This is a genomic window from Peribacillus simplex, from assembly GCF_030123325.1.
In the GTDB taxonomy this organism is placed as follows: Bacteria; Bacillota; Bacilli; order Bacillales; family DSM-1321; genus Peribacillus; species Peribacillus simplex_D.
On sequence record NZ_CP126106.1, the window covers coordinates 1,467,689 to 1,524,749 of the forward strand.

64 protein-coding genes and 2 other annotated features (2 of these 66 cut by a window edge) are annotated in these 57,061 nt (G+C 41.0%); of the genes, 45 read left to right on the top strand and 19 right to left on the bottom strand.

The genetic code is table 11. The features are described 5' to 3' along the window. The 3 genes from QNH43_RS07085 to QNH43_RS07095 form a co-directional block, all read left to right on the top strand. Positions 1-257, top strand: partial view of a MarR family winged helix-turn-helix transcriptional regulator gene (locus QNH43_RS07085; RefSeq protein WP_076366852.1) — the 3' portion only. It extends 181 nt beyond the left edge of the window; 257 of the gene's 438 nt are visible here — the last part of the coding sequence; its start codon lies beyond the left edge, outside the window; its stop codon occupies positions 255-257. 183 nt (positions 258-440) lie between these two features. After that, positions 441-2,135 (top strand): M3 family oligoendopeptidase, encoded by a 1,695-nt coding sequence (locus QNH43_RS07090; protein ID WP_283917299.1) that lies wholly within the window; start codon positions 441-443, stop codon positions 2,133-2,135. A 242-nt stretch (positions 2,136-2,377) separates the two neighbouring features. Further along, entirely contained in the window at positions 2,378-3,418 is a 1,041-nt protein-coding gene (locus tag QNH43_RS07095; RefSeq protein ID WP_283917300.1) for a YkvI family membrane protein, read from the top strand. 52 nt (positions 3,419-3,470) lie between these two features. Here the strand turns inward: QNH43_RS07095 and QNH43_RS07100 are convergent, their stop codons facing one another. Next, positions 3,471-4,097, bottom strand: a complete 627-nt coding sequence (locus tag QNH43_RS07100) for a DUF8580 domain-containing lipoprotein (protein ID WP_283917301.1) — start codon at positions 4,095-4,097, stop codon at positions 3,471-3,473. A gap of 199 nt (positions 4,098-4,296) precedes the next feature. After that, positions 4,297-4,473: a YkvS family protein gene (locus QNH43_RS07105; RefSeq protein ID WP_064505160.1), complete on the bottom strand. Its 177-nt coding sequence runs from the start codon at positions 4,471-4,473 to the stop codon at positions 4,297-4,299. Between the two features lie 453 nt (positions 4,474-4,926). Between QNH43_RS07105 and QNH43_RS07110 the strand changes: the two genes are divergently transcribed. Continuing rightward, entirely contained in the window at positions 4,927-5,121 is a 195-nt protein-coding gene (locus tag QNH43_RS07110) for a hypothetical protein (protein ID WP_098371164.1), read from the top strand. 43 nt (positions 5,122-5,164) lie between these two features. Here the strand turns inward: QNH43_RS07110 and QNH43_RS07115 are convergent, their stop codons facing one another. From QNH43_RS07115 to QNH43_RS07125, 3 genes are all read right to left on the bottom strand, one after another. Next, complete coding sequence (locus tag QNH43_RS07115; protein WP_283917302.1) at positions 5,165-5,653, bottom strand: sigma-70 family RNA polymerase sigma factor; 489 nt, start codon at positions 5,651-5,653, stop codon at positions 5,165-5,167. 296 nt (positions 5,654-5,949) lie between these two features. Further along, entirely contained in the window at positions 5,950-6,111 is a 162-nt protein-coding gene (locus tag QNH43_RS07120; RefSeq protein WP_283917303.1) for a hypothetical protein, read from the bottom strand. A gap of 285 nt (positions 6,112-6,396) precedes the next feature. Continuing rightward, positions 6,397-7,215, bottom strand: coding sequence for a thermonuclease family protein (locus tag QNH43_RS07125; RefSeq protein ID WP_283917304.1), 819 nt, complete (start codon positions 7,213-7,215; stop codon positions 6,397-6,399). Between the two features lie 188 nt (positions 7,216-7,403). Here QNH43_RS07125 and QNH43_RS07130 point away from each other — a divergent pair, with 188 nt between their 5' ends. The 7 genes from QNH43_RS07130 (at position 7,404) to QNH43_RS07160 (ending at position 13,464) form a co-directional block, all read left to right on the top strand. Beyond that, positions 7,404-8,033 (top strand): ABC transporter ATP-binding protein, encoded by a 630-nt coding sequence (locus QNH43_RS07130; protein WP_349654817.1) that lies wholly within the window; start codon positions 7,404-7,406, stop codon positions 8,031-8,033. Beyond that, positions 8,033-8,818: an ABC transporter permease gene (locus tag QNH43_RS07135; protein WP_076366838.1), complete on the top strand. Its 786-nt coding sequence runs from the start codon at positions 8,033-8,035 to the stop codon at positions 8,816-8,818. The genes QNH43_RS07130 and QNH43_RS07135 overlap by 1 nt, the downstream gene beginning before the upstream one ends. 213 nt (positions 8,819-9,031) lie before the next feature. Then, positions 9,032-9,298 carry a phosphocarrier protein HPr gene (locus tag QNH43_RS07140; RefSeq protein WP_076366836.1) on the top strand — a complete coding sequence of 89 codons (267 nt, stop codon included), beginning with the start codon at positions 9,032-9,034 and terminating at the stop codon, positions 9,296-9,298. After that, positions 9,298-11,016: a phosphoenolpyruvate--protein phosphotransferase gene (gene ptsP, locus QNH43_RS07145; RefSeq protein ID WP_283917306.1), complete on the top strand. Its 1,719-nt coding sequence runs from the start codon at positions 9,298-9,300 to the stop codon at positions 11,014-11,016. The genes QNH43_RS07140 and ptsP overlap by 1 nt, the downstream gene beginning before the upstream one ends. A gap of 322 nt (positions 11,017-11,338) precedes the next feature. Further along, a complete protein-coding gene (locus QNH43_RS07150) occupies positions 11,339-12,124 on the top strand; it encodes an SDR family oxidoreductase (protein WP_283917307.1) in 786 nt (261 codons plus the stop codon). Between the two features lie 6 nt (positions 12,125-12,130). Continuing rightward, positions 12,131-13,033 carry an NAD(P)-dependent oxidoreductase gene (locus QNH43_RS07155; RefSeq protein WP_283917308.1) on the top strand — a complete coding sequence of 301 codons (903 nt, stop codon included), beginning with the start codon at positions 12,131-12,133 and terminating at the stop codon, positions 13,031-13,033. Positions 13,034-13,098: 65 nt separating this feature from the next. Further along, positions 13,099-13,464, top strand: coding sequence for a hypothetical protein (locus QNH43_RS07160; protein ID WP_283917309.1), 366 nt, complete (start codon positions 13,099-13,101; stop codon positions 13,462-13,464). An 88-nt stretch (positions 13,465-13,552) separates the two neighbouring features. On the opposite strand, the gene QNH43_RS07165 is transcribed toward QNH43_RS07160, so the two are convergent. Then, the gene (locus QNH43_RS07165; protein ID WP_283917310.1) at positions 13,553-14,701 is read right to left on the bottom strand and encodes an aminotransferase A; all 1,149 of its coding nucleotides are present in this window, start codon (positions 14,699-14,701) and stop codon (positions 13,553-13,555) included. A 156-nt stretch (positions 14,702-14,857) separates the two neighbouring features. Between QNH43_RS07165 and corA the strand changes: the two genes are divergently transcribed. Next, a complete protein-coding gene (gene corA / locus QNH43_RS07170; protein WP_283917311.1) occupies positions 14,858-15,832 on the top strand; it encodes a magnesium/cobalt transporter CorA in 975 nt (324 codons plus the stop codon). Between the two features lie 536 nt (positions 15,833-16,368). After that, the gene (locus QNH43_RS07175) at positions 16,369-17,298 is read left to right on the top strand and encodes a chemotaxis protein (protein WP_283917312.1); all 930 of its coding nucleotides are present in this window, start codon (positions 16,369-16,371) and stop codon (positions 17,296-17,298) included. 35 nt (positions 17,299-17,333) lie between these two features. Here the strand turns inward: QNH43_RS07175 and QNH43_RS07180 are convergent, their stop codons facing one another. Continuing rightward, positions 17,334-17,840 carry a YkyB family protein gene (locus QNH43_RS07180; protein ID WP_283917313.1) on the bottom strand — a complete coding sequence of 169 codons (507 nt, stop codon included), beginning with the start codon at positions 17,838-17,840 and terminating at the stop codon, positions 17,334-17,336. A 292-nt stretch (positions 17,841-18,132) separates the two neighbouring features. Continuing rightward, positions 18,133-18,432 (bottom strand): hypothetical protein, encoded by a 300-nt coding sequence (locus QNH43_RS07185; protein ID WP_434060187.1) that lies wholly within the window; start codon positions 18,430-18,432, stop codon positions 18,133-18,135. A 162-nt stretch (positions 18,433-18,594) separates the two neighbouring features. Here QNH43_RS07185 and QNH43_RS07190 point away from each other — a divergent pair, with 162 nt between their 5' ends. Further along, complete coding sequence (locus tag QNH43_RS07190; protein ID WP_283917315.1) at positions 18,595-18,975, top strand: fluoride efflux transporter FluC; 381 nt, start codon at positions 18,595-18,597, stop codon at positions 18,973-18,975. Further along, a complete protein-coding gene (gene crcB / locus QNH43_RS27725; protein WP_434060161.1) occupies positions 18,972-19,334 on the top strand; it encodes a fluoride efflux transporter CrcB in 363 nt (120 codons plus the stop codon). The genes QNH43_RS07190 and crcB overlap by 4 nt, the downstream gene beginning before the upstream one ends. 172 nt (positions 19,335-19,506) lie before the next feature. On the opposite strand, the gene QNH43_RS07195 is transcribed toward crcB, so the two are convergent. Continuing rightward, positions 19,507-20,370 (bottom strand): metallophosphoesterase, encoded by an 864-nt coding sequence (locus tag QNH43_RS07195; RefSeq protein ID WP_283917316.1) that lies wholly within the window; start codon positions 20,368-20,370, stop codon positions 19,507-19,509. Positions 20,371-20,532: 162 nt separating this feature from the next. Here QNH43_RS07195 and QNH43_RS07200 point away from each other — a divergent pair, with 162 nt between their 5' ends. From QNH43_RS07200 to QNH43_RS07215, 4 genes are all read left to right on the top strand, one after another. Next, entirely contained in the window at positions 20,533-22,389 is a 1,857-nt protein-coding gene (locus QNH43_RS07200; RefSeq protein ID WP_283917317.1) for an SLC13 family permease, read from the top strand. A gap of 189 nt (positions 22,390-22,578) precedes the next feature. Then, complete coding sequence (locus tag QNH43_RS07205) at positions 22,579-23,784, top strand: EAL domain-containing protein (protein ID WP_283917318.1); 1,206 nt, start codon at positions 22,579-22,581, stop codon at positions 23,782-23,784. A 74-nt stretch (positions 23,785-23,858) separates the two neighbouring features. Next, positions 23,859-24,086 (top strand): hypothetical protein, encoded by a 228-nt coding sequence (locus QNH43_RS07210; protein ID WP_283917319.1) that lies wholly within the window; start codon positions 23,859-23,861, stop codon positions 24,084-24,086. Positions 24,087-24,267: 181 nt separating this feature from the next. Next, positions 24,268-24,753, top strand: coding sequence for a DUF3993 domain-containing protein (locus QNH43_RS07215; protein WP_283917320.1), 486 nt, complete (start codon positions 24,268-24,270; stop codon positions 24,751-24,753). 78 nt (positions 24,754-24,831) lie between these two features. Here the strand turns inward: QNH43_RS07215 and QNH43_RS07220 are convergent, their stop codons facing one another. Continuing rightward, positions 24,832-25,065: a glutaredoxin family protein gene (locus QNH43_RS07220; protein ID WP_283917321.1), complete on the bottom strand. Its 234-nt coding sequence runs from the start codon at positions 25,063-25,065 to the stop codon at positions 24,832-24,834. A gap of 90 nt (positions 25,066-25,155) precedes the next feature. Continuing rightward, positions 25,156-26,115 carry an MBL fold metallo-hydrolase gene (locus QNH43_RS07225; RefSeq protein WP_283917322.1) on the bottom strand — a complete coding sequence of 320 codons (960 nt, stop codon included), beginning with the start codon at positions 26,113-26,115 and terminating at the stop codon, positions 25,156-25,158. 183 nt (positions 26,116-26,298) lie between these two features. Here QNH43_RS07225 and QNH43_RS07230 point away from each other — a divergent pair, with 183 nt between their 5' ends. From QNH43_RS07230 to QNH43_RS07245, 4 genes are all read left to right on the top strand, one after another. Next, positions 26,299-26,538, top strand: a complete 240-nt coding sequence (locus QNH43_RS07230; RefSeq protein WP_034314086.1) for a YkuJ family protein — start codon at positions 26,299-26,301, stop codon at positions 26,536-26,538. 96 nt (positions 26,539-26,634) lie between these two features. Then, entirely contained in the window at positions 26,635-26,781 is a 147-nt protein-coding gene (locus QNH43_RS07235) for a hypothetical protein (RefSeq protein ID WP_098371146.1), read from the top strand. A gap of 122 nt (positions 26,782-26,903) precedes the next feature. Continuing rightward, positions 26,904-27,344, top strand: coding sequence for a cyclic-di-AMP-binding protein CbpB (gene cbpB, locus QNH43_RS07240; protein ID WP_063232001.1), 441 nt, complete (start codon positions 26,904-26,906; stop codon positions 27,342-27,344). Between the two features lie 127 nt (positions 27,345-27,471). Beyond that, positions 27,472-28,977: an MDR family MFS transporter gene (locus QNH43_RS07245; protein WP_283917323.1), complete on the top strand. Its 1,506-nt coding sequence runs from the start codon at positions 27,472-27,474 to the stop codon at positions 28,975-28,977. A gap of 41 nt (positions 28,978-29,018) precedes the next feature. Here the strand turns inward: QNH43_RS07245 and QNH43_RS07250 are convergent, their stop codons facing one another. Next, complete coding sequence (locus QNH43_RS07250; protein ID WP_283917324.1) at positions 29,019-29,327, bottom strand: sulfite exporter TauE/SafE family protein; 309 nt, start codon at positions 29,325-29,327, stop codon at positions 29,019-29,021. Further along, complete coding sequence (locus QNH43_RS07255) at positions 29,282-29,755, bottom strand: sulfite exporter TauE/SafE family protein (RefSeq protein WP_283917325.1); 474 nt, start codon at positions 29,753-29,755, stop codon at positions 29,282-29,284. Before QNH43_RS07255 ends, QNH43_RS07250 begins: the two co-directional genes overlap by 46 nt. A gap of 113 nt (positions 29,756-29,868) precedes the next feature. On the opposite strand from QNH43_RS07255, the gene QNH43_RS07260 reads away from it, so the two are divergent. The 4 genes from QNH43_RS07260 (at position 29,869) to QNH43_RS07275 (ending at position 33,488) form a co-directional block, all read left to right on the top strand. Continuing rightward, the gene (locus QNH43_RS07260; RefSeq protein WP_283917326.1) at positions 29,869-30,753 is read left to right on the top strand and encodes a transcriptional regulator CcpC; all 885 of its coding nucleotides are present in this window, start codon (positions 29,869-29,871) and stop codon (positions 30,751-30,753) included. Between the two features lie 123 nt (positions 30,754-30,876). After that, positions 30,877-31,587: a 2,3,4,5-tetrahydropyridine-2,6-dicarboxylate N-acetyltransferase gene (gene dapD / locus QNH43_RS07265; protein ID WP_283917327.1), complete on the top strand. Its 711-nt coding sequence runs from the start codon at positions 30,877-30,879 to the stop codon at positions 31,585-31,587. Positions 31,588-31,661: 74 nt separating this feature from the next. After that, positions 31,662-32,786: an N-acetyldiaminopimelate deacetylase gene (locus QNH43_RS07270; RefSeq protein ID WP_081395579.1), complete on the top strand. Its 1,125-nt coding sequence runs from the start codon at positions 31,662-31,664 to the stop codon at positions 32,784-32,786. 42 nt (positions 32,787-32,828) lie between these two features. After that, complete coding sequence (locus tag QNH43_RS07275; protein WP_283917328.1) at positions 32,829-33,488, top strand: potassium channel family protein; 660 nt, start codon at positions 32,829-32,831, stop codon at positions 33,486-33,488. 79 nt (positions 33,489-33,567) lie between these two features. On the opposite strand, the gene rnjA is transcribed toward QNH43_RS07275, so the two are convergent. Both rnjA and QNH43_RS07285 read right to left on the bottom strand, forming a co-directional pair. Continuing rightward, on the bottom strand, positions 33,568-35,238 hold the full coding sequence (gene rnjA / locus QNH43_RS07280) for a ribonuclease J1 (RefSeq protein WP_034314071.1): 1,671 nt from the start codon (positions 35,236-35,238) through the stop codon (positions 33,568-33,570). 3 nt (positions 35,239-35,241) lie between these two features. Then, a complete protein-coding gene (locus tag QNH43_RS07285) occupies positions 35,242-35,451 on the bottom strand; it encodes a DNA-dependent RNA polymerase subunit epsilon (RefSeq protein ID WP_034314070.1) in 210 nt (69 codons plus the stop codon). A gap of 904 nt (positions 35,452-36,355) precedes the next feature. Here QNH43_RS07285 and QNH43_RS07290 point away from each other — a divergent pair. Then, positions 36,356-37,123: a Cof-type HAD-IIB family hydrolase gene (locus tag QNH43_RS07290; protein WP_283917329.1), complete on the top strand. Its 768-nt coding sequence runs from the start codon at positions 36,356-36,358 to the stop codon at positions 37,121-37,123. 47 nt (positions 37,124-37,170) lie between these two features. On the opposite strand, the gene def is transcribed toward QNH43_RS07290, so the two are convergent. Together def and QNH43_RS07300 are read right to left on the bottom strand one after the other, a co-directional pair. Continuing rightward, positions 37,171-37,725, bottom strand: coding sequence for a peptide deformylase (gene def, locus QNH43_RS07295; protein WP_283917330.1), 555 nt, complete (start codon positions 37,723-37,725; stop codon positions 37,171-37,173). A 240-nt stretch (positions 37,726-37,965) separates the two neighbouring features. Beyond that, on the bottom strand, positions 37,966-38,121 hold the full coding sequence (locus QNH43_RS07300; RefSeq protein ID WP_283917331.1) for a YjcZ family sporulation protein: 156 nt from the start codon (positions 38,119-38,121) through the stop codon (positions 37,966-37,968). A gap of 210 nt (positions 38,122-38,331) precedes the next feature. Here QNH43_RS07300 and QNH43_RS07305 point away from each other — a divergent pair, with 210 nt between their 5' ends. The 7 genes from QNH43_RS07305 to QNH43_RS07335 all read left to right on the top strand — a co-directional run bounded on the left by QNH43_RS07305 (position 38,332) and on the right by QNH43_RS07335 (position 46,032). After that, the gene (locus tag QNH43_RS07305) at positions 38,332-38,994 is read left to right on the top strand and encodes a YkyA family protein (RefSeq protein WP_283917332.1); all 663 of its coding nucleotides are present in this window, start codon (positions 38,332-38,334) and stop codon (positions 38,992-38,994) included. 644 nt (positions 38,995-39,638) lie between these two features. Then, entirely contained in the window at positions 39,639-40,754 is a 1,116-nt protein-coding gene (gene pdhA / locus QNH43_RS07310; protein WP_283917333.1) for a pyruvate dehydrogenase (acetyl-transferring) E1 component subunit alpha, read from the top strand. 3 nt (positions 40,755-40,757) lie between these two features. Then, positions 40,758-41,735, top strand: coding sequence for an alpha-ketoacid dehydrogenase subunit beta (locus tag QNH43_RS07315; RefSeq protein ID WP_076366780.1), 978 nt, complete (start codon positions 40,758-40,760; stop codon positions 41,733-41,735). Between the two features lie 121 nt (positions 41,736-41,856). Beyond that, positions 41,857-43,215: a dihydrolipoamide acetyltransferase family protein gene (locus QNH43_RS07320; RefSeq protein ID WP_076366778.1), complete on the top strand. Its 1,359-nt coding sequence runs from the start codon at positions 41,857-41,859 to the stop codon at positions 43,213-43,215. Positions 43,216-43,218: 3 nt separating this feature from the next. Beyond that, entirely contained in the window at positions 43,219-44,631 is a 1,413-nt protein-coding gene (gene lpdA, locus QNH43_RS07325) for a dihydrolipoyl dehydrogenase (RefSeq protein WP_076366776.1), read from the top strand. A gap of 272 nt (positions 44,632-44,903) precedes the next feature. Continuing rightward, positions 44,904-45,161, top strand: coding sequence for a hypothetical protein (locus QNH43_RS07330; protein WP_309247762.1), 258 nt, complete (start codon positions 44,904-44,906; stop codon positions 45,159-45,161). A gap of 43 nt (positions 45,162-45,204) precedes the next feature. Further along, a complete protein-coding gene (locus tag QNH43_RS07335) occupies positions 45,205-46,032 on the top strand; it encodes a polysaccharide deacetylase family protein (RefSeq protein ID WP_283917334.1) in 828 nt (275 codons plus the stop codon). Between the two features lie 26 nt (positions 46,033-46,058). On the opposite strand, the gene QNH43_RS07340 is transcribed toward QNH43_RS07335, so the two are convergent. Further along, entirely contained in the window at positions 46,059-46,493 is a 435-nt protein-coding gene (locus QNH43_RS07340; RefSeq protein WP_076366772.1) for a DUF1885 family protein, read from the bottom strand. A gap of 335 nt (positions 46,494-46,828) precedes the next feature. Here QNH43_RS07340 and QNH43_RS07345 point away from each other — a divergent pair, with 335 nt between their 5' ends. Continuing rightward, positions 46,829-46,954, top strand: a complete 126-nt coding sequence (locus QNH43_RS07345; protein WP_076366770.1) for a GapA-binding peptide SR1P — start codon at positions 46,829-46,831, stop codon at positions 46,952-46,954. A gap of 172 nt (positions 46,955-47,126) precedes the next feature. Here QNH43_RS07345 and QNH43_RS07350 read toward each other — a convergent pair whose 3' ends face one another. Then, entirely contained in the window at positions 47,127-48,584 is a 1,458-nt protein-coding gene (locus QNH43_RS07350; protein ID WP_283917335.1) for an aminotransferase class I/II-fold pyridoxal phosphate-dependent enzyme, read from the bottom strand. A 396-nt stretch (positions 48,585-48,980) separates the two neighbouring features. On the opposite strand from QNH43_RS07350, the gene QNH43_RS07355 reads away from it, so the two are divergent. The 9 genes from QNH43_RS07355 to trpA form a co-directional block, all read left to right on the top strand. Further along, positions 48,981-49,961, top strand: coding sequence for an NAD(P)H-dependent flavin oxidoreductase (locus QNH43_RS07355; RefSeq protein WP_283918306.1), 981 nt, complete (start codon positions 48,981-48,983; stop codon positions 49,959-49,961). Positions 49,962-50,018: 57 nt separating this feature from the next. Next, on the top strand, positions 50,019-50,294 hold the full coding sequence (locus tag QNH43_RS07360; RefSeq protein ID WP_076366764.1) for a UPF0223 family protein: 276 nt from the start codon (positions 50,019-50,021) through the stop codon (positions 50,292-50,294). A 66-nt stretch (positions 50,295-50,360) separates the two neighbouring features. Further along, positions 50,361-50,591: a binding site (T-box leader), on the top strand. 35 nt (positions 50,592-50,626) lie between these two features. Further along, positions 50,627-50,864: a binding site (T-box leader), on the top strand. 163 nt (positions 50,865-51,027) lie between these two features. Continuing rightward, positions 51,028-52,422, top strand: a complete 1,395-nt coding sequence (gene trpE / locus QNH43_RS07365) for an anthranilate synthase component I (protein WP_283917336.1) — start codon at positions 51,028-51,030, stop codon at positions 52,420-52,422. Beyond that, entirely contained in the window at positions 52,419-53,024 is a 606-nt protein-coding gene (locus QNH43_RS07370; protein ID WP_283917337.1) for an anthranilate synthase component II, read from the top strand. Before trpE ends, QNH43_RS07370 begins: the two co-directional genes overlap by 4 nt. A 27-nt stretch (positions 53,025-53,051) precedes the next feature. Further along, on the top strand, positions 53,052-54,074 hold the full coding sequence (gene trpD, locus QNH43_RS07375; RefSeq protein ID WP_283917338.1) for an anthranilate phosphoribosyltransferase: 1,023 nt from the start codon (positions 53,052-53,054) through the stop codon (positions 54,072-54,074). Beyond that, positions 54,074-54,850, top strand: a complete 777-nt coding sequence (gene trpC, locus QNH43_RS07380) for an indole-3-glycerol phosphate synthase TrpC (RefSeq protein ID WP_283917339.1) — start codon at positions 54,074-54,076, stop codon at positions 54,848-54,850. Before trpD ends, trpC begins: the two co-directional genes overlap by 1 nt. Positions 54,851-54,860: 10 nt before the next feature. Then, a complete protein-coding gene (locus tag QNH43_RS07385; RefSeq protein WP_283917340.1) occupies positions 54,861-55,475 on the top strand; it encodes a phosphoribosylanthranilate isomerase in 615 nt (204 codons plus the stop codon). A 4-nt stretch (positions 55,476-55,479) separates the two neighbouring features. Continuing rightward, positions 55,480-56,685 (top strand): tryptophan synthase subunit beta, encoded by a 1,206-nt coding sequence (gene trpB / locus QNH43_RS07390; protein WP_076366756.1) that lies wholly within the window; start codon positions 55,480-55,482, stop codon positions 56,683-56,685. Beyond that, positions 56,678-57,061, top strand: the 5' portion of a protein-coding gene (gene trpA / locus QNH43_RS07395; protein ID WP_076366754.1) for a tryptophan synthase subunit alpha. It continues 396 nt past the right edge of the window; 384 of the gene's 780 nt are visible here — the first part of the coding sequence; it begins with the start codon at positions 56,678-56,680; its stop codon lies beyond the right edge, outside the window. The genes trpB and trpA overlap by 8 nt, the downstream gene beginning before the upstream one ends.

The window sequence follows — 57,061 nt, forward strand, 5'->3', positions numbered from 1 at the left end:
AAATCCTGCTAGCTAGCGGCAGCATAACCTATGTCGTGGATAAACTTGAACAGAAGGAATATCTACAGCGAATAGCATGTAAAGAGGATCGCCGTGTAACCTTTGCAAAAATAACGGATAAAGGAAAGGCCTTTATTGAAGGAGTATTTCCTGAGCATGAAAAAAGAATCGATGATATCATGAGTGTACTTACGCACGATGAAAAGGCCACCGTTATCGAATTGCTTAAAAAGATTGGGTATTCCGCTCAAAATTAGTTAAAGAACCAGCACCCGGATTTGACTACAGGTGCTGGTTTTTTATGTCTGATAAAATTTGAATTTGTTTTGAGGGCATAAAGGTTTTTAATAATGCTGTGGCGAATTAAATTATATTACGATAACCGCAAAATGTTACTCAGGTTGAAAAAATGTTTTTATATCATGAAAAGGAGCGTACATATGAAATTTAATGAGTATGAATATAAACGTCCTGAAATGGATGAAATTAAAACTCGATTCATGAAAGCTTTGGAAAAGTTTATTGACGCTGCTAATGCTGATGCGCAAATAAAAGCCATGGAAGAAATAAATGAGATCCGAAATTATGTAGGTACGATGATTAATTTGGTCTATATAAGGCATTCCATTGATACCAATGATGATTTTTATAAAGCTGAGAATGATTATTTAGATGACTTCTCCCCTGAAATGGAAGAGTTAACCACAAAATTTTACAATGAACTCGTTCGCTCGAAATATCGTAAAGAGCTTGAGAATAAATGGGGAACTCAACTATTTGACCTTGCAGAGGCCCAACTCAAAACTTTTTCGCCCGAAATCATACCACAGCTGCAAAAAGAAAATAAGTTATCAAGTGAATATTCACAATTGATTGCCTCTGCAAAAATTCACTTTGATGGAAAAGAATTAACACTTGCGCAACTTCAGCCTTTTATGGAGTCTCCGGACCGTGAGTTAAGGAAAAATGCAAGTGAGGCTTATTACGGTTTCTTTGAAGAAAAACAGGAGGAATTGGATCGTATATTCGATGATCTTGTCAAGGTGAGGCATGGGATTTCGACAGCGCTGGGTTATGGGAATTTCGTGGAACTTGGGTATTATCGAATGACCCGGACTGATTATGATGCTGAAATGGTTGCTGCATTCCGCAAGCAGGTGAAAGAGGAAGTGGTACCGCTTGTCACCCGGCTGAAGGGACGTCAGCGCAAACGTCTTGGATTGGAGAAACTGAACTATTATGATGAGAATTTTCATTTCAGAACGGGTAATGCCATTCCAAAAGGCGATGCTGAGTGGATCATCGAAAATGGGAAAAAGATGTACCAGGAGCTTTCGCCTGAAACTAATCAGTTTTTTAACTATATGATTGATAATAACCTAATGGACCTTGTGGCGAAGAAAGGAAAAGAAAGCGGTGGCTATTGTACTTTTATAGAAGACTATAAAGCTCCATTCATCTTTTCTAATTTCAACGGTACTTCCGGGGATATTGATGTTTTGACGCATGAGGCAGGTCATGCATTCCAAGTGTATCGCAGCCGTGAACTTGACATTCCTGAGTATTATTGGCCTACATATGAAGCGTGTGAAATCCATTCGATGAGCATGGAATTTTTAACTTGGCCATGGATGGAGCTGTTTTTCAAGGAAGATACGGAAAAGTATAAGTTTTCCCATTTAAGCGGGGCCCTCATTTTCCTCCCGTATGGGGTAGCTGTTGATGAATTTCAGCATTTTGTCTATGAAAATCCCGATGCCTCCCCCGCTGAAAGAAAGCAGGCTTGGCGTAGAATCGAGATGGAATATTTGCCACATCGCGATTATGAAGGAAATGAATTCTTGGAGAATGGCGGGTATTGGCAGCGGCAAAGCCACATTTATCAATCACCTTTCTATTATATCGACTATACATTGGCCCAGATTTGTGCTTTCCAATTCTGGAAAAGGTCGAATGAAAAAGATGAAACGGCTTGGAAGGATTATTTGAATCTGTGCCAACTTGGAGGCAGCAAGTCCTTCCTTGGTCTCGTTGAATCTGCGAATCTGAAATCCCCATTTGATGACGGTACAGTACAGTCCGTTGTAAAGGTGATAGACGAATGGCTCTCCACTGTAGATGATAAGGCATTATGAAATATTAGGCTGTATGAAACGAACGCTTGGAGATTATTCCAAGCGTTTTTTTAAACCTTTCATACGCTAGGAATTTTGGCATGAAAAGTGCTGTTAGCTCCACAGAGAAATGCATAGGGAGTTTCAGACTTCACAAATTATGAGAATGTTAGCACAGGAAAAAACAGCCGACGAAAGGAATATTGCTCGGCTTGTCTTAAATCTCTCTTCCTTACATATAAATGTAGGGAGGAGGGGAGAGCATGCTGTCAAGGTGGTCAGGGAGTTTTCAGATTGCAGCAGTTTATGTAGGCACAGTCGTCGGTGCAGGATTTGCAACTGGAAAAGAGATTGTCGAGTTTTTTACCCGTTATGGCTTTTATGGCTTTATCGGGATTTTAATAGCAGGTTATATTTTCATTTTCACTGGGACGAAAATCATGCTCATTTCCACAAGGATAAGAGCATCTTCTTATGAGGAGTTCAATCAATTTCTTTTTGGGAGGAAAGTAGCGGGAATCATCAACTTCTTTTTCCTTATCATGCTGTTAGGGGTGACGGCTGTCATGATTTCGGGTTCAGGAGCCGTTTTTGAAGAACAACTTGGCGTGCCCAAAAGTATAGGAAGCTGGTCTACGATCATACTGGCATCCTTGGTCCTGATGATGGGCATGCGGGGTGTTTTCACTGTGAACTCTTTTGTTGTACCAATCATGATCTGCTTTAGTTTGATCCTTTTTTTCTCGACTTTGGATAATGGGGATTTCTTTAAGACACTTACAAAAGTTCCTGATGAAGTGATCACCGTGAAAATGATTTTGTCACCATTTGCCTATACAGCCTTTAACCTTGCTTTGGCACAGGCTGTGCTGGTTCCGGTTGCGTATGAAGTTCGAGAGGAGAAGGTCATTAAACATGGTGCAATTCTTGGTGGGATATTCCTGACAATCATTTTATTGACGGGGCATTTTTCACTTATGACACTTCCTGACGTGAATAGATATGAAATTCCTTCAGCGGTTATTATGAGAACGGCAGCCAGTCAGTTATATTGGATGTTCATTTTGGTGATTTACGGGGAGATATTCACTTCGGTCATCGGAAACATATATGGATTACAGAGGCAAATCAGCAATTATATTAAATTGCCAAGCATGTTGATCATAGCGGTGATTTTTTTAATAGCTTTGATCATCAGTGAATTCGGATATGGAAGGTTACTAGGATATATTTATCCGGTTTTTGGATACATAAGCCTCCTTTTTTTAATATTGGTCTGGAAAAGCAAGGCGGGGAAGGAGTAATGAAGAACGGAGGGCCTGCCCTTAGCCCTCCGTATCCGGGTATAATGAATGTTCACCTTTTCATCAGCGTCTTTGCCATCTCTAGAAAAGCATCCCGGTAATCTCTATCTTTTTTCGTGAATATAGTTAAGCGGACGGGTGATTTTTCATCCTTGAGCAATATGGAAGTGATCACATCATCGCCGCTTTCCACTTCAAAGCCCGTTCCGCCCTCGACATCAAGTGAAGGATCGCTAATTGTTTCTGAAATGCTTTTCAGCTGGGCTTGAACATTTTTTTCCACCTCATCCCAATTGACATCCGCCTTCAACAATTCGATTCTCATATAAATGGAGTCATCTTCAGTCAGGAACACAATATCCTTTCCTGGTTCTTCGGCACTTAACCTGAATTGTTGCAAAACATAAAGGCTGAACGGTTGATTATCACTTTTTTTTAGGAAAGCTGTTTTTTCTTTTGCTTCCCCGTTAATTGTATACCGCAGGTTTTGCTCCATCAGTCTTACTTTGTTATCACTTCGGTTATTGTAATTATCTTCTTGAGAAATATTGCCTTCGTTCCCCTCTTTTACTGAGTCTTCCTGTGGCTCATCTGCATTTTTGTCTGTGGTCGTACCGCAGCCAGTCAGAAGAAAAGCGGCGAATGTGGCACAGCCAATATAACGTGTCCAACTAGTCATGTTTTCCCTCATCTTTCTGATAGAAATTCCAATCTCAATTTGGTTATACCTGCATCACATACAGGTGCTTTGCCCTTTAATGAATTAGACGGAATGAAATGGAAATGGTTACAAAAAGCGGGAGAATCAATTCGCAAGTTTGCGATAAAGTGAAAAACGGGATGGTCATCTAGTAACCATCCCGTTTGAGTACATTGAATTATCCTATGATTTTATAATTTTTATGGTTGACGACGGTTTTCTGTTCAAGTTCCAAATCACGATAATTTTCCATATACGTGACGTCCACGATTACTGAGTTCTCGTTCACTTTCTCGACGATTCCTTTTAAGCCTTCTCTAAATTCAATGATATTTCCAACTTCCGCTTTCTTCATGGTAATCATCCTTTCCCATTTTGTTTCCAATGATCAAAAAGTAACTATGGAGTAATTGGATTATTCGAACATCTTGCGGTTTAGATTTTGACGTGGGAAGTGCTAGTAAGAGAAAAAGTTATCTCTTATGTCGGTACAGTAAGCTAAACTTTTAAAGGAAGGTACGATTTCTTGTAATGGAGCAGCTGTAATGATGTGGCATAATTTGGTAAATGTTGCGAACGCAGTTATACGTACCAGTATGTAAATCTATGTACAATAAATGCCAATCATTTTACAGTATGATATTTTACTATACAGTTTGCACTATTTTAAAGCATTCGTAAAGAAATATGTAGCAGTGGACATCAAAAAGTTCTGGAATTATATTAAGTGGCAAGCTTATGTTAAAATTAAAACGGAATTTCTCCTGTAGAAATGAAGGAACATTTGATAATTAAGGAGGATAATCTTATGAATGCAGAAGAAGCAAAAGATGTACTCGATAAACTGGCAAATCGGGAAATGGATGAATTCAGGATAACCAAAGAAGAATTTTTACCTTTTCGTGAGGTTCTTGTTAAAAGGGAAGACTTTAAACATTTTCGGGGGAATGCTCAACATAACGGTGTGATAATTTATACGTATTTAGAAGAAGCGAGAAGTTAATGTATATTTTTGGGGTGGCTCATGATTGAGCCACCCTTATTCATTATCGAAAAATCAATTGTTTCCTTAATTTATTTAAAGCGGACCTTCTCCATGATTTGACGGCTGCGGTAGTAACTTGATATACCTCAGCAATTTCAGTGACCGTTTTATTCTCCAAGTACGTCTGTAAAAGCCAGCGTTGCTGATTCAGTGTCAATCCATCCGTGTAGGTTAAGATATTATCGATGGCAAAGGCCTCATCGTGTATTGAAAGTGGATCTTTAATGTCTAGTATGAAGGAATCAAATGGTTCGGTGTGGGCTTCATATTTATGGTGGTGCTTTAATTCGTTCAGAATTTTGCCTTTGATTACCGTAAAGGCATAGTTGGAGAACTGACCGTATTCCTCATTGAATTTCCCATATGACTCCCATAAAGCAATCAATCCTATTTGAAAATATTCTTCCTTATTTTTATAGATGGAAAGTGAGCGGATGATATGATGGATCATCGGCGTGAATTCAGACGTTAGTGCTGAGAAATCTTCCATTAAGCAAGCCACCTTTAGAAAGTGCACTTTCCTGTATTCCCGGGTGCTTCTAACATAAATAAATCGTTCGGCTAAAGCCAACTGGCATAACGGGTAAATGAAAGGAATAAAAAGTGGGTTTTAACGGGATTAACGACGAACTTATTAAAAGGAAAAGGAAGATTCAATTGAACTTAAAAGAGGGGAGGCCCAAATGAAAAACACATCCTTAGATTGGATGTGTTTTTCATTTAATGTAAATCCATATATCATGGGGAGGTATTCAGTTTGTCGACAAAAGGGATTTATGAAATCACTTAAACGATTATTTGAGGGTTTGTAAAAGGAACGTTGATTTCCACTCCAAGCACTCGCTTTCCGCGGGCGGTCCGGGAGCCTCCTCGGCGCTTTTTCGCCTGTGGGGTCTCCCTTGGACGCGCTTTTCTAAGCAGGAGTCTCGTACCATCCGTTCCAATCAACTGGACTCATCCCAAACCAAGTTTGAGACCAGCTTATCTTCAATGGTTTTTCTGTGATCCTCATTTGATTGAAGAAATTTGCGACACTTTTGCCGAAAAACTGGCTAGCCGAGACCCTCTAAATGCTTGCTTTGATGAGGCTCGGCAGACAGGGAGCGGGTTTCTGAAATCAAGCCGGAGCTTTTTTAAATAAAAAAACTGCAGGCAAACGGATCTCTTTTAAGTTCCCTTAAACGTTCTTAATTGCGATTTCCGAAGCGGGCATACTATTAACCATTGTATTTGTTAACTTTGCGATTTTCGGAATCCAGCATCCTGTGCGTCTTGTTCGGTACAAAACATTTCTTCCGGTTTGGTTATTTCATAATATTGGTCCGAAGGAATGTGATATATTTTGTTGCCTTTAGAGTTAATATTCCCTTTAATTTGCGGGTTACTGCAAGATGCAGTTGGCATTTCCACTGAAGCTTCCATGGACTTCGAATCATCAAACCCCTTTGAAGTTGCATAGTTTTCAATTGACCAAATACCGATTTCGTCTTTTTGGGCTTGTTTCTGAATACTCTCCAATTCATCTAGATATTTCGTGTTCGGTGCATAAACATAGGCTACCCTGGCCAGTCCTTTTTCAAGCAGGAGTTTATTCACCATTTTACCGTCAACATAAAAATAGGCCAGCAGCCTGCCATATTTATCTCTTTCACCTATGCCGGTTTCTACTTCCACTTCAGAACCCGCTGGCATTAGTTCCTTGGTGAATTTGCTTGCTTCAGGTCCAAAAGGCTGAACGGGCTTGGATGGGTGCACGGTTTCTGGAGTATCTACCAAAAGGAGCCTGACCGTTTCTTCATTTCCATTAGCCATTTTGATTTTTACTGTATCTCCGTCAACAACTTTAATGATCTCGGCTGTGAATGTCTTGCCTTTTTCTTCATTTGAAGAACCCGCACTGGATCGGATGCCTTCGTTGGAAATTGACTCTTCCTGTTTGGATTGATTAATTAGGTTATCTGATGCAGCTTGGCAGCCAGACAACGTGATCAGGCAAAGTGCAGTCAGGAGAAAAACATTCAGATAAGATTGTATTAAGGAATTTCCGCTCATGATAAGTCCCTCCATTTATTTAGGTGTTTTCCACGTCCGTCATGGATATATTCGGCAGGAATAATACTAACCTATAAAAAAGGGAAAGAAAATGAAAATCATTGAAATTTTTTCATGCATCGCTACCTCATATCGTGATAGTTTCTTATAATGATATGGTGGAGCAAGGGAGGCAGGCGTGTAAAATGATATTTAGGCTTGAAAATATTAGGTATAAAGGGATTTTGAAAATTGATGATTTGAGAATATCCGCTTGTATGGTTACTTGCTTGACCGGGGAAAGCGGTGCAGGGAAAACCTCACTGCTCCGATTATTGAACAGGATGGATGACCCGGATAGCGGTTCGATCTATTATCAGGATCAGTTGCTGGATGAATTCAACCCGATAGAGCTCCGGCGTAAAGTCACAATGCTTTCTCAGTCACCGTTCACTTTACCGGGTACGATTGAAGAAAACCTACAGCTTGGCCTGGAATTGACAGAACGGAAAAAAAAGGATAAAGCCGAATTGGTTAAAGCACTTGAAACCGTCCAGTTGCAGAAGCCTTTAGACGAAGGGGCGGAGAATCTTTCGGGCGGGGAGAAACAGAGGCTGGCACTGGCGAGGTTACTTTTATTGAAACCTGAGGTGTATTTACTGGATGAGCCGACTTCAGCTCTTGATGAAGAAGCCGAACTGACGGTCATGAGCCGTTTTTTAGAAGAAGTGAAGCGGGAAAAAGGAACAGTCATCATGATAACCCATTCAAAACAGCTTGCGGAAATATGTGCTGAAAAGAGGATCGTTCTGAAAAAGGCGAAGGAGGGTGACTATTAATGGAAGCGAATGGGATAATAGATATTGAGTTCTGGCGTCTCTGTGCAGCCTACGTCTTTGTAGTAATTCTGCTCATAATCGTGAAATGGCGGGGGATTTCACGGGAAAAGCAAATCATGCTCGCTACGGTACGGATGACTGTGCAGCTCATTCTCGCCGGATATGTTCTGACATATATCTTTGAAAATCCCCACCCTTTACTTTCTTTAGGATTTTTATGTGCGATGGCCCTGTTTTCCATCCATAATATTTTTAAGCAAGTGCCTTATACAATTAATAAGAAAATCAAAAGGATGGTTATCCTAAGTATGTTGTCAGGACCCATGGCGGCCTTGTTTTATTTTAATGTGGTTGTCATCCATTTCACGCCGTGGTATGAGCCGAGGTATTTCATTCCAATTGCAGGGATGATCGTTGGGAATGCCATGACTGGAGTGACATTGGCGCTTAAAAACCTTCATGATGGGATTAGCAGTAATCGTGAAAAGGTGGAAGCGATGTTGATGCTTGGAGCGACTCCAGCGAGGGCTGTGAAGAAATATGTGGATGCTGCATTCGACTCCGCAGTGCTCCCGACTTTGAACAATATGCTCGGGATGGGGATTATCTTCCTTCCAGGAATGATGACAGGGCAAATCCTGTCGGGGATAAGCCCGCTCATCGCTATTGAATACCAGATTGCGATAATAATCGGGATTCTCGGAAGTGTTTCATTAACGGTGGTCCTTTTCATTATGCTGAGTTTCAGGGCATTTTTTACCAAAAATGCACAGTTATCCATTTAATCATTGAAGAATCTGAAAAGTAATAGTTGCAGTTCCATCCATATTTTTGTACTATTTTGTAGGTACCAATAGTTTTGGTTTGTTTGTTGGGAATGATAATGCTATCCTGATAAGGAAAAGGGCATTTCTTTTTTCATTTCTTTTCTGAGTGGATGGAGAACCCCCCTTACATAACCTATTTTTGTTAATTTATCTTAAAGGAGATTGATTTATATGGTAGAAAAAACATTTACAGTAACTGCAGAAACAGGAATTCACGCTCGTCCGGCTACATTGCTTGTACAAGCTGCAGGAAAATTTGATTCAGAAATAAACCTTTCTTATAAAGAAAAAAAAGTGAACCTTAAGTCCATTATGGGTGTAATGTCACTGGGTATTGGCCAAGGTGCGGAAATTACGATTTCTGCTGAAGGAAGCGATGAAAATGATGCACTAAATACACTTGCTGAAACGTTGAACAGAGAAGGATTAGCAGAATAATGTCCACTTTGATTAGTGGAATAGCAGCTTCAAACGGAATAGCCATCGCTAAAGCCTATCGACTGACAGAGCCAGATTTATCGATTGAAAAAAGAAGCATAGAAGATGTCGGGGCGGAAATATCCCGTTTTAAGGAAGCTATTCAAAAGTCAACAAATGAATTGGAGATAATCAGGGATAAAGCCGAAAAGGATTTAGGGGCCGATAAAGCCGCTATCTTTGACGCACACCTTCTTGTTTTGGCTGATCCGGAACTTATAACTCCCATTCAGGATAAAATTCAATCAGAAAGCGTCAACGCTGAGTTTTCCTTAAATGAAACCGCAAGCATGTTCATTACGATGTTTGAACAAATGGATAATGAATACATGAAGGAACGGGCAGCGGATATCCGTGACGTGACGAAACGGGTGCTGTCGCATCTTTTAGGTGTTCATATTCCAAATCCAAGCATGATTGCTGAAGAAGTGATCATCATTGCGGAGGATTTGACTCCATCCGATACAGCACAGTTGAATCCGGCATACGTCAAAGGATTTACGACCGATATCGGTGGACGGACATCCCATTCAGCCATAATGGCACGTTCATTGGAAATTCCAGCAGTCGTTGGAGCAAAATCAGTGACCTCATCCATTGAAAATGGTGACTTGGTCATTATTGACGGGCTAAAAGGTGAAGTGCACATAAATCCTACTCCTGAACTCGTGAAACGCTACGAAGAGGAGCAGGAAGCCTATGCCATGCAAAAGGCTGAGTGGGCTAAACTGGTTCATGAACAAACTGTTACAAATGATGGCCATCATGTGGAATTGGCTGCAAATATTGGTACTCCAAAAGATCTGGATGGCGTTCATCAAAATGGCGGAGAAGGCATCGGGTTATATCGTACGGAATTTCTTTATATGGGCAGAAATGACTTTCCAAGTGAAGAAGAGCAGTTCGAGGCATACAAAGCGGTGCTGGAAGGTATGTCAGGTAAGCCTGTAGTCGTCAGAACGCTTGACATTGGCGGAGATAAGGAGTTGCCTTATTTAGAGCTTCCTAAGGAAATGAATCCTTTTCTTGGATACCGTGCGATTCGCCTTTGCTTAAATGAGCAGGGGATTTTCCGGACTCAGCTCCGTGCCCTGCTTCGCGCAAGCATTTATGGGGATTTGAAAATCATGTTCCCGATGATTGCCACACTAGCTGAATTCCGCGAGGCTAAAGCCGTCTTGGCTGAAGTTAGGCAGGAATTGCTTGATAATGGCATTCAAGTTGCCGAAAAAATTGAAGTCGGAATTATGGTTGAAATCCCTTCAACTGCAGTGATGGCTGATATATTTGCTAAGGAAGTCGATTTCTTCAGCATAGGCACTAACGACTTGATTCAGTATACGATGGCCGCTGACCGAATGAATGAGAGAGTATCTTATTTATATCAACCGTATAACCCAGCGATTTTACGCCTGGTTAAAATGGTCATAGATGCCGCTCATAAAGAAGGGAAATGGGCCGGGATGTGTGGGGAAATGGCTGGAGATGAAATTGCCATACCGATTTTGATCGGATTGGGTCTTGATGAATTCTCAATGAGTGCCACCTCGATTTTAAAAGCACGTTCTTTAATTAGCCAACTTTCGCTTGAAGAGATGAAAAAACTATCTCAGGAAGTTTTAGGGTTGGATACGAATGATAATGTGAAAGAAGCGGTAATTAACGCTTTGAAGAAATAGAAAAAATGAGAAAAAATGGCACCCCATCCACAGAATCCCCGGATGGGGTGCTTTCATGTAATTTTTGCTTGGACATTCAAGAAAAAATGTTTATTGCACCAAAATGGGGGTAAATAAAAAGCAAGCACAGTTGTTTAGCTCTATTAGGGCAGTTGACATTCTCATTTCCCCCTTTGACGCCGGTTGGGTTATCCAACCGGCAATTTTTTTTGTGACCGCTGGATATAAAAAATCACAAGAATGATTATTCAGATTTTTCACTTTTCGAATATGGCGATATAATGGAATTATAGATTAGAGAATATGGAGGTCATGATAAAATATGGAATTACATTTGGAAAAGAAAAATGCATTGATCTTAGCCTCAAGTCAAGGTTTGGGGAAGGCCATGGCAGCTGAATTGGTTAAAGAAGGCGCAAATGTCATGCTAGCCAGCCGTGATGGAGAAAAACTTGCCGCCGTGCAAAGGGAAATATCACAGCTTGGGGCGGGTAAAGTTGCTTTTATGGTAACGGATATAACAAAAGCTGAAGATATTAAAAGCTTGGTTAGGCAAACTGCTGAAGAGTTCGGAGGTATCGATATTCTTATTAATAACGCCGGAGGTCCTCCAGGGGGTTCATTTACAGATTTCAATGACGAAGAATGGCAACAATCTTTCGAACTTAATTTACTAAGCTTCATAAGGACGATCCGCGAGAGCTTGCCACATTTAAAAAAACAGGGCGGGAAAATCGTTAATATCGCTTCTTCATCCATTAAGGAACCGATTCCGGGATTGATCCTATCGAATACATTCCGGACTGCAATCGTTGGATTGTCAAAGACGTTAGCTTCAGAATTAGCACCAGACCGGATATTGATCAATACAGTTGGACCAGGAAGAATCGCTACGGACCGTGTTCAGCACCTTGATAAATTAAATGCAGAGAAACAAGGCGTCACTACTGAGGAGATGACTGAACAATCCATTAACAAAATCCCTCTTGGCCGTTATGGGGAACCCGAGGAATTTGCAAAGTTCGTTACTTTCCTTGTTTCAGGTGCCAATACATATTTAACGGGGCAGTCCTACTTAGTTGACGGAGGAATGATAAAGTCCATTTAAGGATTTTTGAAACAAAATGATTGGGAGGAATCTGAAGTGATGCAATCGAACAAAGTGATCGGCTTCATAGGTTTAGGAGTTATGGGAAAAAGTATGGCCGCAAATCTCCTTAAGGCGGGATATGAGGTATTTGTTTATACAAGGACGAAAGATAAGGCAAGTGAACTGCTCTCACAGGGCGCGAAGTGGGCATCTTCACCAAAGGAAATTGCTCAGAAAGCTAATGTGATCATTTCCATGGTAGGATACCCTAGTGATGTGGAAGAAATCTATCTTGGGGAAAATGGGCTTATCGAGAACGGGAAACAAGGTACCCATTTAATCGATATGACGACCTCCACTCCGACTTTGGCAGTGAAAATAGCGGAGGAAGCCAAGAAAAGAGGCATGGAATCATTGGATGCACCGGTTTCCGGAGGAGATATCGGTGCCCGTGATGCAAAGCTTACGATCATGGTCGGCGGGTCTAGTGAGGCATTTGAAGCGGTCAGGCCCATTTTTGATATCATTGGCAGCAATGTTGTCCATCAAGGCCCGGCTGGTTCGGGACAGCATACGAAAATGTGCAATCAAATCGCCATTGCATCTAATATGATCGGAGTGACTGAAGCGATTTCCTATGCCCAAAAGGCGGGGTTGGATCCGGAACGGGTATTAAGAAGCATATCATCGGGTTCTGCCGGAAGCTGGTCACTGTCCAATCTTGTGCCGCGGATGGTTGAAGGGGATTTTGAACCTGGTTTTTATATCAAGCATTTTATCAAGGATATGAAGATTGCACTTAATGAAGCGGAAAGAATGGGAATGGACGCTCCTGGATTAAGCCTAAGCAAATCCCTATATGAGGGGCTGGCAGAAGCTGGCGAGGAAAATAGCGGTACACAGGCGTTATATAAACATTATAATTAAGTGCTAGCATTTCTTTACCATGAATAAGCTGATAGCGACAGCCTTTACAAAAAGGAGTGAAAGCTATGGGCGAATTCGATGATATCGATATGAAGTTTCAGGAATTAGAAGATGGGCGATATATTGTAAGGATTGAAGGCTTTAAACGAGAAAAAACCATTCATCAAACAAAGCCCATTCGTTGGGATCTGAAATTAATGAATGAAAGTCCGCTAATCTTGCCGGTGAAATTCAGTCATATCGAAACGAATGCCGGTTTTCAGATCCTGATGCGCGAATTGAAGAGTTTAGGTTTTTCAAAGCCTCGCTCCGCAAAGGAATTTGAAGAAGTAATGGCTGATTTGCTTGGGTCCATCGTTGAAGTGAGCCTTACCACGACAAATAAGGAAGAAGGATATCGGGAAATTCGTTTTTTACGGAGATTGTATTAGTTGACTGGCTTGGTGAAAAACCTCCGGTAGCCTGACATCTTTGAAAAATAGGAAAGTGGCCTTCAATTGAAGGCCACTTTTTTTTCGGTTACTTTTTAGCTAAAAAAGCTTCAATACGGTCCAAAGCCTTTTCAAGGGTTTCCATGGAATAGGCATAAGATATCCTGAAGTACCCTTCGCCAAGGGGAGAGAAGGCATCTCCAGGGACCACTGCCACTTTTTCCTGTTGAACAAGCTTGAGGCAAAAATCAAGGGAAGAGTCATAGCCTTCAGGCAGCTTTATAAAGAAGTAAAAGGCGCCATTCGGTTTGACTATTTCCAGTTCCATCGCTTGTAAGCGACTGTATACGTATTCCCGTCTCCGTGCATACTCAGTCTTCATGGGAATGGCATCATCCCTGCCTGCCGTCAATGCTGCCAAGGCAGCCCTCTGCGATATGGAGGCGGCACAAGTTACATTGTATTGATGAACCTTCAGGATATGCTGAGAGATGGCTACAGGCGCAAACAGAAGGCCAATCCTCCATCCGGTCATGGAATGGGACTTGGACAATCCGTTCAGGACGATGGTTTGTTCTTTTAAGAAAGTGGCAATCGAAACATGCTCCTGATCGAATACCAGTTCACTGTAAATCTCATCAGCCAATATGAATATGTCCTTGCCCCTTACAAGTTCGGCAATATCCAATAATTCTTCGGCAGATAATGTAACCCCGGTCGGATTCGATGGATAGGGCAGAACGATGCACCGTGTTTGATCAGTTATGTACTTTTCAATTATATCTGCAGTCAAACGAAATCCATTTTTTGTTGTATCGGCATAAACAGGAGTTGCACCGCACATCTTAATGATGGGTTCATATCCCGGATATACGGGACCCGGTAATATGACTTCGTTCCCTGGGATGAGAATCGTCCGAAAGGTAATGTCTATGCCTTCGCTGGCACCAGAAGTCACTAGGACTTCATTCGCCGGATCATAGCTAAGCTTGTATTTATCCTTGACATATTTTGAAGCGGCTTCCCTTAATTCCAGATAGCCGGCATTGTGAGTATAAACGGTATAGTCATTATCGATGGCTTGTTTTGCCGCTTCTTTAATATGCATTGGAGTTGGAAAGTCAGGCTGTCCTATCGTTAAGGAAATGGTGCCTTCGATATCAGCCACCATATTGTAGAATTTACGGATTCCTGATATTTGAACGTCTTTTACTAGAGGGTTTATTAAATGTTCCACTATGAATATCCTCCCTTTTCTAACTACATGAATTATGTACTATGTTTGACTCATTCATTCTATTTTATCATTTAGTTTGGATGGGGGAGAAAACTTTTTGAGATTGATGAATTAAAGGTATAATGTATGATAAGAAAATTTTGAGGGTTGATATATTTGATAAGGACTTGTGCAATTACTTCTAATCAAGAAATCAGTTTTGATTTACCGCTTACGGAATTGAATAATCCGGATATCGAGTGGTTCTGGGTGGATTTTTCCAACCCCACAAACAAGGAAATCGAACTTTTATCCAATCATTTTCACTTTCACCCGCTGGCAATTGAAGACTGCCTGGATGATTTTAATCAACGTCCCAAAATGGATTTTTATGACGGCTACCAATTTCTGGTGATACATGCTCTAAGGGAGAAGGTATTTAAAGCAGTGGAATTGGATATGTTTGTTGGTGAAAAATGGATAGTCAGTTTTCATAAGGAAGAGATGCTTGAACTGGAAAAGGTACGGGAAGAAATTGCTGGTAATAAAATGTTGAAGCAAAGTCCCTTTTTCTTGATGCATAGGATAATTGACAGGATCGTCGATGAATTCTTCCCACCTGTTTATAAAATTGAAAGCGAATTGGGTAGCATTGAGGAAAATACTGAAAATGACACGATTAACGAATTGATGGATCAGCTTTTCGATTTACGTACAGATATGTCCAGGCTCCGTCGGACCATATTGCCGATGCGTGATTTATTGTACAGAATGATTTCATCGGAGCGACTGAATTACTTGAAAGATCAGCACCTTTATTTTAATGATGTGTACGATCATCTTCTTAAATTGACTGAAATGCTTGAATCCTATCGAGATTTTTCGTCAGATATCCGTGATAGTTATTTGTCTGTGAACTCTAATAATATGAATTCAACGATGATGACATTGACTGTCATCACTACCATTTTCATGCCGCTGACCTTCATAGTTGGCGTATATGGGATGAATTTTGAATATATGCCGGAATTAAATTGGCATTATGGCTATTTCCTCATTCTTGGAATGATGGGCGGAATTGCCTTGATGATGTTTTTATTCTTTGTTAAAAAAGGTTGGCTCAATCCAAAGAATAGGTCGCGAAAGAGATGACATGAACCAACTGGCCTGCTGCTATTCCAAGTTTCAGTTGAGATATTGTCGAGTAGGCTGGATTTTGTTGCGCGGCGGAAATATCATCTCTGGGGTGATTTTTATGAGTATTTTTTGATAGGAGCGGCGCTGGAAATTGCGGGAAAAACGAATGGTTTATTCGTTGTTGCTTTTCTCTAAATGCGAATAGGGTTTGGAAGGGCTGCAGGACGTTATTTTGCGACCAGCCTATCAGGTCTGCTTAATACCCATATCGGTTATATCATGGAGGGGGATGTCGAAGAGACAGGCCCTTTACGATCGATATGATGGGCGGAATGGCAGTGGTTAAATATGAACTTGGAAAAAGGGGGACTCTGATGGGTCCCTTTTTAGTTTGGCTTCATTAGATAATCACTTCTTGTTCCTTTTTTTGTCTGTGCTCTAAACAAAAGAAATATTTAACCGAATTATTAGGTATGATTTCATTGATAAAACCATGAAATTATTCGTGGGAATTATGAAATGAAAAAGTAAGAGAAGGGCGAGATGACACATTGGAAGCAAATAAAGGAATATTACTGGAGAGTGGCACGAATGAGCTTGAGATAGTTGAATTCGGTCTCGGAAAGAATAAATTCGGCATTAACGTAATCAAGGTGAAGGAAATCATTAATCCTGTCCGCATCACGCTTGTCCCTCATTCCCATCCAAATGTGGAGGGGATCATCGAGCTTCGCGGAGAAGTCCTGCCAGTTGTGAATGTCGCGGATGCTTTAGGGTTTCCGCCATCTGAAACTCCTGAGCAGGATAAATACATAGTGGCTGAATTCAATCAGCAAAAAGTGGTTTTCCATGTCCATACCGTAATACAGATTCACCGTATTTCCTGGTCCCAAATCGAAAAGCCTTCGGATATGTATCAAGGCCTTGAAAGTCAGATTATCGGAGTAATAAAATTAAATAGTGAAATGTTACTGTTACTCGATTTTGAAAAGATAGTGGTCGAAATCAATCCAGAATCAGGAATAAACATCCAACAGGTTAAAAAGCTTGGTACCCGGCAAAATTCAGACAAGAGGATCCTGATTGCAGAAGATTCTCCATTACTGAGAAAGCTGCTGTTTGATACATTGTCAGAAGCTGGATTCAAGTACTTGGAGTTTTATGAAAATGGACTTGATGCATTTAATTATCTGGAGAATTTAATCGAATCGGGAAAAGTGGTTGAAGATGAAGTGCAACTGGTGATTACCGATATTGAGATGCCTCAGATGGATGGACATCATTTGACTAGAAGAATAAAGGAAAACGGGGAACTCGCTGGATTGCCGGTGATTATTTTCTCTTCTTTGAATACTGACAGCCTGCGTCATAAAGGGCATGTCGTAGGGGCCGACGCACAAATCAGCAAGCCTGAAATTGCAGAGCTTATAAAGTTGATAGACAGATTGATTGGTATTATGAATGTGAAAACGGGCCGATGAGGCGTTACCTCACGGCCCGTTTGGTTTATCAATGATTAATACTTGGAACCTTTTCCTAAAAAGGAGGATGGGAAAGGATTGTGAAAAGGTTGCTTGACCGACCCGCGCCCGTGAGCCCTTTTCTCGGTGTTGTTTGTGTTCGGTTGTTTTTCTCCTGCTTGTCCAACGTAAGATTGCAGGATCTGTTTTGCCTTGGATAATGACAACGCGGCTTTAGGGTTCCGTATGGAGGCTGCCCGGCTGCCGAGGTGGGGTAGTTTTTTCAAATCTTCCTTAGTGGGAGGTAAATGAAAAACATATGATCCGCATTCGACAATGACGTCGGATTGTTGTGCTGCAAAGCGAGGGTTATCAGAGAAATGAAGTCCAATCTTCTTCGCTTTTCCTTCTTGCATAAGCTTGCTTAATGCGAGCCGTTTTAAATTATATAAATTCTTTGGCTCCAATGCAGTCTTTGCATGTTTATTGACAATAAACACGGCTTGGGCAAGGGAGTTTATCGAAAACTCATCCCTTTCAGAATGTCCTTTCGTTTGGTTCATTAGTGGAAACTCCTTTTCTTAATAAGGTTAGAAGGACGTTACAAACAGACTTCCTTCAGTAAAAACCTGTTTTATATATTGGTTGAAATAGAGACGTGTTTGCAACCAGGCAGATAATAGTGAAAAAATAAGGCATGTACATCTCTAAGGGTATGACCATCATTTCCCAACACTTTACCATCTATTCATTTTCATATTATACCACTTCAAAATATATAGGGAAGTAAAATTCAATCGGGCTCCCTTTTGGACCAAGAAAAAGAAGGCGTTTATGTCGCCTTCTGTCCAACTCTTATTGTGTGTATATATTGATATTTTCAGATACCCCAGCCTGTGCGCCGAATTGTTGTTGCTGATAACCCTGAAAGCCTTGATAGGGAGGGTACGCTGGATAAGCAGGGTAAGGAGGGTAAGCGGGCGGGTATGGAGGAGGGTATGGAGGATAGACAGGTGGACGGTTATTGAATAGCAATGGTCCAATTGCCAATCCCGCAACGAAAGCTACAGGCGCCAAAAGCGGAAAGAAAGGAAAGAAGCGCTCGTCATTCCAATATTCATTCCCATATGCATTCCTGTAATCATTCTGTAGCATAATGGTCTGTGGATAGTGGTAGTAAGGAAAATACTGTGTTTGCATAATTTGCCTCCTTTTCTCAAATTCTTTACATAGTATGGATTTTTTTAAGAAAAGAGCCTGTTTCATCTTAATCTGTTATAATGAATCTACTTATGAGAAAAATTTGGGGGGACCTTAATGGATCGGTTTAAAAGCATTTTTGCAGTCGGTTTTGGAGGAGCGGCTGGAGCGATATTGCGATATTGCGTAATCTTGACTGCTGGCCATTCCTTCTTCCCGTTTGGAACCCTCTTAATAAATATAGTAGGCAGCTTTTTACTTGGAATGATCAATGGCTATTTCGCCTCGAAAAAGAAATCGGTTGTTTTTTTAGCGCTGGGCAGCGGGTTTTGCGGCGGTTTCACCACGATGTCCACATTTTCCCAAGAAGTGGTGAATCTACTGCAGGCTTCTCTGGCATTGGCGGGACTGTATATTGGTGCCACGCTTTTTTTTGGTTTGGTTGCTGGTTTCTTCGGACTGGGCCTTTTTGATAGACGGAGAGGTGAGTCCCTTTGATTGAGGTTTTTTCAGTTTTTATAGGGGGCTTTTTTGGAGCGGCCTCTAGATATGTCTTGCAGATTATTTTTAATAGGCTATTGCCAGCCGTCTCAATACCCATTAGCATTTTACTGATCAACCTTATAGGTTCCTTTGGGCTCGGAATGGCGTTGCCACAGAAAGAAAGCTGGTCTTTATCTTTGCAGGTTTTTCTGACAATAGGTTTCCTGGGTGCTTTTACGACCTTTTCAACATTCAGTATGGAAACACTTGAACTTATTAGGAAACACCGTTATATAGATAGCCTTATCTATATAACGGTGTCTGTTTTAGGGTGTATCGGAACTTTCCTGTGCGGCTATTTAAGCATGATATAACCTTTATGGCAACTACCATTTGGTACTGGTAAAAAAAACCTGGTTTTCTCAGATATACTTCTAATGCTATAATTCATAGGAGTCCATTGCACATGACTTATGGCAACAAGTCGTTTTATTCGCACAGATTTTGTTAAAAAGTCTGGCGGTTTTCCCCTGTATTCTTTTCCAATCATTTTTCGGATTGGAATTCGTAAACAGTCAACTCCGGACGTGAAAGGAAACGATATGGGAGACGGGTTGTGCCAAGCCCTCTATTGACATGTAACGTTAAAGAATCGATTTCATATGTGCCTTCACGGTACTTTTCAGCGTATGGGGGAGTTACAAGGGCACCGGCAAAGGGGATTTGTACTTGTCCTCCGTGACTGTGACCGCTTATTTGATACTGGATGTCATAATTCCTTGATGTGTCGGCAAGGTCAGGGGCATGCGAAAGCATAATGGTGAACACTTCTTCAGGGATGCCAGCTAGTGCTTTTTCAAAATCAGGTTTTCCTAGCATTGCATCATCAACCCCGGCAATGACTATTTTTTCAGCGGTTAATAAGGTAATCTTAGTTGAGGTATTTTGCAACATGGTAAATTGTGATTTTTCCATGATATCGCTGTAAATTTCTGAGCCATATCCCCCATGATCATGGTTACCGTAGATGCTGAATTTTCCAAGTGGCGCTTTGAGCTGATTTAAAACGAGAGGTATTTTCTGGTAATCCTTGTATTTATTAGGCTGGTCCATCAAATCTCCGGTAAATAAAATAACATCAGGGTCCAGTTGGTTTATCTTATTGACAATTGCTTGTAAATCTTTAAGCTGAAATTGAAAGCCTAAATGCGTATCACTGAATTGGACCATCTTCATGCCATGAAAACCTTTTGGGATAAGCGGATGGCTGATGATTTTATGCTTGATTTCTAACCATTTTGGTTCCAAATTATGGGCATAATAGTTTCCGCCAATACCTAAACCGGTTAAGGTAGCCAATGTACCAAGACTTTTCTTTAAGAATGTTCTTCTGGTTATGGTTTTATTCAAATTAATCAACCTATCTATATATAAATGTTACTTCCTCATACTAACAAACAATATACATAAAATGAAGATAATATCTTCTATGAGCATATGAAAAACATGTAAACTGGGGTTTGATGAAACCGTATCCGGTTTGAAATTGAACATCTATACGGAGGTAACATGATGACCGAACCAATGTTTATTACACTGATTATACTTCTATGCGCGATTGCGCTTTTTATACAAGGGAAATTTCGAGCAGATTTAATTGCACTTAGTGCACTATCCATTCTGGGTTTACTGGGGATTCTTACATTGGATGAGCTAGTGGCCGGTTTTGCGAATCAAGTGGTCATCATGCTGGCTGGGCTATTCATAGTCGGTGCCGGCCTGCTAAATACAGGAATCGTGGAAAAGGCAGGAAATAAGTTGTTGGGTTTATGTGGGGGCAGTGAATGGAAATCGCTGCTTATCGTCATGCTGACAGCAGGAATATTAAGTGCCTTTTTAAGCGGAACAGGGATTGTTTCCATACTGCTTCCGCTCGTTATGAGCATGGCCTTGAAACAAAAAACAAGTCCGACAAGGTATTTATTGCCACTTGCCTATGCAAGCAGTATTGGAGGGCTATTAACACTGACAGGTTCTCCCTCAAATATGATCGTTGCTGATGTATTACGACAAAACGGAATAGGGACATTAGAGTTTTTTGACTTTACACCCGTGGGATTGATCGCCTTTGCAGCAGGGTTATTCTTCATGTTGACACTCGGACGCCTGTTGCTTCCCGAGAAGACGATTGCCGCGAACAATAGTGTCAAGGGACTGTCGGCAGGGGAGCTTGCAGGCATGTACAAAGTATATGACAGATTGCATTATCTGCATATACCCGCAACTTCCGATATTGTTGGAGAAAGGCTGTCTGACCTCCAGCTTCCTATTCAGTATGAATTGACTTTGATTGAAATACAGCGGAAGCCAAAGGATAAGCAATTACCGCTGTTGCAAAGACAGCTGACGATTTCAGCAAGGGCGGATGAGGTTCTTCATCCTGAAGATATCATTTTGGTGTTTGGAGAAGAAGAAGCAGTTGAGAGATTGGCACTTAACTATGAACTGGAGTTTAAACATTTCAATACCGAACAAATAAAGAAACATTTTCTCAGCAGTAGATTTGGATTGACAGAAATATTGATCGTCCCGAACTCGGATTATGAAAATCAAACCTTGATAGATGTGCATTTTCGTGAGAAATACCAATGTAATGTGCTTGCAATCAATCGGAATGGCGAATATATTCAAGCAGATGTCGGAACGGAACGCCTTAAACCGGGGGATGCAATCCTGATACATGGAGAATGGGAGAACATTGAGAGGATTTCCTCGGATTTACAGGATGTCATCGTTATTGGAAGTACCTCGGAAGATGGCTCTCCGGTCAACTCCAAGGGCAAAGCATGGATTGCCTTGGGAATCACTGCATTGATGATCATTCTATTATCGATGGAGTCCGTCCCTGCCGTACTATCGGTATTGACGGCCGCATTGTTGATGGTGATCACTGGCTGTGTCCGTTCGATGGAGGATGCTTACCAAAAGATTAACTGGGAACCTGTTCTTTTGATTGCCGCCATGTTCGGAATAACGGCTGCATTGGATAATACGGGCGGAGTGAGGATGATAAGTGATTGGCTGGCGGTTTTATTCAGTAATATCGGGGCACACGGCATATTAGCGGTCTTTTACCTCCTGACACTGATCCTGAGCCAATTCATCCCGTATGGAGCCGCGGCGGTAATCATGGCCCCCATTGCACTGACATCTGCGGTGAATCAAGGCATCGATCCCCTTCCTGTGTTTATATGCCTTGCCGTTGCCGGCAGTTTGGCGTTATCGACCCCGAGGGTTGCCACTACCAACGCGCTTGTCATGACGGCGGGTGATTACAAGCATAAAGATTTTATCATGATTGGGATATCCATACAGATCTTCATTGGCGTTATCATGGTGATCACAATCCCATGGTTCTTCCCTTTTTGATAAGACATAAGGCATTGTTCCATTCATGGACAATGCTTTTTCAATGTGTTTCTTTTCAAATGGATTGGATGAATGGGTTCTGAAAAAAGAGTTATGCAGTAGGAATTAAAATTATTTATTATCAATGCAAGAAACTAATGGTATAATTTTGGCATATTGGTGTTTTCGTAATTAGGGGGAAGATGCATCATGGATACAGAAAAGATATTAAAGAATTTAGACAGGGTGACACCATTCTTTCAACCGATTTTCAGTGCAGATCAACATCAGGTAATCGGGTATGAAATTCTGGGGCGCTATGAGGAACAATCGGAATATAAAAGCCTTGGCCCTTTTTTTCACGATTCTGCAGTGCCGGAAGAGTATAGGGTGGAAGTGGATAATTACGTACTTGAAATTGCTTTGGAGAGAATAAAAGACTATGGTGAAGATTTTCTTATCTTTATCAACAGAGATCCTAATTTGCTTATGCTGGATCATGGCGAAGAATTCATGGAGATTTTACATCGTCATTTTCAACCGGAGGAAATGCACCGGATCGTGCTGGAATTATCAGACACGATCAGTCCGGAAAACTTGGATCCTTTGCAGCATGTGCTTGCTTACTTCAGAACATATGGGATTAAGATAGCTTTAGATCATTTAGGACAAGATACACAATTGGACCGAATCGCACAGATTTCTCCGAATATTTTAAAAGTTAACCTGGACCAGCTTCGCATTTCAGGTGGAGATGCCTATCAGGTCATCCTGTTTTCTCTAAGCATGCTTGCACGAAAAATCGGCGCCAATTTACTATTTGAGAACATTGAATCCGAATACCAGCTTCGTTTTGCATGGAAGAATGGGGGACGATATTATCAAGGGTATTTTTTGGCGAAACCGGAAGGCGAATTCATTAATAAAGATTTACTTCGTGAAAAATTCCATCAAGAATGTCAGTCCTTCATTTCTTTAGAGACCAAGAAGCTTGAAGCCGTTTATCAAAAGACTTTGCAATTCAACGAGAATATGCAAAATTTCTTAAAACAGCAAAAGCGGAACGGCTCCCATGAAGAGTTTCTCGGTATTTTGGCGAAAAAGATGGATTCCGTATGTTTTCGGCTTTATATTTGTGATGAAGAGGGGTACCAAAAATCCCCCAATATCCTACATAAGGATGGGCAATGGTTAGTCCAGCCCAGTTATATGAATAAAAATTGGAGTTGGAGACCTTATTTTCTCGAAAATATCGTAAAGATGCGCAATGAGAAAAAAGGAAGACTATCCGATTTATACAGTGATATCGAAACGGGGGAAACGATACGGACCTTTTCATATCCCCTGAATAATAAGGAATACATTTTCTGTGATCTTTCTTATAGTTATTTATATGAAAATGAGGCACTATTATAAAAACCGATTCATGAATATAATCGCTTTAAATGTGTAACGATAAGCAGAAATGATGCGCTTGGAGGAGACATATTTTGAGCACGTACATCTGGATTCTAATCATAATCATTACAATCATGGCATTATATCTGCTCTTTTATACTTATTCTGTAGCAAGGGCACAGAAAGTGAAGGCCAGATATGATTCGACTATCGATGATTCAGTTAAAGAACATCCTTATTTAAAGAACCCGGTATTCGTTTCCCTTTTCGTCGGGACGATTTTGGTTGCCGGTTTTATTTTTTACTATGCTTTTCGATAATTCCGAGAAGGAGATTTCAATATCATGAAATCTCCTTTTTTATTGTGAAGAATGGGTAATGGTATCAAGATATCCCGGAGAATTTGATTTTGTAGTTTGGCTTTGATTTTTACGGGTATTGAAAGGCATAGGCAAAAATCAGAACCATTAGGAGAAATTCTATAACAAGGAGATGATTGTAATGAAGAAATATCTAGTTGCATGTCTTGCCAGTATCCTTTTATTTTTAAGTGGAGGGTTCACTGCTTCAGCGGAGGGTTTACATAGAGATGAAGTGCTATCTTTAGTGAAGGATGCCATGGAGAACCAGGGTTCGATCAGTGAGGAAGTACGTACTAAGGAAGCGATTGAAGGGAAGTTGGATAAACATTTCACGGGTGATTTCATCAAGAAGTTTGTCCAAGCGAATGTAGTGAAAGTCGATGGCGGTTATACCGCTTTTGGATCGGATTTCGCTCCGTATTATATCCCTTTTTTCAGTTACGACAAAAATACGGAAATTATATATGGGAAAAACGGTGATGTCATTTATGTTCAGGAGGAACTCGGGGACACTGGGGACGGACCGGTATCGATGGAAAAACATGTTGAATCAGTTACTTTGAAAAAGGAAAATGACGTTTGGAAGGTAACGGATGTAAAGTATGAAAGTGATAAAATGAAATAAGGCAAGTTTTTCAAAGTTGAAAAATATGGAGCTGAATGAAGAAGTCTAGAGGAGGTCACTGCCTTCTCTAGACTTTTTTTATATATCCAGTTCTTTTTTTATTTCGTCCAATTCAAAACCAACAATGGCTTTCCCATCGATGACGACCGTTGGTGTGGAATAGGCGCCGTATTTATTCGTTAATTCTTTTCGGGCTTGTCCATCTGCTTTAATATCCTTTTCTTTGTAAACGACATTATTATCGTCAAAGAACATTTTCATGATTTTGCAGGGAGGGCAATCAGGTTGGGTATATAGCGTAACGTCTTTCATTTCAATCCTCCATATGCTTTTGGTAAGGTTTATTTTTCATTATAGAGGATGCCAGGACATTTGAATAGGAAAACACCCCAAGTACCCGTTCTACTTCCCTTTTTCCTGTTTTACCAGATAGTCAATCAATCCCATGGAACAAACGTTCAGGTCCATGGCGATGATTTCAAAAACAGGATGATCTGTGGTGATTCCTTTTTCGCCTAAATGAAAGGCGACTTCCGTGAAAATATTTTTACTGGTCGCTGCCACTCGTTCCTCAAAGCTTTTATATTCCCTGTATGCCGATTTGGCAGTCGCAACAAATTTAGGCAGCCAGTAATGAAGTTGTTTAAATACCTCGTTAGGGTTTTCGGAAACCCCATAATGGCCAAAATATATACGTTCGACGCCGATGCTCTCATACAAATCCGCTGCTGCAAGCATCGCTTCGGGGTTAAATTGGTTTGGCGATGTGGAAGGTAAGTAAAATTCCAGACCTTCTTCATCGAGTTCACGATAATAGATGCCTACGGTGTCACCTGAAAACATCCCTTTTGATACCGAATCGAATATGCTTAAATGATGGTTTGCGTGTCCGGGAGTGTCATAAAAGGTCAACTTTGAATTATCACTTGTTTGCAGGGATTCCCGATCATGTTTAATCTGCATTCTTTCAAACGGAATAGGTAAAATCGGATCGAAAAGCTTGTTGAATTCTTCACCATAGACTGCTTTGGCCCCAGCAATCAAACGTGTTGGATCTTCTAGATGACGTGCACCTTTTGGATGGACGATCACTTTGGCGTTCGGGCAATGCTGTAAAAAAAGTCCAGCTCCACCTGCATGGTCCAAATGAATATGGGTAAGAATGATGTATGTAATATCTTCGAGGGCGATTCCCAAATGTTCGAGCCCCTTCATTAAGTGGGGGATGGAAGGGCTGGCGGAAGTTTCGACTAATGTGATGTCTTCATCGGCAATTACATATGTACCTGTACGATTTCTTCTATCCAAATCAAAACCATCAATCAATGAAATGCGATAACCAAGTTCACTAATGTTTTGCAACAGAATCTACCCCCAAAAAATTTTTCATGTACAAAATCCATTCCTTATTTTATTCTGTTAATAGTGCCATGTAAAGAATGAAGTTTTAAATTATTCTGAATTTATTTCAGCGTGGCTACTGGATAGAAAAGTATGGTATAGTGAAACCTATCGAAAAGGTTTTATTCAGAAAGGAGAGGGAGTATGTCTCAATTACAGGGCATCCTTACCAGATTGAAAAGTCTTCAAGAGCAAGCGAAGGAATCTGAATCTGCTCAACGTTTTTTTGAAATAGATGGTGTGAAAAAGTGCCAGGTTACATATTTCAGCAAAACAGAAATGTTCGAGCTTGAAGTATACAGTGATAAAGGGAAATCATCCAAATATCAATTCGATAATATTGATATGATTACCATTGAAATCTTTGATCTTCTTCAATCTTAAAAAAATCACGAAAAGCCGCCCTCCTTTGGAAGCGGCTTTTTTATTGTGAATGAAGCAGTGAAATTTACACATCTTATTAATTGGAGGGATGTAAAAATGAAAAATCCAATGGTAATATGCCCAGCATGCGGTGAGGAAAGGGAAATGGATAATGTATTAACGGCACAATCCAACCAAAATGTGATTTATCAATGCCCGGAATGCGGTTTTAAACAGGTTAACATCAAAACTAGTAAAGGCTAAAGATCTCTTGTGGAAATCCCGCCGTTTGGGATTTTATTGGTCTAGGAATGAGCCTTTTCTGCTTACATATGTTAAACTATAGAAAGAGCTGTATATAAAAACATATGGTAAGGGGTTTTAACATGATCGGTACTCATGATGGGGATTTATTGGAATCCAGCGTTAAAGACTTAATGATTTCTTCTGAACGCGTGGCCCACGTGCAGGTAACCAATAATTTAGAACATGCACTATTGGTATTAACAAAGAGCGGTTATACGGCCATTCCTGTGTTAGATCCGATGTATAAACTGCATGGTTTAATTAGCACACCAGTCATTCTTGATTCAATCTTGGGACTGGAACGAATTGAATTTGATAATCTTGAGAATAAAAAAGTTTCCGAAATAATGAATATAGAAATACCTCGCCTGCATATTGAAGATACATTGACCAAGGGAGTTGAATTGTTGATTGATCATCCTTTTGTCTGTGTGGAGAATGACGAACATGTATTTGAAGGTATCTTAACGAGAAGAGCAATCCTAAAAAAGGTATTTAAACAAAATACACCCGATAAATAAGTAAGGCATAAAATGATGGTTAACCTCAAGACTCGCCAGTTGGCGAGTTTTCTTGTTTTTACATATTTGATCCAGCTAGTGGTAAAGTCTATAAACAGTAAGGGTCTATTAGGGGAGGATGCCGAAATTGGGCCAAGAAGTGAATAGTGCAAAGGTGCAGAATAAAAAATTGAGACGTCCCTTCATATTAGCTGCCATCATGTTGGCTATGTTTATGAACGCTATAGAAGGAACGATCGTTTCGACGGCAATGCCAGCCATTGTAAGTGATTTAGGCGGTTTTTCACTTTACAGCTGGGTGTTTTCAGGTTATTTGCTAATGAACGCGGTAACAGTCTTGATATATGGAAAGCTATCGGATATTCTCGGGAGAAAACCTGTTTTATTATTTGGAATCATTGTTTTTTTAATTGGCTCCCTTCTTTGCGGCTTTGCAGATTCCATGACGGAACTCATCATATATCGCTTTATACAAGGTTTTGGGGCGGGGGCTGTAGCTCCTGTAGCTTCGACAATTGTTGGTGATATTTATAAAAATGAAGAGAGGGCACGCGTTCAAGGGTATCTATCGAGCGTGTGGGGCATTTCGGCTGTCATGGGGCCAGCTTTGGGCGGCTTGCTTGTTGAATCCCTGACTTGGAAGCTTGTCTTCTGGGTAAATATCCCTTTGGGCTTATTATCTTTTATTGGGATTTGGTTTTTCCTTCATGAAAATATCGAAAAGAAAAAACGTGATATCGATTACCTAGGTGCAACGCTATTGACGTTATCCATATCTACTCTAATGGTGATACTCGTAGAAGGAGGAGTGAAATGGTCATGGGCTTCAGCTCCGGTCATTTCCTTGGCATCAGTGGCCATCATCACCTTTATCTTATTCATTCTTCAGGAAAAGAAAGCGGCCGAACCGATGATGCCATTTGAAATTTGGCAGGAGCGTTCCATTCTGATTGCCAATCTCGTATCCCTGACGACAGGGGTGATGATGATCGGATTATCAAGTTTCCTCCCTACATTCGTTCAGGGCGTGATGGAGCGTTCGCCTACGGTAGCTGGTTTTACATTGACAGCCATGTCTATTGGCTGGCCGATCGCATCAATGGTCTCTGGCAGGTTATTGATGAAAATAGGATTCAAATCAACCTCCCTCCTTGGAGGGTGTTCATTGATTGTTGGGAGCTTGATCCTAGTGTGGATGAAGCCGGAAGCTGGGCCCCTCATTGCTGCCATGGGATCCTTCTTTGTCGGTGTAGGCATGGGCTTGACTTCTACCTCATTCATTGTCGTCATTCAAAAAACCGTCAGCTGGGAACGAAGGGGCATTGCGACAGCTTCCAATATGTTCATGCGTAATTTAGGAAATACTGTAGGTGCTGCATTACTTGGAGGAATCATGAATATGAGGCTTCAAGCCTACTTGAACGAGCATGCGCCGGCTGGCTCGGGAGTGACGATAGATACGGCAAATAAACTGTTGAACAGTGAAGAACGCATGTCGCTTCCTGAAAATGTGGTGCATGCATTACAGGAAGGACTTACATTGTCATTACAGACGATTTATCTCATTGTTCTAGTCTTCTCTGTAATCAGCTTCCTGTTACTTACGAGACTAAGAAAGAATAAGAAGGCATAGGGAAAAAAGGCAGACTCTTTAATTGGAGTTTGCCTTTGTATTTAAGGGAACGCGACCCTGATGACCAATTGAATCAACAATGCGACCGTAACCGAATGTAAAATGAATTTCAATTGTCGAGTCGAGATTTTTTGCGCCACACGCAAGGCCAGCTGTGATCCGATAAGGGAACCGATCGTGTAATAAATGGCAATCCCCCATGCAATGTTACCGGCAATGAAATAGGTAATGGATGCAGCTGTACAGCTAATGAAAGTTTGGAATCTAGTAAAGGCCAGGGATTGAAGGTAGGTGGCACCATTTCTTAAAAAGGTATACATGAGCATGGTTGCCTGTCCGGGTCCGAACATTCCATCATAGACACTGATTCCGAATAGGGATGGATAAACTTTTTTTGGGAGATGCCAATCCGATTATCGGAAGGTTTCGGTTTTTTTATGAAATTCATGATCAAAGCGACAGTCAAGAGACAGATGGCTAACAAATTCATTGCCTTCTCAGAGAATGAATTAGCAAGCAGGCCACCACATAAGCCACCAAAAAGGGCGAATGGGATTAACTGGAGGGCATCTTTCAACTTTAGCTGTTTTTTCTTGAATAAAATATAAAAGCAAGAAAAAGAAGAAAACATATTGGAAAATTTGACTGAACCAATAACCTGGTGTATGGGTAAACCTATCAAAAGAAGGGATGGCATTCCGATAAGGCCGCCGCTCCCTGCCAATGTGCCGACAAAGGATGCCGCAAAACCGATGACAAGCAGTAAAATGATCGTCAAAGCATATTCACCCCGTTTCTTTTCTCTTGTATTATAAGCCGACTTTGTTGATAATAAAATTTAAATAAATTAAATCATCATGATAAGAATTAATTATCAAGAGGTTGGTGTGTATGTCATTTTCAGAATTTCATTTATTATCCGTGCTTGCTCAGGAAATGAATATGAGAAAAGCAGCTGAGCGGTTGTTCGTTTCCCAGCCGGCTTTATCACAGCGTTTACAATCCATAGAAAAGGATTGGGGATCGAGACTGTTTGTGCGTTCACAAAAAGGGCTGTCACTGACGCCTGCAGGTGAAGCGGTAATCCGACTGGCCAATGAGGTTATCGAAAAAGAAGAAAAGGTCAGGGAAAGTATTCAAGCTATGGACCATGAAGTATATGGGACTTTGAAAATAGCCTGTGCTTCAATTGTCGGTCAAAATTGGCTGCCGCAAGTATTGAAAAAGTTCGTTCAAAAATATCCGTATGCCAAAATTTCCTTAATCACTGGCTGGAGCAGTGAAATTTTAAAGTCTTTGTATGAAGGACAGGTGCATATTGGCATCATAAGGGGAGCTCCGGATTGGAAAGGGGTAAAACAGCATTTATTTACGGATATGCTTTATTTGGTGGATACTGAAATGAAGGAACTGAATCAAGTGTTCGAAACGGACCGGCCATTCATTCAGTTTAAAAGCGATTCGAATTATTATCAGGAAATCCAGGACTGGTGGCATCGGCAATTTAAAACGACACCAAAAAACACCATTGTCGTGGATCAAATCGAAACATGCAAACAAATGGTGTTCAATGGCATAGGATATGCAATCCTGCCAGCCATCACTTTACATGATAAAGATACGAATGTTTTTAAAATACCTCTACTGGATGGGCATAACCACTCAATCGAACGAGATACATGGCTTTGCGGCTATGAATCTGCCTTCCAGTTAAAGCAAGTGCAAGCATTCACGGAAGTGGTGAAAGAGCATATTCGTGACCAAGGAATGTTATAGGTCCGCTGAAAAAATGTCAATAGCGGAGAATAATATATAAGAGTGACATTCAACTTGTCTTGCCGGCAGTTGTCTGGTAAATTTAAAACGAGTAATGATACATAATTAGGAGGTTTACCAGGAATGAATAAAATGGATGCAAACGAAATTATTTCTTTTATCTCAAATAGTAAAAAAGCTACACCTGTAAAGGTATATGTCAAAGGCGATTTAGAAGGCATGGATTTTGGTCCAGCTTCTAAAACTTTCATAACAGGAAATACAGGTGTCGTATTCGGTGAGTGGTCTGAAGTCGAGGAAGCAATCAAGGCAGCAGGAACAAAAATCGAGGATTATGTAGTTGAAAATGATCGCCGTAACTCTGCCATTCCTTTATTGGACCTAAAAGGCATCAAAGCCCGTATCGAGCCTGGCGCAATAATCCGTGACCAAGTATCCATTGGAGACAACGCAGTCATCATGATGGGTGCATCAATCAATATTGGTTCTGTCATCGGTGAAGGCACAATGATCGACATGAACGCAATACTGGGCGGTCGTGCAACAGTGGGTAAAAACTGTCACGTAGGTGCAGGTGCCGTTTTAGCGGGTGTCATCGAGCCGCCTTCCGCACAACCGGTCATTTTGGAAGATGATGTTTTAATCGGAGCCAATGCGGTCGTATTAGAAGGTGTGAAAATCGGTCAGGGTTCAGTTGTGGCGGCTGGTGCAGTTGTAACGAAAGACGTTCCTCCTTACTCCGTGGCTGCTGGTATACCGGCGAGGGTCATTAAACAAATTGACGAAAAAACAAAATCAAAAACAGAAATCATGCAAGAACTTCGTCAACTTTAATTTCTTTAGTGAATATTGCCTGAAGCGTGGATAAATATATCCACGCTTTCTGTATAGGAGGAAATAATGTGAAAATAAATCCTTTTGCCGAGATCCGGCGTGATTTGCATCAAATACCGGAGATAGGATTCAAAGAATTCAAGACGCAGCAATACCTACTGAATTACATAACGAAACTGGCCCAGGAGCGAATGGAAATAGAAACTTGGCGGACTGGGATATTCGTGAAAGTGAAGGGAATGAATCCGCGAAAAACAATTGGCTACCGGGCTGATATTGACGGATTGCCGATAAAAGAGGAAACCGGATTGCCGTTCGCATCCAACCACGAGGAATATATGCATGCCTGCGGTCATGATTTTCATATGAGCATAGGTTTGGGATTATTGACATATTTCACCGAAAATCCGATTGATGATGACTTGCTATTCATCTTCCAGCCTGCGGAAGAGGGTCCTGGCGGAGCTGAGCCAATGCTTAAATCGGAAACGATGAAAAAATGGAAGCCGGATATGATTCTTGCTTTACATATTGCCCCAGAGTACCCAGTTGGGACGATTGCCGTTAAAGAAGGGCTTCTATTTGCCAATACATCTGAATTATTCATCGATTTGAGGGGGAAAGGAGGACATGCAGCCTATCCGCATGAAACAAATGACATGGTCATTGCGGCATGTTCGCTCGTAGGGCAGCTGCAAACAATCGTTTCCAGGAATGTCAATCCACTTGATTCGGCAGTCATTACAGTTGGAAAGATCACTGGAGGCACAGTTCAAAATATTATTGCGGAAACAGCGCGGTTAGAAGGCACAATACGCACCCTTAACCCCGAATCGATGGTAAAGGTCAAGTCAAGAATAAAAGCGCTTGTGGATGGCCTGCAAGTGGGATATGAGTGCTTGGCTGAAATCGACTATGGCGCGATGTATCACCAGGTGTATAATGAAGAACGGTTGACCCGGGAATTCATGGAATTTACAGAGAAGTCAACTGATGTTCATTTGCATCGCTGTACGGAAGCGATGACTGGTGAAGATTTTGGTTATATGTTAAAGGAAATTCCAGGATTCATGTTCTGGCTGGGGGTTTCATCGGATTACGGATTGCACCACGCTAAGTTAAGTCCGGATGAAACTGCGATAGAACTCGCGATCAATCACTTAACGGACTATATAACGTTTAAAGGAAGCGAAGCGTGAACATGCTCTAAAGAGAGAACGAATGACGTTGGAGGGCTTATTGTGAAAAAAGAATTTGCGGTGATTGGACTTGGCCGTTTTGGCGGCAGCATAGTCAAGACATTAGCTGAAGAAGGATTAGGGGTTCTGGCTATCGATGCTGACGAAGATCGAGTGAATGAATTTGCCAGAATAGCTTCACATGCCATAGTAGGGGATACGACAGATGAAAATGTACTGAGAAACATAGGGATTCGGAATTTTGATCACGTCATTGTAGCGATTGGCGAGAATATTCAAGCTAGTATATTGACGACTCTCATGCTTAAGGAATTGGGTGTCGGGAATGTTACGGTTAAAGCGCAAAATGATTATCATGAGAAGGTTCTTCGTAAAATCGGGGCTGACTATGTCGTTCACCCCGAACGAGATATGGGGAGAAGGATTGCCCATAATATCGTCTCCAATAATATTCTCGATTATTTGGAGCTTTCTGATGAACACTCCATCGTCGAAATTGTTGCAAGCCAAAAGATGAATGGAAACTCGATATTTGACCTTGATATCCGTGCTCATTATGGGCTGAATATAGTCGCGATCAAAAGAGGGAACGATATAAATGTCTCCCCACAAGCGAGCGATTTAATTCATAAAGGTGATATATTGATCGTCATCGGCGCGGATTCGGACATCAATCGCTTTGAAAAAAAAATTGTGGAATAAGCAAGGCTTGCTCAATTTCGGGCAGCGCGCACTTTTTATCCACAAAAAAGCCCAGCCATCAATGGCTGGGCTTTTAATATTATTGGACTTCCATGATGATCGGCAGGATCATTGGACGGCGTTTAGTTTTTTCATATAGGAATGGAGATAAAGTGTCTGTAATTTCATTTTTAATTTCAGACCATTGTGTAGTTTTGCGGTCCATCACCTTATTTAAATGCTTAGTTATCAGGGATTGAGCATCGCTGATAAGGTCTCCTGATTCTCTCATATAAACAAATCCGCGTGAGATGATGTCAGGTCCGGATGCAATTTTGAATTCCTTCATATTGATGCTGACAACGACAACGACAAGGCCTTCCTCGGAAAGGATCCGACGATCACGGAGAACGATATTACCGATATCCCCGATGCCGCTTCCATCGATATAAACCGAACCTGAAGGGATTTTACCAGCGATTTGTGCTGTGTTTTCACTTAAGGAAAGCACTTCACCATTATCCATGATAAAGCAATTTTCTTCCGGAACTCCGCAATCGACTGCATGGCGGGCATGTAGTTTTTGCATACGGTATTCACCATGGATGGGCATGAAGAATTTTGGTTTTATCAAACGAAGCATCAGCTTTTGTTCCTGCTGTCCGCCATGTCCTGATGTATGAATGTCATTCAAAGGACCGGAAATGACGTCTGCTCCTGCACGATATAATTGATTGATCGTTCTGGAAACACTGATTGTGTTACCTGGGATAGGTGAAGATGAAAATACTACAGTATCACCAGGAATGATTTGAATCTGACGGTGAGTGCCATTCGCTATGCGCGATAGAGCTGCCATCGGTTCACCTTGACTGCCTGTACAAAGGATGGTTACTTTATTCGCCGGCATACGATTCAATTGCTGTACATCGATAAATGTATCTTTAGGCGCTACGATATAACCAAGATCTTGTCCGATTGATATGGCTGAATCCATGCTTCGGCCAAAAACGGCTATTTTACGACCGTTAGCTACGGCTGCTTCAACAACTTGCTGAAGGCGATGGATGTTCGATGCAAACGTTGCAAAAATAATCCGGCCGTCAACCTTACGGAAAATGTCTTGAATGGTATCGCCGACACGGCTTTCGGACATAGTAAAGTTCTGCACTTCACTATTTGTGCTATCCGAGAGTAAGCACAATACACCTTCTTTACCGATTTCAGCCATCTTGGTCAGGTTTGCAGGTTCGCCCACTGGTGTGAAGTCGAATTTAAAATCACCAGTATGGACAATTTGTCCAGGTGGTGTTTTTACAACGATTCCATAAGAATCAGGGATACTGTGAGTTGTGCGGAAGAATGAGACGGACGTTTTCCGGAACTTGATCACTTCATCTTCACTGATTTCTATCATGGTTGTCTGACGTAAAAGGCCGTGTTCTTCCAATTTATTACGAAGCAGTCCAAGTGCCAGTTTCCCGCCGTACACAGGGACATTCACTTTTCTAAGTAAATAAGGAATCCCGCCAATATGGTCTTCATGGCCATGGGTAATGAAAACACCTTTAATTTTATCTACATTTTTCTCTAAATAGCTGTAATCTGGAATCACATAGTCAATACCGAGAAGCTCATCTTCAGGAAATTTAATTCCAGCATCGATGATGATGATTTCATCTTGAAACTGAACAGCATATGTGTTCTTACCGATTTCGCCTAAACCGCCCAGGGCGAATACAGCTGTTTGATCGTTTTTTACGAATTTCATAAATTATAGCTCCAATACTTTGTAATCTTCATTTTGTTTTTCGTATTCTAAATATGCTCCGGTTACGGGTAATACGATTTCTACGTTATAAGGTTCCTTTTTTAATTTTAAACGAACGTCACGAACGGATTCACCTTCGACAAACATTGTTTTAGTATTCTCCCTGATGGGAACCTCTGATATGGTTACTTGATAGTATACCTTAAAAACCATTTTAATCTCTCCTCACTTGTTTGCATTGCTTTTTTCATTATATATAAAAACAACAATTTTTTCATGTTTTTCAACATCATGTAAAAATAAACCCAGCTCCGCCATAAAAACGGAAGGGGTTTGATGAATTAAATATACCAATGTATAAAAGTATATAAAAAAATAGAAAATAGATGGCCAATTCTGGTATCAATCCAATTGTGTCTTCCTCTATCTTATATCCTATCCGTTTTTGCCATGTGTAAAACTTAAATCATGGGATCTTTTTTTCGTAAACGATTTCTTTCTAATTAATGCCGTACGACTGTGTACAGCGTTTCATGAAAACACCACGACTCATATCTTAATTGAAATATGTATTCACCTGACCATAAAAGCCAAGATAGAAAGAATGCTTAACAAGAACTTTACAACAAGGAAGAAGCCCTCCGCAAGTTTTTGAAGGGCTATCCGAAAAAAATTCGCATATGGATGACGGCCAAGACAGGAATGAGTGGCAAATCATGCGATAGATTTTTTTCTTAAAAGATCATTCCACTGTTTAGCAAGCTTTTTACGAAGCTTTTTTAACATGGCGATCACGCTCCCTTAATTATTATTGTATAGGATTATTCAATAATGTAAATACGTCTTTACAGGTACTTGGCCCATTTTTGAAAAAAAAGGCTCATTCAAACAAGCAGTTGGGATTTAGGAGGCAAGAAGGATGGGGAAAGTATTCTAAGGAAGCCTGAGTTGTTCTATTAAGCATAGTATATGCCCATTCATGAATAAAAAACGTGAATTGAGTGGAATCCGGTTGTGTTACTTGACTTATCTTGTTACTTGACTTATCTTGATGACAATTATTAAATGGGTACATATTAAAAAAGGAAAAAATGAATGAATTGGAAGTGAATCGTTAGTGAAAATCGTATTCTTTGATATTGACGGAACATTGCTTGATCACGAAAAAAAGTTACCTGCTTCAACAAAAAAAGCCATTAAGCAACTGCAGGATAGCGGGGTTTTTGTAGCGATTGCCACAGGAAGGGCTCCGTTTATGTTCGAATCTTTAAGGGAAGAGCTTGGCATCGATACATTCGTAAGTTTCAATGGACAATACGTTGTTTTTGAAGGGAAAGTCGTTTATAAAAACCCTTTGAGCATACCTGAGATAAAGAGGCTCCACGAACATGCTGAAAAAAATGAAATACCGATCGTTTTCATGAATGAGGAGACGATGAAATCGAGTGTTCCACATCATAGCAGAATTGAAGAAGCATTAAGCAGCCTGAAGTTTCCCCACCCTGAACATGTGGCAGATTTTTATGAGGACCATGATATATACCAAGCCTTATTATTCTGTTCGGAAGATGAAGAAGGGAACTTTGTTGGGCAATATGATGACTTTCATTTCATCAGATGGCATGAGTATTCAACGGATGTACTTCCATTCGGGGGTTCAAAAGCTGAAGGCATTAAAATATTAATGGAAAAAGTCGGTTTTGCTCTGGAGGATGTTTACGCCTTTGGAGATGGCCTAAATGATATAGAGATGTTAAAAGTAGCGGGATATGGCGTGGCAATGGGGAATGCCGGTCAACTTGTGAAGCAAGAGGCCGACTTTGTAACGAAGGATGTCGATGATGATGGCATACTTTTTGGTTTGAAGGAACTTGAACTGATATAAAAAACAAAACCCCCGTCAGCCAACAGACGGGGGATTTGCTTATTATGTTACCTTTCCACCGCAATTGAATTTTCCGGAATGGCATAGGGGTCTTCCGGATTGATATGATCATAAAACATGATTCCATTAAGGTGATCGATTTCATGTTGAAAGCAAATGGCTGCGATGCCTTTCAGGCGGAGTTGAACCGATTTTCCTTCCAGGTCCGTACCCACAACCGTTATTCGAGCATAACGGGGCACATAACCGGAAACGGGACGATTTACGGAAAGGCAGCCTTCTCCGGATGTCAAATATGCTTTTTCCACTGAATGGCTGATCAGTTTAGGGTTGAAAAGTGCATAGCTATACAGTTGACCATCGTTTTCTTTCAAATGAACCGCGATCATCCTTTTTGAAACATTCACCTGTGGTGCAGCCAAGCCAATTCCTGCCCTTAACCCGTATAGTGCAGCAATATCGGGCTTCTGGCTGTTTTGGACATATTCCATCAAGCTGACTAAAAGTTGCTTATCTTCATTTGATGCCGGAAGCGGAACCTCTGCCGCGACTTGCCTTAAGATTGGATCGTCTTCATTAACAAAATCATCCATGGTAAGCATAATCTTTCACCCCACAAAAATTCTTATAATATGTATAGGATTATTTTAACAAAAAAAATACTGAAAGTTAATGGATGAACTAATGAAAGAAAAATGGAAGGGATGGAATCAAGTCATTCATTCCTATCCCGGCCATTATATTATTTGCGTGTTGAGGTCTATTTTAAAAAAATAAATCATTTTTTGTGAATCAGGGTAGATAGTTAACATTTTCGGGTAAAGGTAATAGTAATTATCTGGTTAGCACAAGCACGCGCCGACAATGATCAACAGAATGAACAGGACAATGATTAGAGCGAAGCCGCTTCCAAAGCCGCAGCCTCCACCATCACCATAACCATAGCTGGGTGCAACGGAAACCGGATAACAACATTCCTGGTTGTAACCTCCATACATAATTTCATACCTCCGTTTTTGTATTATTAAAATGCTGACCATTCTGATTTGAAACGGTCCCTACAGCCTATGCAGTAAGGTTTAAAGGGTGTAGGCTAGAGCCCAGTAATGAAAAAAACCTGTTCGGAATATGATTGTAACAAGTGTCTGCGGCTAATAAGTTAATTTAGAGAATATGAATCTTCGAAGTACTATCAGAAGGAGCTGTCTATGTTGAATCGTTTTGGTCCATATGTTATTTTACTTCTTTCTTTAGTGATCTTGACTGGTTGTTTTAATGGTTCACCGGAAGAAAGAATCCACAAAATCCTAGAGAAAACTGCAGAAAAGGAAAGTGATTTCACCGAGCATCAAGAGCCTCTTAATGATTTGGAGAAAAAAGAAAAAGAAAAATATGAGAAAATCATTAAACTTGGTTTGGATGATTATGAACAGATCGTCGAGCTTTCAGATGAAGCCGCCAAGAATATCGACCAAAGGGAAAAAATAATTGAAAAGGAACAAAGCAGTATGCAATCCTCAAAAGAACAATTCAATCAGATAGATGAACAAATCGGGAAAATAGAGGATAAAAAAATAAAAAAAGAAGCGACTGAAATGAAAAAAGTCATGAGTGAGCGCTATAGCACCTACGATGATTTATATGATGCATATCAACAAAGTCTTGCTTATGATCGTGAATTATATGAACTATTTAAAAAAGAGGATTTGAAAATGGATGAATTACAAGTGCAAATCGAGAAAATAAATACCTCGTATACAAAAGTATTGAAAGCGAATGAGGAATTTAATGCATTAACGGAAAAATCAAATCAAAAAAAAGAAAGTTTTTATGATAGTTCCGGCATAGAAATGGCTGATTCAACAAAATAATATAAATAATGATGGGCTGTGATTCTCACTCACAGCCCATATTTTGTTCAATCCAGTTCATTTATGGACTGAAAAAATCTAGAATGGTCTTTTTTTGTGCAAAAAGCTTGATGCGGAATTTTCATACCTGTACTAAAAAAAAACGATAATCAAAATTCTAACAGCAGACTTATATGAAAGCGTTTGAATATTTTTTTGGAATATTATTCCGAAGGCTCAAATGCCTATAGTTAAAGCGGTTTTGGAATCGTTCAGATATGCTGGGGGATTTAAATGTTATCCTTCGCCATCCTTAAATTGAAATTTAGGGGAAATTTAATAGTACAGTTGTAAAGTGAAAACTAATACAGAGAAGAAGAATGAGTATTAGAAATTCTATTAAATCAAAATTATAAGGAACTCCAAGTGATTGACTTGATGTTAATTCATCTTGTAAACTTAATCTATAAAAATTCTTGTATCATTTTCCTTGATTTTTTTTATGGTACAGAATAAGATTGAGACATATTAAGCATATCCACGTTTGAGGATTGGTCTTAAGGGAAAAATAAAAGAATGAATTGTTGAAGAAACTAAAAAGCAAACTATTTTTGCTTTATAGAATAATAATAGCAAACCTTTTTAATGAAAGGATGAGGTGCCAAATGGCTCAAAAAACTAAACAAGCTAAAATTAATGTTCAGGATCAGCTTAAGAAAGTAGAAGAACAATTTGAAACTTTTCAAATTTTAAATGAAGAGGGAGAAGTCGTTAATGAAGCGGCAATGCCTGATTTAAGTGACGAACAATTGCAAGAATTAATGCGTCGTATGGTTTATACACGCATCTTGGATCAACGTTCCATATCACTGAACCGCCAAGGAAGATTAGGTTTCTATGCACCGACTGCCGGTCAAGAAGCATCTCAGATCGCTTCACAGTATGCTTTGGAAAAAGAAGATTTCATTCTGCCTGGCTACCGTGATGTTCCGCAAATCGTTTGGCATGGCCTTCCGCTTTGGCAAGCATTCTTATTCTCCCGGGGACATTTTAAGGGAAATCAAATTCCTGAAGACGTCAATGTAATTTCCCCTCAAATCATTATCGGTGCTCAATATGTCCAAGCTGCAGGAGTTGCTCTTGGGTTGAAGAAACGCGGGAAAAAAGCTGTAGCCATCACATATACAGGTGACGGCGGAACCTCACAAGGTGACTTCTATGAGGGAATTAACTTTGCAGGTGCATATAAAGCGCCGGCTATCTTCATCGTGCAAAATAACCGTTTCGCAATCTCGACGCCGGTTGATTTGCAATCAGCAGCGAAAACATTAGCCCAGAAGGGTGTGGCTGCAGGTATCCCTGGCATCCAAGTTGATGGTATGGATGCGTTAGCCGTTTATACAGCCGTTAAAGAAGCGCGTGAACGTGCAATTAATGGTGAAGGCCCTACATTGATTGAAACATTAACTTACCGTTATGGTCCGCATACGATGGCTGGGGATGACCCGACACGTTACCGTACTTCCGAAATGGATAACGAGTGGGAACTGAAAGATCCATTGGTTCGTTTCCGCAAGTTCTTGGAAAACAAAAAACTTTGGAATGAAGAATTAGAGAACGAAACGATAGAAAAAGCAAAAGACGATATTAAAGAAGCAATCAAATTGGCAGATGCAGAACCTAAGCAAAAGGTTACAGACCTTATTGAAAACATGTATGAAGAAATGCCTTATAACTTAAAAGAACAATATGAAATTTATAAAGAGAAGGAGTCGAAGTAAGCCATGGCTCAATTGACGATGATTCAAGCAATTACAGAAGCATTACGTACAGAACTTAAGAATGACGAGAATGTACTCGTTTTTGGGGAAGATGTTGGTGTTAATGGAGGAGTTTTCCGTGCAACGGAAAATCTTCAAAAAGAATTCGGTGAAGATCGTGTATTCGATACACCTCTTGCTGAATCTGGAATCGGTGGATTAGCGGTCGGTCTTTCTTTACAAGGTTTCCGTCCTGTTCCTGAAATTCAATTCTTCGGGTTTGTATATGAAGTAATGGATTCCGTAAGCGGTCAGCTTGCTCGTATGCGCTACCGTTCAGGCGGACGTTACAGTGCACCGGTTACAATTCGCTCACCTTTTGGGGGCGGAGTGCATACTCCGGAAATGCACGCTGATAGCTTGGAAGGTTTAATGGCTCAGCAACCAGGGTTAAAGGTGGTTATCCCTTCCACTCCTTACGATGCAAAAGGCTTATTGATTTCAGCTATTCGTGATAATGACCCTGTCATTTTCCTTGAGCACATGAAATTGTACCGCTCTTTCCGTCAGGAAGTTCCTGAAGAAGAATATACAATTCCATTAGGAAAAGCCGATGTGAAAAGAGAAGGAACGGATTTATCCATCATTACGTATGGTGCGATGGTACAGGAATCCATCAAGGCAGCTGAGGAATTGGCTAAGGAAGGTCATTCCGTCGAAGTGGTCGACTTACGGACTGTATCTCCATTGGATATCGATACAATCATTGCTTCTGTAGAAAAAACTGGACGCGCTATCGTTGTTCAAGAAGCACAAAAGCAAGCTGGTATTGCAGCGAATGTCGTAGCGGAAATTAACGAACGTGCCATTTTGAGCTTGGATGCTCCAGTACTGCGAGTGGCGGCGGCTGATACGGTATTCCCGTTTTCACAAGCTGAAACAGTATGGCTCCCTAATTATAAAGACATTATTGAAACGGCGACTAAAGTCTTGAAGTTTTAACAATCTTAAGTAATGGGAATGAATGTCCTCCTTGGGAAAGTAATATCGCATTAACGGTAATGCAAGATAAAGGACTTTATTCAAAGCACTAAGTATGATTTAATATAGGAGGTTGAACTCAGTGGCATTCCAATTTAGACTCCCTGATATCGGAGAAGGTATACACGAAGGTGAAATAGTGAAATGGTTTGTAAAACCAGGAGATAAGATTCAAGAAGATGACGTGCTTTGCGAGGTTCAGAACGATAAGGCCGTTGTTGAAATCCCATCACCGGTGGAAGGTACCGTTGAAGAAATCCTTGTTCAAGAAGGAACGGTTGCCGTTGTTGGCGATGTACTTGTAACATTCGATGCTCCAGGTTATGAAAATCTTCAGTTTAAAGGGGATCATGGAGAAGAAGCGAAGGCAGAAGGTGAGAAGAATACGGAGGCCCAGGTTCAAGCGACTGCTGAAGCTGGACAGGAAGTCAAGAAAGAGGCTGCTCCGGTTCAAGAAAATAATGGTGTAACGGGCGCGGGATCACAACCACAAGTTGAGGCAGATCCTTCACGACGTATCATCGCCATGCCTTCTGTTAGGAAATATGCACGCGAACAAGGGGTAAATATTCGTGAGATTTCTGGTTCTGGGGATAACGGCCGCATCATGAAAGATGACATAGATGCTTTCAAAAACGGCAAAACTGCTCCACAGCAACCGGCAGCTCAAAGTGAAGCTTCACAACAAAATGATACGGAAACAACCGAAAAACAAAAAGTTTCAATTCCAGAAGGGCAATATCCTGAAACTCGCGAAAAAATGAGCGGCATGAGAAAAGCGATCGCCAAAGCTATGGTAAAATCCAAACAGACAGCTCCGCATGTTACATTAATGGATGAAGTCGATGTGACGCTATTGGTTGCTCATCGTAAGAAATTCAAGGAAATTGCTGCACAAAAAGGAATCAAGCTTACATTCCTACCTTATGTTGTTAAAGCGTTAACAAGTGCATTGCGTGAATTCCCTATGCTTAACACATCATTTGATGATGAGGCTAGTGAGATTATCCATAAACACTATTACAATATCGGAATTGCGGCAGACACAGACAAAGGATTGCTCGTTCCAGTTGTAAAAGATGCAGATCGTAAATCAACTTTTGCTATTTCACAAGAAATTAATGAATTAGCGACGAAAGCCCGTGACGGCAAATTGGCTCCTAACGAAATGAAAGGTGCTTCTTGCTCCATTACGAATATCGGTTCCGCAGGCGGTCAATGGTTCACACCTGTAATCAATCATCCAGAAGTTGCCATTCTAGGGATTGGACGCATTGCCGAAAAAGCAATTGTACGCGACGGGGAAATTATCGCCGCTCCAGTTCTGGCATTATCACTGAGCTTTGATCACCGCATGATTGATGGAGCAACAGCTCAACATGCATTGAATCATATCAAAAAGTTATTGAACGACCCAGAATTATTGTTAATGGAGGCGTAAACAATGGTAGTAGGAGATTTTCCAATCGAAACAGATACTTTAGTGATCGGTTCAGGCCCAGGGGGATATGTTGCCGCAATTCGCGCAGCACAGCTTGGACAGAAAGTAACGGTCGTTGAAAAAGGAACAATCGGCGGAGTTTGTTTGAATGTAGGCTGTATCCCATCAAAAGCTTTAATTTCGGCTGGACACCGTTTCCATGAAGCTCAGCATTCAGAAGATATGGGTATCTTTGCAGAAAAAGTTTCTGTTGATTTTTCTAAAGTACAAGCTTGGAAAGGTTCTGTTGTTAAAAAATTAACAGGCGGTGTAAGCAGCCTATTAAAAGGTAATAATGTTGATGTTGTAACTGGAGAAGCTTATTTCGTTGATGAAAACAGCATCCGTGTTATGAATGAAGACTCAGCCCAAACATATACATTTAAAAACGCAATCATCGCCACTGGTTCATCGCCAATCGAGATTCCGTCATTTAAATATACGAAACGTGTACTTAATTCCACTGGTGCTCTTGCTTTGGAAGAGGTTCCAGGTTCGATCGTGGTAATCGGCGGAGGTTACATTGGAACTGAGCTTGGCGGAGCATTCGCAAGCTTCGGCACTAAAGTGACCATCCTTGAAGGCACGGAAGAAATCCTTTCTGCAGGCTTTGAAAAACAAATGGCAGCACTTGTTAAGCGTAACCTTAAAAACAAGGGTGCTGAAATTGTTACTAAAGCAAATGCTAAAGGCGTGGAAGAAACTGAAACAGGTGTAACCGTTACTTATGAAGTAAAAGGCGAAGAGAAAAAAGTTGAAGCCGATTATGTTTTAGTAACAGTTGGACGTCGTCCAAATACGGCAGAGATCGGCCTGGAGCAAGTCGGCATCAAGATGACTGACCGTGGTTTGATCGAAACGGATAAACAATGCCGTACAAGCGTGAAAAACATTTACGCAATCGGTGATATCGTTTCTGGACCTCAGTTGGCTCATAAAGCTTCTTATGAAGGAAAAATTGCAGCTGAAGCCATCGCAGGGCATTCATCTGAAATCGACTATCTTGCTATTCCGGCTGTTGTATTCTCTGAACCGGAACTTGCTTCTGTCGGTTATAATGAAAAAGAAGCGAAGGAAGCTGGAATCGAAGCGCTTGCTTCTAAATTCCCATTCGCCGCAAATGGACGTGCTCTTTCTTTAAATAATACGGACGGATTTGTGAAGCTTATCACTCGCAAAGAAGACGGATTGGTTATAGGAGCACAAATTGCAGGACCAAACGCTTCTGATATGATTGCAGAACTTGGTTTGGCTATCGAAGCAGGAATGACTGCCGAAGATATCGCAATGACAATCCATGCACATCCAACTTTAGGGGAAATCACAATGGAAGCAGCTGAAGTTGCCCTTGGAACCCCTATTCACATCATCAAGTAATTGATTTTTATAAAAAAGCGTACTGCTACTGCAGTACGCTTTTTTTGTTTGGCCAGATATACAAATATGAAGGATGACCCCCAGTCATCATTTTCTTCACGCTAGTTAAATGAAAAGGGCAAAAAGGGCATAAGCTATAAAAAGGACTTCTTACTTTTTTCCTTGAAAGGGTTTGAGAAAGGTAATTAAGGATAAAAAATAAGATGAGTGATGTTAAAGGAATATTTTTTGCCAATAAAAGATCTTGGCTGATATATTCATATTAAAATGGGGTGGATCACTTGAAAAATTATCTGGTAATCCTCTTTCAACTAATCGTTTGGAGTGGGTATACATTAGTTGAATGGCTTTCTGTTAACGATCGACTCGTTTTCAAAGTATTCATGTTTCTGGTCTTTTCCTATCTAGCCATATACATTGGTAAAATGATTTTAAAATCCAATAGGCGAACAATGCTTGTTACCGTGATAAGTCTATTATGCTACGGTATTTTGCAAATCCTTTTGGAAACGCTAGTACCCGTTTATTGAATTTTAAGCAAGCCGCAATGACACAAGAAACCACGGAGGAACCATGATTAACAAAGGAGTAGCATTATTTACATTAGTATCATTTTTGTTGATGGCATGTAATGGTCCGAGTGCCGGTCCAACAGAAACTGATAATCAAAAAAGTGTGGAAACGACAACAACGGCCCAAGATGAAAGCCAGCAAGAGAAAGAGCTGAAAAACGAAACGTCAAAAAAGAATGTAGATGGGAATGTAAAGGCAGAATATAGGGTGGACGAAGAGAATTGGTCATTTAAACCAATCGGGGATTCAAATCCGAAAGTTGTGTTGTTAACATTTGATGATGCACCTGATAAATATTCTCTGAAAATCGCCCAGACACTGAAGCGCCTTGAAGTACCTGCTATTTTTTTCGTGAACGGTCACTTTCTTGAAAATGATGAAAATAAAACGATGCTAAAAGAAATTCATGAAATGGGTTTTTCTATCGGTAATCATACTTATTCCCATGTGAATTTAAAGCAGTTGACCGAAAAGGAACAAGAGCGGGAAATCGTAAAATTGAACAATTCGGTAGAAGGCATTACAGGGGTACGCCCTAAGTACTTCAGGGCGCCATTTGGATCGAATACCGAGCATTCAAAAAAAGTCGCTGAGAAAGAAAAAATGTTGGTCATGAATTGGACATATGGATATGACTGGGAAAAAGAGTATCAGGATAAAAAAGCTTTAACGGAGATCATGTTGAAAAGCCCTTATTTAGGAAATGGTGCGAACTTACTGTTGCATGACCGGAAATGGACGAGTGAAGCCATTGAGGATGTCGTGAAAGGTTTTCAAAAGAAAGGTTATGAGATCCTTGATCCAAAGTTAATTGAAACGCCTGCATGAGCCAATTCCGGCTTCGGCAGGTTTTTTTATTTCCTTGGATAATAATACATCACCCGTTTATTGAAGAGATGTAGCTGCGCACGTAATTTCTTTGCAAGGAACTTGCACAGTTCATTAGCTTTTCCCTTATCACCGAAAGTTGCTGTTTCAGGGAGGGTGAATTGGATATAGGATTGAATCCGCTCTGATCCATCTTCATCCTTAACGACTTCTTGGTCAACGCCTATCAATATCATGTGATATCGATCTTCCTTGGATTGGAGAAATATGGCCTTATCTTTCATCTTTTCTGGTTCTTTCATTTCATAAGGAAAGGCTTTCTTATCATAGTCCCAATCCAGCTGCTTTCCAGTTTTCGCTGTGATCATTTGATAATAGTTCAGCAGTTCCTTCACGTCTTCGATGGTTACAGTCCCTTTCACGGACTCAGGAACAAGTTTGATATAGGCATTTTCAGTCATGTGGATCCCCCTTAAATCGATAGGATGTAAGAATATATTAACATTTTATGGATGTATTATATACATATCTATATGTAAATTAAAAGACGAAATTCCTTTTTCACCTTGCAATGCAAAAGCAAGGGGTGTGATGAAATGAGCTCCAGGGCCCAAAAATGAATCAGTCTAACGAACGTTGGAATCAATTTCTTTTAACATGAGGGTTCATTAAATGGGAAAAAAGTATATATGTTATACTTTTTGGCTTGAAATTATAAATGTGTTATATTATAATTCATATAAAGCGGTTACATTACGTAATTGATGCATACAATATAGAGGAAGGGGTTGTAAAAATGGGAACTATCGTATGTCAAACTTGCAATAGCACGATTGAACATTTTGAAGATGAAAAAGTAAGTGTACTATATACACACAATCACAACTGCCAAAGCTGTGATACAGCTGCCTCTGATAAATAAATCGAAATAGGATTATAAGATTAATAGAATTTAAGGGTGTTTCAGGATTGTAACCTGGAGCACCCTTTTTATAGAAGTTAATGAAGCGAAATTCGTCAGTTTATCGGGAGCTACTTGTATAAAAGGGGCAAAAAAACCAGAGCAGCAGTTTGCTCTGGTTTGATGGGATCAATCAATTTTTAATGATACGTAAATATTTTATTTCTGGGTCCTCAGGGCCTTGAACAGGAAGGCCGGCCTCGATGTTTTTCCGGATGTAATTGATATTATCTTCAGTAATCAATTCACCTGGTATGAAGATCGGGATTCCAGGAGGGTAAACCATGATGAACTCAGCGCTAATTTTGCCGACAGATTCCTCAATGGGAACCACTTCGGTTTCCGCATAAAATGCCTCCCTGGGTGATAAAGCCAGTGGTGGTGTATCAGGAAGCAGGACTTCGATCTTTTCATGTTCAGCAGCCATTTCCTTAAACTCATCCGCCAAGTCTCTAAGGGCAGCAATCAGAAGGTCCGCTTCCGTTTTTGAGTCTCCAGGTGTTATCAGGCAAAGGATATTGTACAAGTCAGAAAGCTCCACTTCGATATTATGCTTTTCACGAAGCCATTTCTCAACGTCGTATCCGGTAATATTCAATTCCTTGATGGATATGATCAATTTAGTCGGGTCATAACTAAAGGCTGCCTCACTCTCGAGAATTTCGCTGCCGACACAGTAAAGAAAAGGAATCTCATTAACGGCCTCACGGATATACCCTGCGAGATTGATCGCTTCATCAATCATTTCCCTGCCTACCGTCGCAAGTTGTCTTCTGGCCGTATCCAGGGAAGCCAGAAGGATATAGGAGGTTGAGGTGGTTGTGAGCATGCTCAATATGGCTTGAACACGATTTGCGGAAACCAATCCATTCTTAACATTTAATATGGAGCTTCCCGTTAGTGAACCGCCCAGTTTATGAACACTCGTTGCAGCCATATCCGCTCCAGCTTGCATGGCTGACATCGGCAAGTCTTCATGGAAGTGTATATGGACACCATGTGCTTCATCTACCAGTACTGGGATTCGGTGGGAATGAGCAACCTCCACTATTTTTTGCAAATCAGCCGAAATGCCAAAATAGGTTGGATTGATGACAAGCAATCCTTTTGCATCGCTATGTTCCCTTAAAGTTTTTTCGACGGCATCGACGGTGATTCCGTGTGAGATGCCCAAATCTTTGTCAATTTCAGGATTGATGAAAATGGGAACAGCTCCGGAAAATACAATGGCAGACATTACGGATTTATGTACATTCCTTGGGACGATGATTTTGTCCCCAGGTCCGCAGACTGTCATGACCATCGTCATGATCGCTCCACTTGTTCCTTGAACGGAAAAGAATGTGTGATCTGCCCCAAAAGCTTCAGCGGCAAGATCCTGGGCTTGTTTAATGATCCCCTTTGGCTGATGTAGATCATCGAGCGGAGCGATATTGATTAAATCTATGGATAATGCATTTTCTCCAATGAAATTACGGAAATCAGCGTCCATTCCTTTTCCTTTTTTATGACCTGGAATATGAAACTGAACGGGATTTTTTTTTGCATGCTGCAATAAGGCAGTGTATAAGGGTGTTTCATTCTGTGACAATTCTTTGTGGCCCCTTTTCAATAAAATAGGTACGTAATATTTGGGAGTATATACTCCCTTTCTATTAATGATCGTATGTTTCTCCGATTCCATCGTATGGTTAGTAAGCTTGTGGATAGACATAAAACATATGAATTATAGCACGTCTTATAATAAATGCCTAGAGTGACTTTAATGTCCTGACTTAAACAATTTATATATGTCTTTGTTGTTAAGGGGCTCAATAAAATTATCAGCAGATTATAAATGTCCATTTTCCTAGTATTTACTGGATTTACTCAAGAATTCTTCTTTTATTAATATTGTAGGTGAGTTTAAAAATTGAACGGTTAAACAATATTTGCCATAATGAAGCTAATGATTTTTGAATTCTGCTACATAAACAAACCACATAAAATGAAAAGGGAGCTGAGGAGTTTGAAGTGGAAAACGCGTGTGACCGATATGTTAGGTATTCAATACCCAATCGTACAAGGGGGATTGGCCCATTTAGCATATGCAGACCTGGCTGCGGCAGTTTCGAATGCAGGAGGGCTGGGGCAAGTAACGGCCATGTCCTTGGACAACCCGGAGCAACTGACAGATGAAATTAGAAAAACCAAATCATTGACGGATAAACCGTTTGGTGTGAACTTTGCAATCGGTCAGCATGGAAGACCTTATGAACACATGCTGGAAGCAGCCTTGAAAGAGGATATAGCAGCTGTTTCCGTAACCGGCGGCAACCCTGCACCATTTCTTGATTACCTCAAAGGCACCCAAGTGAAAAAACTAGTGCTCGTTGCAGCAAGAAGGCAGGCAATGAAGGCTGAACAGCTTGGGGCAGATGCGGTGATGGTAGTTGGTCAGGAGGGTGGAGGACATTTAGGCCGTGATGATATTGGAACTTCCGTGTTAATTCCTCAAGTTGTGGACTCCGTCAATATTCCGGTCATCGCCTCGGGTGGTTTTGGCGATGGGCGCGGTTTGATGGCAGCATTGGCACTTGGTGCCGAAGGAATCGAGATGGGAACACGATTCATAGCAGTCAAGGAATGTGTTCATGCACATGAATTATATAAAAATGCCTTGGTTTCCGGCACAGAAAATGATACCGTTGTCATCAAGCGTTCCATTGGTGCACCAGCCAGGGTAATTGCAAATGGCTGGACCGATAAGATCCTTGAAATAGAAAAAGAAAACGGCGGATATGAACAATTGAAGGATTACATAAGCGGAAAAGCGAATCAGCGTTATATCCATGACGGTGTCGAAGGTGAAGGCTTTGCTTGGGCCGGACAAGTGATGGGGCTGATTCATGATGTACCATCGACTGCTGAACTATTCAGTCGGATCATCGACCAGGCGGAAGCAATTCGTTCAAAATGGGCAGACTGATGATGCATGGTCTGCCGGACAGCATGAAAAACTATCTAGAAGGAGCGTGTTTAGGGTATGGATTATCAATATCCAATGGATCTTGATTGGTCTACTGAAGAAATCGTAGATGTGATCAAATTCTTTGAAGCTGTAGAAAAGGCTTATGAAAATAAAATACAAAAGGAAGAATTTATGAAGGCTTACCGAAGATTCAAGGAAATAGTCCCCGGTAAGGCGGATGAAAAAAAGTATACCGATGAGTTTGAGTCAGTCAGCACTTATTCAGCCTATCTTGCTATTAAGAAGGCAAAAGGAATCGATGACGGGGAATGGATAAAAATGAAAAATTAAAAATATTTTTAGAAAACTCCATTGACTTACTGAAAAGATTGTTTTAACATAATAAGCAAGAAAATGATAAAGGCAGTGACGAAGAAGAGTACCTTAATGATGTTCTGCAGAGAGCCAGTGGTAGCTGAAAACTGGTGAACGAATTTAAGCGAATGGACTTCCGAGCCCCAAACCGAAACGAATGAACGGAGTAGGCTTTGGCGATTATCTCATCGTTAGTGGAGATAGGCATGTTAATGCCGTAAAGTGAGCTAATTTAGCTAATTAAGGTGGTACCACGGGTTCCTCGTCCTTTGGATGAGGGGCCTTTTTGCGTTTTTATGGAAATGATAATTAAATCTATGAATGAGAGTAGTAATCTTTTTAGATGCGTAACAGAGAGCCGGGATAGGTGGAAACCGGTACGATATAAAAAGATGAATGGACTTATGAGTGGTTTCTTGAAATAAGTAGGGAAACTCGGCCGCCACCGTTAAAGGGTAATCGCAAGAATTCTTCATTTCTTGCTTGAGAGGGAAAAATGATGCATTTTTCCAACTTGAGGTGGCACCGCGGTTTACCGTCCTCTGCAGACACATATTTGTGTTTGCGGGGGATTTTTTTATTGGTGAATATATTTACCTTTGAGAAAAAATCAAAAACCAGAGGAAATGAAAACTCCGGCACTTGGCCAAAAGGGTTTTCCCTTCTAGGGGTTAATAAGAGCGAATAAGAATCGGGAGGGAATTGAGAGATGAATAATTTGGATGAAAAAAAAATACTCCGTTTCAAAATGGACACAATTGAAGGGGATATCCACACCCCCATTGCCATATTTCAGAAATTAGATGGTGACAAGAAGTTTTTATTAGAAAGCTCGAATTCGCATCATGACAACGGCCGCTACTCCTATCTAGGTTCTAAACCTTATCTGGAGGTGACATCACTTGCTGGTCAAGTAAATGTGAAAGATACTGAAACAGGTGATCAAATTGTAAAGAACATCAATATCATCGAGTTTCTAAAAAATGAGTTATTAGTGGAGATAGGAGAGGCTCCCATTCATCTTCCGCCATTTAACGGTGGTGCAATCGGATATATGGGCTATGACATCATTCGTTTGTATGAAAATATAGGTCCTGTGCCTCCTGATTCTCTGCAAATGCCTGATGCTCATTTTCTCTTTTATAAAGAACTGTATATATTCGATCATGTTCTGCAGAAGATCCATCTTTTGACTGCGGAAGAAGATAGTGAAAAAAGTTTATTGGGGATGAAGGAAAAAATCAATCAGGCAAGTAAACCGTCAAAGGAAATATCGTCGGAATATTTGGAATTCAAATCGAATTTCAGTCAGGATGAATTTGAGAAAATGGTCCTTGAAGTTAAATCAGCGATTATAGCTGGTGAAGTGTTCCAAGTTGTTTTATCACAAAGGTTCAAAGCGGACTTCGATGGGGAGCCTTTCGATGCCTACCGTCGTTTGCGTTTAGCCAACCCCTCTCCTTATATGTTCTATATAGAATTTGGTGACTATACAATTATTGGGTCGTCTCCAGAAAGTTTGATCAGTGTTTCATCAGGATTGGTTCATGTTAATCCCATTGCCGGTACAAGACCGAGAGGGAAAACGGATGAAGAAGATAAAGGCTTCGAAAAAAGCCTGCTGATGGATGAAAAGGAACTTGCCGAGCATAAGATGCTTGTTGATTTGGGCAGGAATGATCTTGGCAGGGTTTGCGAAATCGGTTCAATCCACCTTACCGAGGAAATGGAAATTCAAAGATATCAGCATGTCATGCATATTGCTTCTAAGGTTAGCGGAAAGCTTAGGGAAGGGTTCACGAGTTTAGATGCGTTGACGGTCTGCCTCCCTGCCGGAACAGTCTCAGGTGCTCCTAAAATCAGGGCAATGGAGCTGATCAATCAACTTGAAAATTGTAAACGGGGGATGTATTCGGGCTCGATAGGGTTCATAGGTTTTGGCGGGGATCTTGATATGGCTTTAGCCATTAGGACGATGATCATTAAAGAGGGCAAGGCCTATGTCCAGGCAGGGGCAGGAATAGTATATGATTCAGATCCAAAAACGGAATTTGAAGAAACACAAAATAAAGCACGCGCTTTAATGGAGGTTCACACAAAATGATTCTATTAATTGATAACTATGACTCGTTCACTTATAACCTTTATCAATATTTAGGAGAAGTGGAAAAAGAAATCATAGTAAAAAGGAATGACGAAATCACCCTTGCGGAAATTGAGGAACTGAATCCCATGGCAATCGTCATTTCCCCGGGACCAGGCAGGCCGGAAGATGCTGGTATCAGTATGGAAATCATCCGTAATTATTATGAAAAAGTTCCGCTATTAGGCATTTGTTTGGGGCATCAGGCCATTGGGGCAGTTTTTGGTGCGAATGTGGTTGGGGCGAAACAAATCATGCATGGGAAAACATCGATTATCGAACATGATGGAACAGGTGTATTTGCCAAACAGGACTTACAATTCCCGGTAATGCGTTACCATTCCCTTGTAGTTGAAAGGGCGAGCTTGCCAAATGAACTGAATGTGACGGCAGTAGCACTGGATGATGGGGAAATCATGGCCCTGAAACATCAAGACTTCCCGCTTTACGGTTTACAGTTCCACCCTGAATCAATAGGGACGAAAATCGGCAAGGAATTATTACATCAATTTTATGAGATTGCGGGAACATTCCAATCTGAGAAGGAACAATCCATCTTATAAAACAAAAAACGACTGGGGGAGTTAGCGGTGAAGGAGTATTTAGCGAAGTTAGCAGAGCGTCAAACATTGACGGAAGAAGAGATGAGCAGAGCAGCCCAAGCGTTATTTTCTAAAGATATCACCGAAAGCGAGATGGCAGCTTTCATCATTGCCCTTAAATCCAAAGGGGAAACGGCAGGTGAAATAGCAAGCCTTGTCAGGGTCATGAGAAAAGAAGCAAGAAGTGTACGAACAAGTTCGCTTAATGTTATGGATAATTGCGGAACGGGGGGAGATGGGTCGCAAAGCTTCAATATAAGTACAGCATCAGCCTTCGTGCTTGCCGGGGCTGGTGTCAAGGTTGCCAAACATGGAAACCGCAGCATCTCAAGCAAAACGGGCAGTGCGGATGTATTGGAAGAATTAGGTGTTAATTTATATTTGGAGCCTGACATGTTAAAAGAACTATTGGAGGAAAATGGGATCACATTCTTATTTGCCCCATCGGTCCACCCCAATATTGCACGGATAATGAAAGTGAGAAAAGAACTGAAAATCCCGACGATATTTAATCTAATCGGTCCTCTGACAAATCCAGTCCAACTCGACACGCAATTAATGGGAATTAATCGACGTGATATGCTCGAGCTTTTTGCGGAAGTCCTACATAAATTAGGCAGGAAACGCGCGGTCGTGATAAATGGTGCCGGGTTTATGGATGAAGCGAGCCTACAGGGTGAAAATTCACTCGTGCTTTTGGAGCAGGGGGATATTATCCCATTTACGCTGCACCCTGAAGAAGTGGATCTTCCGGTTTACGGAAATGATGCCATCCGCGGCGGTGACGCAAAACAAAATGCCGATATCATGCTTAGGCTTCTCAAAGGGGAAAAAGGGGCTTATCGTGATACCGTTTTATTGAATGCTGGATTGGGATTATACGCACATGGTACGGCAGCAACGATCAAAAAAGGAATCTCCATGGCCCAAGAAAGCATTGATAGCGGATCGGCACTTGCAAAGTTAGAAAATCTGATTGCTTATGGCAATAGAAATAAGGTGGTCATGTAATGGAAAATATCTTAACGAAAATCATCGAACAGAAAAAGGTGGAAGTCACAAAATTAAAAGAAATGGGCTTAGATGATTCGGTAATGATCAACATAGTCAGACCATCTTTGGTGGATAATTTGAAAACGGCGAAATCAATGGCGGTTATCGCGGAAATAAAACGGGCTTCCCCTTCAAAAGGGGACATTAAAATCAATGTAGATCCGATCGAGCAGGCCCTTTCATACGAAAGTGGCGGAGCGGCAGCGATATCCGTATTGACGGATGAGGTTTTCTTTAAAGGATCAATTGCAGATTTGAGAATCGTAAGCGAGGCCATAAGGATTCCCAGGTTGTGCAAAGATTTCATCATCGATGAGGTCCAAATCGATCGCGCCCATCAAGCTGGTGCCACTATCATTCTATTGATTGTGGCAGCACTTTCTAAAGAACGCCTCCATGAATTATATCAATATGCAAAAAGAAAAGGGCTTGAAGTATTGACGGAAGTCCATGATGAAGCCGAATTGGAACGGGCTCTAGAGCTGAATGCAGAGCTAATAGGGATTAACAATCGGAATTTAAGGACCTTCAAAGTGGATTTGGCTGTAACGGAACGACTGGCGAAGTTACTTGATCCAAAACGCCATATCATTATCAGTGAAAGTGGAATCAAAACAAAAGACGACGTGATGCGTGTGAAGGAAGCTGGTGCAAAAGCGATTTTAGTCGGTGAGACACTGATGACTGCATCAAATCTTTCGCACAAGATGGCCGAACTGCAAATGAGTATATAAGGAGATTAATATGTTAGTGAAAATCTGTGGGATAAAGACATTGGCAGCCGCTCAGACTGCTGTTAGTTCCGGGGCAGACTTCATTGGTTTCATTTTTGCCGAGAGTAGCAGGAAGGTTGAGCCAGAGATAGTAGGAGAAATCGGTGCGAATCTGGCTGGACAGGTTAAAAAAGTCGGAGTGTTTGCCAATCAAACTGAACAAGAAGTGATAAAAAGTGCTGAAATTGCAGGGTTGGATTATATCCAGCTTCATGGTAACGAGTCTGCCGGCTTTGCCCGCAGAATGCCCCTACCGGTGATCAAAGCCGTTGCCGTCAGTTCAGAGAAAGACCTTGAAAGCCTTCATGAATACCCAGCAGATTATCTATTAGTAGATCTTCCTAAGAGTTCATCCGGAAAGGGATTGACTTTGGATTGGGATATGATTGGAAAAGCGGATCTGCCACCAGGGAAATTGATTCTAGCTGGTGGGCTGACTCCGGAAAATGTCGGAAAAGCGATTGATGCCGTTTCACCATTCGCAGTTGACGTAGCCAGCGGCGTTGAAACAAACGGATTAAAAGATGCTGTAAAAATAAAGGCATTTATTAATGAGGCAAAATATACAGCCGGAAAAGAGGAATGAATTGATGAACACTTATACCCAGCCTGATAAAACTGGACATTTTGGAGCGTATGGAGGCCGTTTCGTTCCGGAAACTTTAATGGCGGCGATTACGGAGCTTGAAGAAGTATATGATCAATCTAAAAATGACCCTGAATTCCAAAGGCAGCTAAATTATTACCTGAAACAATATATCGGTCGGGAAACACCACTTTATTTTGCGGAGAACTTGACGAGACTTGCTGGTGGTGCAGATATTTATCTGAAGCGGGAAGACCTGAATCATACCGGAGCACACAAAATAAATAATACGATCGGTCAGGCATTGTTGACTCTGAAAATGGGCAAGAAAAAGGTGATTGCCGAAACGGGTGCAGGCCAGCATGGGGTTGCAACGGCGACTGTGTGTGCTTTGCTGAAGTTGGAATGCATCATCTTTATGGGAGAAGAAGATATCAGGAGACAGAAATTGAATGTATTCAGGATGGAGCTTCTGGGAGCCAAGGTCATATCTGTATCACAAGGAAGCGGAACACTGAAGGATGCAGTGAATGAGGCGTTACGATATTGGGTGGCGAATGTGGATGACACCCATTATATAATGGGATCAGTTCTTGGTCCGCATCCATTCCCCGTCATTGTACGTGATTTTCAAAGCGTGATAGGGAATGAAACAAAGCGTCAATATTCGGAGGCGGTTCATTCCCTACCGGATGCAGTGGTCGCTTGCATAGGCGGAGGAAGTAATGCAATGGGAATGTTTTATCCCTTCATTGAGGATGAAACGGTAAAATTATACGGAGTGGAAGCGGCAGGGCATGGACTTGAAACACCATTACATGCTTCAAGTTTGACGAAGGGGAAACCAGGGGTGCTCCACGGGGCATTCATGTATGTATTGCAGAACGAGGACGGTCAGATCCAGGAGGCACATTCAATTTCAGCAGGGTTGGATTATCCAGGGGTAGGGCCTGAACATAGTTACTTAAAAGATACAAATCGGGTGGAATATACTTCTGTAACCGATGATGAAGCCCTGGAAGCTCTAGCGATGCTTTCAAGGGAGGAAGGGATCATACCTGCGTTAGAAAGTTCACACGCCATTTCCTACGGTTTAAAGCTTGCTAAAGAAATGGAGAAAGGAACAGGGCTGGTCATTTGCCTGTCCGGCCGTGGTGATAAGGATGTTGAAACGGTCCAATCATTGATGGGGGGTAGTGAACATGAATAAATTAACAAATGCGCTTGAAGAATGTCAAACAAAGAAGGAAAAAGCATTCATCCCTTATATTATGGCAGGGGATGGAGGGCTTGAACGGTTAAAGAGCCAGCTTCTTTTCCTTGAAAAAAGCGGTGCGACTGCCGTTGAACTAGGCATACCATTCTCTGACCCTGTTGCTGATGGACCGGTTATCCAACAAGCCGGCATCAGATCTTTGGAAAATGGAACAACTTTAAAAGATGTCCTGAAAAAAGTAATGGAAATCAAAAATGAAGTGACCATCCCAATCATTTTAATGGGATATACGAATTCAATCCTGGCATATGGACTTAAAGAGTTTACGAATGATTGTCTCAATGCAGGGATTTCCGGGTGCATCATCCCC

Bases quoted from the DNA above. Each gene is read 5' to 3' on its own strand.
- QNH43_RS07090 (WP_283917299.1), top strand. From the start codon at position 441: ATGAAATTTAATGAGTATGAATATAAACGTCCTGAAATGGATGAAATT.
- QNH43_RS07095 (WP_283917300.1), top strand. From the start codon at position 2,378: ATGCTGTCAAGGTGGTCAGGGAGTTTTCAGATTGCAGCAGTTTATGTA.
- QNH43_RS07100 (WP_283917301.1), bottom strand. From the start codon at position 4,097: ATGACTAGTTGGACACGTTATATTGGCTGTGCCACATTCGCCGCTTTT.
- QNH43_RS07105 (WP_064505160.1), bottom strand. From the start codon at position 4,473: ATGAAGAAAGCGGAAGTTGGAAATATCATTGAATTTAGAGAAGGCTTA.
- QNH43_RS07110 (WP_098371164.1), top strand. From the start codon at position 4,927: ATGAATGCAGAAGAAGCAAAAGATGTACTCGATAAACTGGCAAATCGG.
- QNH43_RS07115 (WP_283917302.1), bottom strand. From the start codon at position 5,653: ATGGAAGATTTCTCAGCACTAACGTCTGAATTCACGCCGATGATCCAT.
- QNH43_RS07125 (WP_283917304.1), bottom strand. From the start codon at position 7,215: ATGAGCGGAAATTCCTTAATACAATCTTATCTGAATGTTTTTCTCCTG.
- QNH43_RS07135 (WP_076366838.1), top strand. From the start codon at position 8,033: ATGGAAGCGAATGGGATAATAGATATTGAGTTCTGGCGTCTCTGTGCA.
- QNH43_RS07140 (WP_076366836.1), top strand. From the start codon at position 9,032: ATGGTAGAAAAAACATTTACAGTAACTGCAGAAACAGGAATTCACGCT.
- ptsP (WP_283917306.1), top strand. From the start codon at position 9,298: ATGTCCACTTTGATTAGTGGAATAGCAGCTTCAAACGGAATAGCCATC.
- QNH43_RS07150 (WP_283917307.1), top strand. From the start codon at position 11,339: ATGGAATTACATTTGGAAAAGAAAAATGCATTGATCTTAGCCTCAAGT.
- QNH43_RS07160 (WP_283917309.1), top strand. From the start codon at position 13,099: ATGGGCGAATTCGATGATATCGATATGAAGTTTCAGGAATTAGAAGAT.
- QNH43_RS07180 (WP_283917313.1), bottom strand. From the start codon at position 17,840: ATGAACCAAACGAAAGGACATTCTGAAAGGGATGAGTTTTCGATAAAC.
- QNH43_RS07185 (WP_434060187.1), bottom strand. From the start codon at position 18,432: ATGCTACAGAATGATTACAGGAATGCATATGGGAATGAATATTGGAAT.
- QNH43_RS07190 (WP_283917315.1), top strand. From the start codon at position 18,595: ATGGATCGGTTTAAAAGCATTTTTGCAGTCGGTTTTGGAGGAGCGGCT.
- QNH43_RS07200 (WP_283917317.1), top strand. From the start codon at position 20,533: ATGACCGAACCAATGTTTATTACACTGATTATACTTCTATGCGCGATT.
- QNH43_RS07205 (WP_283917318.1), top strand. From the start codon at position 22,579: ATGGATACAGAAAAGATATTAAAGAATTTAGACAGGGTGACACCATTC.
- QNH43_RS07215 (WP_283917320.1), top strand. From the start codon at position 24,268: ATGAAGAAATATCTAGTTGCATGTCTTGCCAGTATCCTTTTATTTTTA.
- QNH43_RS07220 (WP_283917321.1), bottom strand. From the start codon at position 25,065: ATGAAAGACGTTACGCTATATACCCAACCTGATTGCCCTCCCTGCAAA.
- QNH43_RS07230 (WP_034314086.1), top strand. From the start codon at position 26,299: ATGTCTCAATTACAGGGCATCCTTACCAGATTGAAAAGTCTTCAAGAG.
- QNH43_RS07235 (WP_098371146.1), top strand. From the start codon at position 26,635: ATGAAAAATCCAATGGTAATATGCCCAGCATGCGGTGAGGAAAGGGAA.
- cbpB (WP_063232001.1), top strand. From the start codon at position 26,904: ATGATCGGTACTCATGATGGGGATTTATTGGAATCCAGCGTTAAAGAC.
- QNH43_RS07250 (WP_283917324.1), bottom strand. From the start codon at position 29,327: ATGTTCGGACCCGGACAGGCAACCATGCTCATGTATACCTTTTTAAGA.
- QNH43_RS07260 (WP_283917326.1), top strand. From the start codon at position 29,869: ATGTCATTTTCAGAATTTCATTTATTATCCGTGCTTGCTCAGGAAATG.
- dapD (WP_283917327.1), top strand. From the start codon at position 30,877: ATGAATAAAATGGATGCAAACGAAATTATTTCTTTTATCTCAAATAGT.
- rnjA (WP_034314071.1), bottom strand. From the start codon at position 35,238: ATGAAATTCGTAAAAAACGATCAAACAGCTGTATTCGCCCTGGGCGGT.
- QNH43_RS07285 (WP_034314070.1), bottom strand. From the start codon at position 35,451: ATGGTTTTTAAGGTATACTATCAAGTAACCATATCAGAGGTTCCCATC.
- def (WP_283917330.1), bottom strand. From the start codon at position 37,725: ATGCTTACCATGGATGATTTTGTTAATGAAGACGATCCAATCTTAAGG.
- QNH43_RS07300 (WP_283917331.1), bottom strand. From the start codon at position 38,121: ATGTATGGAGGTTACAACCAGGAATGTTGTTATCCGGTTTCCGTTGCA.
- QNH43_RS07305 (WP_283917332.1), top strand. From the start codon at position 38,332: ATGTTGAATCGTTTTGGTCCATATGTTATTTTACTTCTTTCTTTAGTG.
- pdhA (WP_283917333.1), top strand. From the start codon at position 39,639: ATGGCTCAAAAAACTAAACAAGCTAAAATTAATGTTCAGGATCAGCTT.
- QNH43_RS07315 (WP_076366780.1), top strand. From the start codon at position 40,758: ATGGCTCAATTGACGATGATTCAAGCAATTACAGAAGCATTACGTACA.
- lpdA (WP_076366776.1), top strand. From the start codon at position 43,219: ATGGTAGTAGGAGATTTTCCAATCGAAACAGATACTTTAGTGATCGGT.
- QNH43_RS07335 (WP_283917334.1), top strand. From the start codon at position 45,205: ATGATTAACAAAGGAGTAGCATTATTTACATTAGTATCATTTTTGTTG.
- QNH43_RS07340 (WP_076366772.1), bottom strand. From the start codon at position 46,493: ATGACTGAAAATGCCTATATCAAACTTGTTCCTGAGTCCGTGAAAGGG.
- QNH43_RS07345 (WP_076366770.1), top strand. From the start codon at position 46,829: ATGGGAACTATCGTATGTCAAACTTGCAATAGCACGATTGAACATTTT.
- QNH43_RS07355 (WP_283918306.1), top strand. From the start codon at position 48,981: ATGAAAAGGGAGCTGAGGAGTTTGAAGTGGAAAACGCGTGTGACCGAT.
- QNH43_RS07360 (WP_076366764.1), top strand. From the start codon at position 50,019: ATGGATTATCAATATCCAATGGATCTTGATTGGTCTACTGAAGAAATC.
- trpE (WP_283917336.1), top strand. From the start codon at position 51,028: ATGAATAATTTGGATGAAAAAAAAATACTCCGTTTCAAAATGGACACA.
- QNH43_RS07370 (WP_283917337.1), top strand. From the start codon at position 52,419: ATGATTCTATTAATTGATAACTATGACTCGTTCACTTATAACCTTTAT.
- trpC (WP_283917339.1), top strand. From the start codon at position 54,074: ATGGAAAATATCTTAACGAAAATCATCGAACAGAAAAAGGTGGAAGTC.
- QNH43_RS07385 (WP_283917340.1), top strand. From the start codon at position 54,861: ATGTTAGTGAAAATCTGTGGGATAAAGACATTGGCAGCCGCTCAGACT.
- trpB (WP_076366756.1), top strand. From the start codon at position 55,480: ATGAACACTTATACCCAGCCTGATAAAACTGGACATTTTGGAGCGTAT.